Origin of the sequence: Streptomyces sp. NPDC048565 (genome assembly GCF_040650935.1) — a bacterium.
Lineage (GTDB): Bacteria > Actinomycetota > Actinomycetes > Streptomycetales > Streptomycetaceae > Streptomyces.
The window spans coordinates 71,399-128,271 of record NZ_JBEZIH010000026.1; the positions used below are offsets into that span (position 1 = coordinate 71,399).

The window sequence follows — 56,873 nt, forward strand, 5'->3', positions numbered from 1 at the left end:
CATTGTCACCCCCCCCCACTTTTTTTGTTCTGTTTGGGGGGGGGGGCTCCCGGGGGCCCCCCTGGCCCGGGGGGGGGGCCCCCGGGGGGGGGGCCCCCCGCCGCTGTCCGGCCGGTCGGGGAGCGGATCCCGAGTCGGGCCGGGCGGATCACCGGGGGATCAGCGCTGTGCGGCCCTGGCCGCCAGGCGGGCCTTGCGGGCGGCCAGCTTCTCGTCGAACTTCGACGCCTCGGTGTCCAGGCCGTTCATGTACAGCCCGAGCTCCTCCTGCGCCTTGAGGCCCTCGGGGCCCAGGCCGTCGATGTCGAGGACCTTCAGGTACCGCAGGACGGGCTGGATCACGTCGTCGTGGTGGATGCGCATGTTGTAGATCTCGCCGATCGCCATCTGCGCGGCGGCCCGCTCGAAGCCGGGCATGCCGTGTCCCGGCATCCGGAAGTTGACGACGACATCGCGCACCGACTGCATCGTGAGGTCCGGGGCGAGGTCGAAGGCGGCGCCCAGCAGATTGCGGTAGAAGACCATGTGCAGGTTCTCGTCGGTCGCGATCCTGGCCAGCATCCGGTCGCAGACGGGGTCGCCCGACTGGTGTCCGGTGTTGCGGTGCGAGACGCGGGTGGCCAGCTCCTGGAAGGCGACGTACGCCACGGAGTGCAGCATCGAGTGGCGGTTGTCGGACTCGAAGCCCTCCGACATGTGCGCCATACGGAACTGCTCCAGCTTGTCCGGGTCCACAGCGCGCGAGGTCAGCAGGTAGTCGCGCATCACGATGCCGTGCCGGCCCTCCTCCGCGGTCCAGCGGTGCACCCAGGTGCCCCAGGCGCCGTCGCGCCCGAAGAGGGAGGCGATCTCGTGGTGGTAGCTGGGGAGGTTGTCCTCGGTCAGCAGGTTCACGACGAGGGCGGTACGGCCGATGTCGGTGACCTTGGACTGGCCGGTCTCCCACTCCTGCCCGTCCTCGAAGAAGCCGGGGAAGTTACGGCCGTCGGTGAACGGCACGTACTCGTGGGGCATCCAGTCCTTGGCGACCTTGAGATGGCGGTCGAGCTCCTTCTCCACCACCTCTTCCAGCGCGTAGAGCAGTTGGGCGTCGGTCCATGCCGTCGAACTGCCGGTGTGGGGAGAGGTGAGCGTCACGGGGGCTCCTGGGGACGGGAGAATTACCTACGGCTTCGTAGGTTACGTGTCCGTAGGTTAAGGCGGCAGTAAGGCCGTAGCCAAGCCGGGTCCTCGCGGTACCCGCTCACATTCTGTTACCCATGCAGGTCATGGGTGCCTTCGGGGGAGCAGGTCAGGTGGCGTCACCCGGGGCGTCCGACAGCTCTCCGGGGGCGATGTCCCGGAGCCCGTCCGTGTCCAGCAGCACCCACCGGGTGATCCCCAGGGACTTCAGGAACGGCGTGTCATGGCTCGCCACGATCAGCGCACCCCGGTACGCCGTCAGTGCCGACGTCAGGCGATGCACCCCCGACAGGTCGAGGCTGTTCGTCGGCTCGTCCAGCATCAGCAGCCGGGGCGCAGGGTCCGCCAGCAGCAGCGCAGCCAGCGTGGCCCGGAGGCGTTCGCCACCCGAGAGCGTCCCGGCGGGGCGGTCGGCACGCGCACCCTTGAAGAGGAAGTGGGCCAGCCGTGCCCGGACGCCGTTGTCCGTGGTGCCGGGCGCGGCGCGTGCCACGTTGTCCACCAGGGACAGCGCGTCGTCGAGGACGTCCGGACGCTGCGGCAGGAACCCCACCGGCACCTGCGCGGTGGCCTCGCCCGACACCGGATCCAGCTCGCCGGCGATCGTGCGCAGCAGTGTCGTCTTCCCCGCACCGTTGCGTCCGATCAGCGCGATCCGCTCAGGCCCGCGCAGATCCCACTCACCCCGCACCTGTACCCCGTGGGCGAGTTCGAGGTCGCGCAGCAGCAGCACGGCACTGCCGGGATGCACCTGGGTGTGCGGGAGTTCGATCCGGATCGCCTCGTCGTCCCGTACCGCCTCGACCGCCTCGTCGAGACGGTCCTCCGCGTCCGCCAGACGTTCGGCGTGCATGATGCGGTGCTTGCCGGCCGACTCCTGGGCGGTCCGCCTGCGCTGTGCCATCACGGCCTTCGGCTCACGTTTGGTGTCCCACATCTTCTGCCCGTACCGCTTGCGCCGGGACAGCTTGACGTGGGCGTCGGAGAGCTCCCGCTTCTGCCGCCGTACGTCGGCCTCCGCGACCCGCACCATCCGCTCGGCCGCCTCCTGCTCCACGGCCAGCGTCTCCTCGTACGCCGACAGCGTGCCGCCGTACCAGGTGACCGTGCCGTCGCGGAGATCCGCGATCCGGTCCACCCGCTCCAGCAGCTCCCGGTCATGGCTGACCACGACGAGCACACCCGTCCACGCGTCGACCGCGGCGTACAACTGCCGACGGGCATGCAGGTCGAGGTTGTTGGTCGGCTCGTCCAGCAGCAGCACGGTGGGGCGTTCCAGCAGCAGGGCGGCCAGGCGCAGCAGAACGCACTCGCCGCCGGACAGCTCGCCGACGGTCCGGTCGAGCCCGACGGCGGACAGGCCGAGCTGGTCGAGCGCGGCCCTGGCCCGCTCCTCGACGTCCCAGTCGTCCCCGACGGCGGCGAAGTGCTCCTCGCTGGCGTCGCCCGCCTCGATGGCGTGGAGTGCCGCCCGGGTCGCGGCGACACCCAGGACCTCGTCCACCCGCAGGGAGACATCCAGGACGAGGTCCTGGGCGAGGTGGCCGATGGAGCCCGCCGTCCTGATGTGCCCGGCCGTCGGCGTGAGTTCACCGGCGATCAGCCGCAGCAGAGTGGACTTCCCGCAGCCGTTGAGACCGATCAGACCGGTCCGGCCGGGGCCCACGGCCAGGTGGAAGTCGTCGAAGACCTCGCTCCCGTCGGGCCAGGCGAACGAGAGTGAGGTGCAGTGAACATGCGTGGTGCGAGCAGGCACAAGGGTCTCCCGGCTGCGTCGAGGAATCACGGAGAACGGCTCGGACATCGGGGTCACGCAGAGGCGCGCGTGCGGCACGGCACGCGGCGCGGTGTGCGGACACCTCAGATGTGGAGCAACGTCCTTCTCCGATCCGACGACAACAGGGACACCCGAAACGCTACGAGCCCGTCCTGTGGTCGCGCAACCGAATTCGTCCCCGGTGCGAGGAGCCCGGGGCCGCCGGCCTCAGGGGCCGCCCAGGAGATCACTCAGATCGCCGTCCAGGTCCATGAAGCGGCGCTCGTCGCCCACCGGGACCAGCTCCTGCGCCCGCTTCAGGAAACGCCGCAGTTCGGATGTGCGGACATGGACCATCGCGATGCCCTCGACGGCGTGGAACTCCAGCACCGTACGGTCGTAGCCGAACGGCCGGACCCGCACGTCGCCGAGGCCGGCCGGCGCGTCCATGCCAGTGGCGAGCAGCTCACGTGAGAACTCCCAGGACACCTCGGCGCCTTCGAGGGTCGCGGGTGCCGGGAACGCCATGCGGACGGCGAAAGGGTCCTTGAGGTCGTAGTGCAGTGTGGCGGGCAGAGTCTCCATACGCGGCGCGGACGCGACCATACGGGCCTGCACGGACTGCTCGATAACGCTGGACAAGGCCTGCTCCCTCTCGCCTCGGACGAACGGTTCCCGGCATTGGAGTAGACGACGGAACGTCTCGATCCGTGCACCGGTGTGCCGAGTGAGCTGCGTCACCGCGTCATCCTCCCCGGGTCACCTGCCCCGTTCGGCCCGGCGCACCCTGGGTGCGCACGACCGGCGGAGGCCGAGGCCTTCCGCGGCGACGTTCAAAGGCGCGCCGCCGTGCGGACGAGGCCGGCGACGGCCACGGAGCGGCTCTGCGGCGGCCAGGCGATGACGGTCGTGACCGACGGCGCGTCCAGCACCGGCACAGCCGCAAGGTCGCTCCCGAGCTGGGCCCGGCACGAATCCGGGGCGATCATGACGGCACGGCCCAGCGCGACGAGTTGGAGCAGCTGGGTGTGGTCATGCACCTCAGGGCCCGTACCGTCCGGATACGTCCCGTCCGCACGCGGCCACCGGGGCATCGGCAGTCCGGGCAGGGCGGAGACCTCCGCCAGATGTACGCCCGAGCGCCCGGCCAGGTCGTGCCAGGCCGGCAGGATCGCGATCTGCCCCTCCGTGGAGACCTCCTCGGTGTCGAACCCGGCCGTCGCGTCGAACGGCCGGTGCAGCAGGGCCACATCGGCCCGGCCGTCCCGCAGCAGCTGTTCCTGCTCACCGATCCCGCACAGCAGCAGATCCACGGTCACCGCACCGGGCTCCGCCGCGTAGGCGTCCAGCAGCTTCGCCAGGAACTCGCTCGACGCACCTGCCTTCGTCGCGAGCACGACACCCGCCTGACCGGGCGCGGCGGGCGCGGCCCGACGGGTGCGGCGCTCCGCGGCCTCCATCGCGTCCAACGCGGCCCGCGCCTCCCGCAGCAGCACAGCCCCGGCCTCCGTCAGCGTGACCGCGCGGCTGCTCCGCTCCAGCAGCACCGCCCCCAGATGCCGCTCCAGCTTGCCGATCGCTCGCGACAGCGGTGGCTGCGCCATGCCCAGCCGCTCCGCCGCCCTGCCGAAATGCAGCTCCTCGGCGACAGCGACGAAATACCGCAACTCGCGCGTCTCCATACCCGCAGGGTACCCGCGTGCCGAGGCTCCCACCTCGTATCGATACCCGTACGGTATCGGCGCCCACCCGAACGGTCTTGGCGCCTTCGGCAGCGGCCGAACATGATTGAGGCATGAGTGGACAGAAGACCGCGCTGGTCACAGGCGCGAACAAGGGAATCGGTTACGAGATCGCGGCCGGGCTCGGCGCCCTCGGCTGGAAGGTCGGACTCGGCGCCAGGAACGACGAGCGGCGCGAGGAAGCGGTGGCGAAGCTCCGCGAGGCCGGCGTGGACGTCTTCGGCGTGCCGCTCGACGTGACCGACGACGCGAGTGTGGCCGCCGCCGCCCGTCTGATCGAGGAGGGCGGCGGCCTCGATGTGCTCGTCAACAACGCCGGGATCACCGGCGGCGGGCCGCAGGAGCCCAGTACGGTCGACCTCGCGAGGGTGCGGGCGGCCGTGGACACCAACGTCTTCGGTGTCATCCGCGTGACCAACGCGATGTTGCCGATGCTGCGCCGCTCGACGTCCCCGCGGATCGTGAACATGTCCAGCAGCGTCGGCTCGCTCACCCTGCAGAGCACGCCCGGTGCGGAGACGGGGCCGATCTCCGTCGCCTACGCGCCGTCGAAATCGTTCCTGAACGCCGTCATGATCCAGTACGCCAAGGAACTGAGCGACACGAACATCCTGATCAACGCCGCCTGCCCGGGTTTCGTGGCGACCGACCTCAACGCCTTCCACGGCGTCCGCACCCCGGAGCAGGGTGCGGCGACCGCGATCCGGCTCGCGACCCTGCCCGACGGCGGCCCGAGCGGCGCGTTCTTCGACGATGCGGGAGAGGTGCCCTGGTGACGGCCAGGAACCGCCGGAGGCGGGCCGCGAGGCGGTTCCTGGACTGACCCCTCATGACGACTTTCCGGATGCCCGCCGACGAGGCCGAAGCCCGCGCCGTCCAGGACGAGTTGCGTGCGCGGGTGATCCTGGACGAGCCGGGCCCGCCGCCGGGGACCGGCCGGGTCACCGGGGTCGATGAAGAACCCCTTCACCTTCCGTTTCGAACAACCAGGTCTCCGGCGCGGTGACTTCACCCCGCTCCTGGACGGGGACGAGGAAGTGGGTCGTGCCCTGCGCACGCAGGACACCACCAAGCCCGTCTTCGTCTCGGTCGGCCACCGCACCGGCCTGGACAACGCCTGCGCCCACACGCTCGCGCTGGCCCGCGACTTCCGCCAGCCGGAGACCACGCGCAGGGCCGACGCCCTGTGCCGGTCCGCGCTCCGGGAATCGGTCGGCTGAGCGATACCTGTTCCGGATCTGTTGCCGACTGAGTACAAATACGGATGTTGTTTGTCGAACATCAGGGGCAGGCTGGTACGCATGATCGACCACCACGCACCTCAGATGAGCACCGGAACCGTACGTCTCTCCCAGCGCGGCGTTGCCGTGGGCATGACTCTGGGCGTCCTCGCGGGAGCCGCCTGGACCGTCTCCATGGTCGTCACGCTGGTGTCCTGGGTGATCTGACCGGCAGGGTGCCACCGCCCTCCCGGACTCAGCGCACCGCTGCGACCCGGAAGCGCACCCCGGCCGCCCTCAGCCGCTCCAGCAGCGCATCGCCCATCGCCACGGCCGTCGTGACCTGACCCGACGTCGCCGGCAGGTCGTCGAGAGCGAGCGCCAGAGCCGCTTCGGCCAGCATCTTCGCCGTCTCGTCGTAGCCGGGGTCGCCGCCCGAGACCTCCGTGCGGACCTGCCGGCCGCCGCCCTCCCCGATGAAGCGGACCGTGAACCAGCTGCGGCTCCTGCGCCGCTCGTCGGGTCCCGTGCCCGGTTCGAGCCGGGCGGACAGCCAGCTCCGCGCGGCCGGGATCTGCGCGGCCCCCGCCAGCAGGCCCGCCGCCGCGGTGCCGCCGAGCGCCACCGGCAGGTGTTTGACCGAGGCGAAGTGCCGGTAGCGGAAGTCGGGACCGTACCGCTCGAGCCCCCGCGCGGACCTCTCCACGACCCGGGCGTCCAGGGTCGGCAGCGGCAGTGCCCAGGTGCCGGTCCCGGGACTGAAATGCGGTGCCCCCTGCGGCGCGCGGGCCCTGCGGCCGACCAGGCGCGGCTCGTGCAGACGTCGTTCCCGCGCGGCCCTCGCCATCTGAGGGCCCCGGCCCAGCACGGTGAGCGCCGAGGCGAACGTACCGCCGGAGAAGGCCGCGTTGGTGCGCACGAAGCCGTCGACGGTCAGTGGCACGTCCTCGGGGAGCTGCTGGACGGTGAAGTATGCGCCGAGGTCGTGCGGTACGGAGTCGAAACCGCAGGCGTGCACGAGGCGGGCTCCCGTCTCGCGGGCCCGGCCGTCGTGCTCCAGATACATCCGGTCGACGAACTCGGCCTCTCCCGTGAGGTCGGCGTAGTCGGTCCCGGCCTCCGCGCAGGCGGCGACCAGCTTCTCGCCGTACCTGACGTACGGTCCGACCGTGGACGCCACGACGTGCGAGGACTCGGCGAGTTCGCGCAGCGCGTCGGTGTCGTCCGCGTCGGCGGTCAGCAGCGGCAGCTCGGCGCAGCGCGGGTCGCGCGCGGCGAGGCGCTCGCGCAGCTGTTCAAGCCTGCCGCGGCTGCGGCCCGCCAGGGCCCAGCGGCAGCCGTCCGGCGCGTGTGCCGCGAGATATTCGGCCGTGAGCGCGCCCACGAAGCCGGTGGCCCCGAAAAGGACGACGTCGTAGGGGCGCTCCGCCCCGTTCTGCCTGTTCATGAGTCCTCCGTCTGCCGCCGCCGGTCATGGCAGCCAGAGGCTAGCGGAGGCGCCCGTGGCGTCGTGAAGCCGGGCGGGGTCAGGTGCGAGAGGATCCGGGAGGAGAGAACTAAGCGCTTGCTCGGCCAAAAGGGTTGTGCGGGGCGCGGTCCGTTCTTAGCATCATCGATGTTACATCAGTTGTGTCACACCGCTGGGGGCTTGATGGCAACGACAGGACAGGGGTCGCAGGGCCCACTGGCCGGGGTGCGCGTCGTCGAACTGGCGGGCATCGGCCCCGGGCCGTTCGCCGCGATGCTCCTCGCCGATCTCGGGGCCGACGTGGTGCGCGTCGACCGGCCGGGAGGTTCGGTGATCGGCATCGACCCCGCCTTCGACCTCACCAACCGCAACAAGCGTTCGGTCCTCGTCGATCTGAAGGCGGAAGGCGGAGCCGGGCAGGTCCTCGACCTCGTCGAGCGCGCCGACGTCCTGATCGAGGGCTACCGGCCCGGAGTCGCCGAGCGTCTGGGCGTCGGCCCCGACGTCTGTCTGGAACGCAACCCGCGGCTGGTCTACGGGCGCATGACCGGCTGGGGCCAGGACGGTCCGCTGGCCGGGCACGCCGGACACGACATCGGCTACATCGCCCTCACCGGCACCCTGTCGATGATCGGCAGATCAGATGAACCGCCCACGGTGCCGGCCAATCTGGTCGGTGACTACGCGGGCGGCTCGCTCTACCTCGTCGTCGGTGTGCTCGCCGCCCTCCAGCACGCCCGCACGCCCGGCGGGACCGGGCAGGTCGTCGACGCGGCCATCGTCGACGGCGCGGCCCACCTCGCCACGATGATCCACGGCATGCTGGCCGCCGGCAGCTGGCAGGATCTCCGCGGTGCCAACCTCCTGGACGGAGGCTGCCCCTTCTACGGCGCCTACGCGACCTCCGACGGCGAGTACATGGCGGTCGGCGCCCTGGAGCCTCGCTTCTACGAGGAGTTCACCGCGCTTCTCGGGCTCGGGGACGAGGCCCCCGACCGCGGCGACCCCGGCCGCTGGGAGGAGTTGCGCGCCCTGGTCGCCGACCGGTTCTCCACCCGTACGCGCGCCGAGTGGACCGAGGTCTTCGAGGGGACGGACGCCTGCGTGGCTCCCGTCCTCTCGCTCCGCGAGGCACCAGGTCACCCCCACATCGCCGCCCGTTCCACCTACGTGGAGCACGGCGGTCTCACCCAGCCCGCCCCCGCACCCCGCTTCTCGGCGACGCCCGCCTCCGTACGCACCGGACCCGCGGTGCCCGGAGCGGACACCGAGGCCGTCGCCGATGAGTGGGGTCTGCCGGGTCTGCTGACCACCGGGAAGGAAACGACCGGCTGATGTCCACCGTCGAGAACTGGCTCCTGGGGGCTTGAGAATGCAGCGGCAGATCTTCACCGAGGAGCACGACGCGTTCCGCGCGACCGTCCGCACCTTCCTGGCCAAGGAGGTACTCCCGCATTACGAGCAGTGGGAGCAGGACGGCATCGTCGCGCGCGAGGCCTGGCTCGCCGCGGGCCGGCAGGGGCTGCTCGGCCTCGCGGTCCCCGAGGAGTACGGGGGCGGCGGGAACACCGACTTCCGCTACAGCGCCGTACTGGCCGAGGAGTTCACCCGGGCCGGGGTGTCCGGTCTCGCCCTCGGACTGCACAACGACATCATCGGCCCGTACCTCACGGGCCTGGGCACCGAGGAGCAGAAGCGGCGCTGGCTGCCCGGCTTCTGCAGCGGCGAGACCATCACCGCCATCGCCATGACGGAACCCGGCGCGGGCTCGGACCTCCAGGGCATCCGTACGAGCGCGGACGACCGGGGCGACCACTGGCTGCTCAACGGCTCGAAGACCTTCATCTCCAACGGCATCCTCGCCGACCTGGTGATCGTCGTCGCGAAGACCTCACCGGACGGCGGAGCGAAGGGCCTGTCGCTGCTCGTCGTCGAGCGCGGCGCCGAGGGCTTCGAGCGGGGCCGCAACCTCGACAAGATCGGACAGAAGTCCCAGGACACCGCCGAGCTGTTCTTCGACGACGTACGCGTCCCCAAGGAGAACCTCGTCGGCGAGCTCGACGGCGCCTTCCTGCACCTCATGACCAATCTGGCGCAGGAACGGATGGGCATAGCGGTCGCCGGGATCGCCGCCGCCGAACACCTCCTGGAGATCACCACCCAGTACGTCAAGGAGCGCGAGGCGTTCGGCCGGCCGCTCTCCAAGCTCCAGCACATCCGTTTCGAGATCGCCGAGATGGCAACCGAGTGCGCCGTCACGCGTACCTTCATCGACCGGTGCATCGTCGACCACTCCGAGGGGACCCTCGACGCCGTCCACGCCTCGATGGCCAAGTGGTGGGCCACCGAACTGCAGAAGCGTGTCGCCGACCGTTGCCTCCAACTCCACGGCGGCTACGGCTACATGACGGATTACCGCGTGGCCAGGGCCTTCACCGACGGCCGTATCCAGACCATCTACGGCGGCACGACCGAGATCATGAAGGAAATCATCGGCCGCTCTCTGCTCTCCTGACCCGCACCGAACCCGAAAGGCAGCAGCCTTGAGTACCGAAGCATTCGTCTACGACGCGATCCGCACCCCGCGCGGCCGGGGCAAGGCCAACGGCGCCCTGCACGGCACCAAGCCGATCGACCTCGTCGTCGGCCTCATCCACGAGATCCGCGACCGCTTCCCGGGCCTCGACCCGGCCGCCATCGACGACATCGTCCTCGGCGTCGTCAGCCCGCTCGGTGACCAGGGCTCCGACATCGCCCGTATCGCCGCCATCGCCGCGGGGCTCCCTGACTCCGTCGCCGGCGTACAGGAGAACCGCTTCTGTGCGTCCGGCCTCGAAGCCGTCAACCTGGCCGCCGCCAAGGTCCGCTCGGGCTGGGAGGACCTCGTCCTGGCCGGCGGCGTCGAGTCCATGTCGCGGGTGCCCATGGGCTCCGACGGCGGCGCCTGGGCCATGGACCCGATGACCAGCTTCGAGACCGGTTTCGCCCCGCAGGGCATCGGTGCCGACCTCATCGCCACCGTCGAGGGCTTCTCACGCCGTGATGTCGACGAGTACGCCGCCCTGTCCCAGGAACGCGCCGCCGTGGCCTGGAAGGAGGAGCGCTTCGCCCGGTCCGTCGTCCCCGTCAGGGACCGCAACGGCCTGCTCGTCCTCGACCACGACGAGCACATGCGCCCCGGCACCACCGCCGACTCGCTGGCCTCCCTCAAGCCCTCGTTCGCCACGATCGGCGAGATGGGCGGCTTCGACGCCGTCGCGCTCCAGAAGTACCACTGGGTCGAGAAGATCGACCACGTCCACCACGCGGGCAACTCCTCGGGAATCGTCGACGGCGCCGCACTCGTCGCGATCGGCTCGAAGGAGACCGGCGAGCGCTACGGCCTCGCCCCGCGCGCCCGGATCGTCTCCGCCGCCGTCTCAGGCTCCGAGCCGACCATCATGCTGACCGGGCCGGCACCCGCCACCCGCAAGGCGCTGGCCAAGGCCGGGCTCACCATCGACGACATCGACCTCGTCGAGATCAACGAGGCCTTCGCCGGAGTCGTCCTGCGCTTCGCCCGGGACATGGGCCTCTCCCTCGACAAGGTCAACGTCAACGGCGGCGCCATCGCGCTCGGCCACCCGCTCGGTGCGACCGGCGCGATGATCCTCGGCACGCTCATCGACGAACTCGAACGGCAGGACAAGCGCTACGGCCTCGCCACCCTCTGCGTCGGCGGCGGCATGGGCATCGCCACCGTCGTCGAGCGTCTCTGACCGTCCCCCTGCTTACGGAGAACAGCACCCATGACCGAGAGCACGACCATCCGCTGGGAACAGGACGAGACCGGCGTCGTCACCCTCGTACTCGACGACCCCGCCCAGTCCGCCAACACGATGAACCAGGGCTTCAAGGACTCCATCGCCGCCGTCGCCGAGCGCGCCGAGGCCGAGAAGGACTCCATCCGGGGCATCATCTACACCTCCGCCAAGAAGACCTTCTTCGCGGGCGGTGACCTCAAGGACATGATCAAGATCGGTCCCGAGAACGCCCAGGCCGCGTTCGACGCCGGAACCGCCATCAAGAACGCGCTGCGCCGCATCGAGACCCTCGGCAAGCCGGTCGTCGCCGCCGTCAACGGCGCCGCGCTCGGCGGCGGTTACGAGATCGCGCTCGCCGCGCACCACCGCATCGCCCTGGACGCCCCCGGCTCCCGGATCGGCCTGCCCGAGGTCACGCTCGGCCTGCTGCCCGCGGGCGGCGGGGTCACCCGGACCGTACGGCTGATGGGCATCACGGACGCACTGCTGAAGGTCCTGCTCCAGGGCACCCAGTACACCCCGCGGCGGGCCCTGGAGAACGGCCTGATCCACGAGGTCGCCGCCACCCGCGAGGAGATGCTCGACAAGGCCCGCGCCTTCATCGACGCCCACCCCGAGTCCCAGCAGCCGTGGGACGTCAAGGGCTACCGGATCCCCGGCGGCACCCCGTCCAACCCGAAGCTCGCGGCCAACCTGCCGGCCTTCCCGGCCAACCTGAAGAAGCAGCTCGCCGGCGCGCCCATGCCCGCGCCCCGCAACATCATGGCCGCCGCGGTCGAGGGCTCGCAGGTCGACTTCGAGACCGCGCAGACCATCGAGGCGCGCTACTTCACCGAGCTCGTCACCGGCCAGGTCGCCAAGAACATGATCCAGGCGTTCTTCTTCGACCTCCAGGCCGTCAACTCCGGCGCGAGCCGCCCCGAGGGCGTCGAGGAACGCCAGGTCCGCAAGGTGGCCGTACTCGGCGCCGGGATGATGGGCGCGGGCATCGCCTACTCCTGCGCGCGCGCCGGCCTCGACGTCGTCCTCAAGGACGTCTCCACCGAGGCGGCGGCCAAGGGCAAGGCCTACAGCGAGAAGCTCCTCGCCAAGGCGCTCTCCCGTGGCCGGACGACCGAGGCGAAGCGCGACGAGCTGCTCGCCCGCATCACCCCGACCGGAGACCCCGCCGACCTCGCCGGCTGCGACGCCGTCATCGAGGCGGTCTTCGAGGACACCGCGCTCAAGCACAAGGTGTTCCAGGAGATCCAGGACATCGTCGAGCCCGACGCCCTGCTCTGCTCCAACACCTCGACGCTGCCCATCACCGCCCTCGCCGACGGCGTCGGCAGGCCGGTGGACTTCATCGGGCTGCACTTCTTCTCGCCCGTCGACAAGATGCCGCTCGTCGAGATCATCAAGGGGGAGAAGACCGGGGACGAGGCTCTGGCCCGCGCTTTCGACCTGGTGCGCCGGATCAAGAAGACCCCGATCGTCGTCAACGACTCCCGCGGCTTCTTCACCTCACGCGTCATCGGCCACTTCATCAACGAGGGCGTCGCGATGGTCGGCGAGGGCGTCGAGCCCGCGTCGGTCGAGCAGGCGGCGGCGCAGGCCGGCTACCCCGCCAAGGTGCTCTCCCTCATGGACGAGCTGACGCTCACCCTGCCCCGCAAGATCCGCGACGAGACCCGGCGCGCCGTCGAGGAGGCCGGCGGCACCTGGGCCGTGCACCCCGCCGACGCGGTCATCGACCGGATGGTCGACGAGTTCGGACGCCCCGGACGCAGCGGGGGAGCGGGCTTCTACGAGTACGGCGAGGACGGTGGGCGGGGAGCGCTGTGGCCGGGCCTGCGTGAGCACTTCACGAAGCCGGACACGGACATCCCCTTCGCGGACATGCAGGAGCGGATGCTCTTCTCCGAGGCCCTGGACAGCGTCCGCTGCCTGGAGGAGAACGTCCTCATGACCGTCGCCGACGCCAACATCGGCTCCATCATGGGCATCGGATTCCCCGCCTGGACCGGCGGTGTGCTCCAGTACATCAACGGCTACGAAGGCGGCCTGCCCGGCTTCGTAGCGCGTGCCAGGCAGCTCGCCGAGCGCTACGGGGACCGCTTCCTGCCCTCCGCGCTCCTGCTGGAGAAGGCGGAGAGGGGCGAGACCTTCCACGACTGACGGTGGCGCCCGCCGCGGGCCGCGTTCACCCCTCCTCACCGGCGGTGAACGCGGCCCGCAGCTCCTCCTTCAGCGACCGTTGGAAGGCCGTCACCAGCGCCTGGAGCACCATCGGTTGCATATGGGCCGACAGGGACTTCATTGCCTTCACATGCTCGGGGTCCGACTCCCGCTCCCGGTACGGGTTCCACACCTCGTCCCGGAACAGCCGCGTCAGTTCGTGTGCGGCCGAGCGGGTGTGCTCGAGCAGGACCGTGCGCGCCGCGAGGATCGTCTCGTGGGCGATGGGCACGTCCAGGAGCTCCACCCCGAGCCGCAGCAGGCCGGGGTCCACCAGGAAGGGCCCGTCGGGCTTCCCGGGACGCTCCAGGACCCCCATCGCCGCCAGCCGGTCCACGTCCTGCTCGCCGAGGGGCCGGCCCGCCCGGCGCTCCAGCTCGGCGCGCTCCATGTCCTCGGCCGAGTCCGGCGCCCACGACGCCACCAGGGCGCGGTGGATCGCCAGGTCCTGCGCACTCAGATCGGGCGGCAACTGCTGGAGATAGCGCTCGATCGCGGCCAGCGTCATGCCCTGGTGCTGGAGTTCCTCGATGAGGGCCAGCCGCGAGAGATGCTCGTGCCCGTAGTGCCCGACGCGCCGGGGCCCGATCACCGGAGGGGGCAGCAGACCCCGGGTGCTGTAGAAGCGCACGGTGCGCACGGTGACTCCGGCACGCGCCGCCAGTTCGTCGACGGTCAGCGCCGGCTCGTCGGTCCCGGTCGTCATGTCCACTCCTCATTGCCGGGGCACTGCCGCGCCTGTGTACCGATGTACCGATCAGGTTCAGCAGTATTGCTGTCTCACCACTGTTGTGAAAGTGCTCCACCCGATGTCGGTGCGGGCCCGTACGGTGAGGACATGTCGGAGGTCACCAAGGCCGCCGAGTTGGGGGGCATCGAGGTGACGGTGTACGACTTCGGCTGAGCGCCTGGTCAGCCCTATGGTTGGGTGGTGGACAACGGACGGGAGGGCTCGTGGCGGCTTCGGGTACCGACGGGACACCGCTGGCCAGGGCACTCGCCGAGAGGCCACCGTCCGACGCGCTGAACGAGCAGATCCTGGACGCGGCGCGCGAGCAGTTCATGACCTTCGGACTGCGCCGCTCGACCGTCGACGACGTGGCCAAGCGCGCCAAGGTCTCGCGGGTCACCGTGTACCGACGGATCGGCAACAAGGACAGCCTGGTCTCCGCCTGCCTGCTGCGCGAGTACCGCAGATTCGTCGTGGACGTGGACGATGCGGTGGCCGCGCTGCCCACCGTGGAGGACCGGCTCGTCGCCGGCTTCGTCGCCGTCCTCAAGCACATCCGTGAACATCCGCTGGTGGGCGGGCTGCTGCGGCTGGAGCCCGAGATCATGCTCCCCTTCCTCACGCTGGAGAGCGGCCCTGCCTTCCTGGCGGTACGCGGATATCTGGCCGACCGGCTCCGCCACGCCCGGCGCGCGGAAGGGCGGCCGGAGACGGACCCGACACCGGTCGCCGAACTGATGGTGCGGATCACCGTCTCCTTCCTCCTCAACCCGGTCAGCTGCTTCGAACTGGACGACGACGAGCAGGTCGGCGCCTTCGCCCGCCGCTATCTGGTGCCGCTGCTCAGCGCGGTGTGACCGCGGGCCCCTCCTTCCTCATGGCTGCTCCGGCCGCTCCATGGGGAGGGGCTCCAGCGGACGGCTCTGCGCCCAGTGCGGACCGAGGTCGTCGAGCTCGTATCCGAACGGGTAGCTGCGCGGCCGGGGGCGGGAGGGCAGCCACCCGGGCCGGGCGGGCAGCAGCCGCACGCCGTGCGACCGGCCGCGCACCAGCGCCACGGCCGCCGCCCGCAGCCACCGGGGCTGCGCCGGGAAGCCCAGGGCCCGCAGCAGTGGCTCGTCCAGCAGGGCGAGCGAGATCCGGGCCACCAGGGGGCGCACCGGGGCGGGATACCAGGCGGCCATGACCCGGAAGGTGGCGGTGGCGACCCGGCGGTTGGCCGGGTCGTAGGCGAACATCCGCTCCTCGTAGGAGTCGAGCAGCTTCTCGAAACCCTGGTAGGTGCCGGGGGCGCCCTCGATGCCCATCATGTCGGCCGTCCGTCGGCCCGCCTCAGCCAGCGCCCCGGCCTCCTGCGCGCACAGGGGCCGCCAGCCGAAGCGGTCGATCCAGCGTTTGGGGCCGACGACCGTGGTGGCCAGCACGTAGAGGTAGTCCTCGTTCGGGATGCGGTACTTGCCGTGGATCCGGTTGAGATGGCGCGCCGCCGTCCGTGCCCGCTCCGAATCGAAGCCCTCGGCCGCCATCTCGTAGCCGAACAGGACGGTGTCGTCGTAGCGCTTCTGGCCGTTGCGCTCGAACTCCTGGGTACGGTCGAGCAGTACGGAGATCCTCGGCACGCCGTAGTCGCGCAGGAAGGCGACACCGATGCCCTGCCGGTAGTCCCACGGGAACTCGTACCGGGTCATCAGCCGGAGTATCTCGGCGCAGTCGCGTAAGGGGTCCATCCGGCGGATCTCGCGCAGTCGGCTGTAGCGGCCCATGCGTGCTCACCCCTCTCGTCCTTGAGAGTCAAAGTTACAAATACTATTGATGTGTTTCACCGGGATCGTCAACACCGCCGACGCGTCGCATACTGGAACATGCGTGGGCCCGGCACGGGCCCGAGCACCCGACATCCTGGGAGCACCCGCATGACCAGCGCGGGAGAGCCCGCACCACCCCCGCCCGGCGGCGTTCTGTGGAGCCTCGCCGGCGACGTCAGGGGCGTGCTGATGCTGCCCGCGGCGCTCACCCTCCAGGTCGCCCACCCGGCCGTCGGCGCCGGAGTCGACGACCACTCCGTCTTCCGCACGGACCCCTGGGGGCGCGGTGAACGATCCCTGAGATCGCTCCAGCTCTGGGTCTACGGAGGCGAGGCCGCAGCGGAGGAGGGCCGTCGGCTGAGGAAGCTGCACCGCACGATCCAGGGAACCGACGCCCGGGGCCGCCGCTACCACGCGCTCACCCCCGCGCACTACGCGTGGGTGCACGCCACCGGCTTCCCCGTCTACCGGCACGCCTCGCGCTATCTGGTCCGCCCCTTCACCGAGGCCCAGGAGCGCGCCCTGTACCGCGAGTGGCTCCAGGTCGGCCGGATCCTGGGCATCCGCGACCGGGACATGCCGCAGACGATCGAGGAGTTCTGGCCGTACTACCGCAGGATGCTGGCCGACGAGGTGGAGGCCACCGTCGTCGTACGGGAACTGGTGGCCACGGACGCCCCCGTGCCCCCGCCCGACCGGGGGCCGCTCGCCCTGCGGCTGGTCCTGAAGGTGCTGTGGCCGGTACTTCGCCCGCCGCTGGCCCGATTCCGCCGCTTCCTCACGATCGGGCTGATGCCGCCGGACGCCCGTGAGGCCATCGGGCTCGACTGGACCCCGGAGCAGGAGCGCCGGCTGCGGCGCTTCGGCGCCGTGGTGAGGCGGATCGTGCCCCTGCTCCCCGAGCGGCTGCGCTATCTGCCGTTCGCCGGATCGGCCCGCGCCGAGTGGCGGGCCGCCGGTGGACGGCCGGGCGGCCCGAGGTTCAGGCGGAGACCCGGCGGACCAGCTCGGTCGGGGTGACCACGGACTCGGGCCAGGTCCCGGTGTCGCTGTTCAGCCGCTCCATCAGCACCCGCACCATCAACCGCCCCATGTCCTCGACGTCCTGGCGGACCGTCGTCAAGGGTGGTACGGCGGCCTCGGCCACCGACGTCATGTCGTCGAAGCCGACGACCGCCACGTCCTGCGGCACCCGGATGCCCCGCTCGCGCAGCACCCGCAGCGCGCCCGACGCCATCAGGTCGTTGGACACGAAGACGGCGTCGAGGTCCGGGCAGGTGTCCAGCAGGGTCCCCATGGCCCGGACTCCGCCCTCCGCGGTGAAGTCGCCCTCCACGACGAGTTCGGGCCCGGCGTCCGGGAGCACGTCCCGGTATCCGTCGATCCGGTCGAGCGCCGACGTCTGGTCGCGGGGCCCGGCGATGTGGGCGATACGCCGCCGGCCGAGCGAGACCAGATGGCGCACGGCCTCCCGGGCGCCGCCCCGGTTGTCGCAGTCGACGTACGGCACCTGAGGGGTGCCCGCGCCCGCCACCTGGCGCTCCGGCCGGCCCCCGTAGACCGTGGGGACCCTGAACCGCCGGATGATGGCGGGCAGTTCGTCGTCGGTGTGCAGCGAGAAGGCCAGAACGCCGTCCACATGGCCACCGGCCAGATAGCGGGTGACCCGGTCGAAGTCGCCGCTGCCCTCCACCAGGAGCAGGACCAGCTGGGCGTCGTGGGCGTTGAGCTCGCGGCTGATCCCGCGGATCTGGCGGGAGAAGAACGGGTCGGAGAAGATCCGGAACTCGGGCTCGTCGATGATCACGGCGACCGCGCCGTTGCGCCGGGTGACCAGCGTCCGCGCCGCGTGGTTCGGGATGTAACCGAGCTCGTCGACGGCCCTGCGCACCTGGTCCACCAGGGGCTGGCGCACACCCGCACCGCCGTTGACGACGCGGGACGCCGTCGCCCGTGACACACCGGCGCGGGCCGCCACGGCCTCCAGGGTGGGCCGGACGTCCGGGTGCGGATCGGTCGTCGGGTCGGGCAAGGGTGCCTCCTCGTACACGCGCCCCGTCAGGGAACGGCTGGAACCGGCGGGTTCGGCGCGAACGGACCGAGGGCCCGGCGCGAACGCGGTCAGCCTAACCGCCTGTCCGGCCGCCCGGACAGATCATCGGCCCTCAATCGAGGGCATACCAGCGCATATACGGTTGAGAGGCAACAGCTTGTTGGTCCCGGGAGATGCACGCCGTGTGTGGTACTGCCTACGGAGAGCGAAATTTCGCACTGCGTGAAAGGTGCCATCTGTGACACACGACGAGCAGGGAAAGGCCGGGCGGGAGGACTATCTCCCCGTCACGGCCGATCTACCCGCCGAGCCGCATCATGGCCGGCGCCCCACGACCGACCGGGTGGTCTTCGGGGTCACGGCGGTGCTCACCGTCGCCTTCGTGGTCTGGGGTTCCACGGCGACCGACTCGCTGGAAAGCGTCTCGAACACACTGCTCAACGGTCTCATCCACAACGGTGGCTGGGCCTTCATGCTGGCGGCCTCCGGGTTCGTCGTCTTCGCCCTGTGGCTCGCGGTCAGCCGTTACGGGAAGATCTCACTCGGGCAGGAGGGCGAGGAACCCGAATTCCGTACCGTCTCCTGGGTCGCGATGATGTTCAGCGCCGGCATGGGGATCGGCCTGATGTTCTACGGCGTCAGCGAGCCGCTCTCCCACTTCAAGGAGCCGCCGCCCGGCACCCGTCCCGATGACGCCGCCGAGGCCATGCAGACGGCGATGGCCACCACCCTCTTCCACTGGACCCTGCACCCCTGGGCGATCTACGCGGTCGTCGGGCTCGCCATCGCCTACAGCGCGTACCGCAGGCGCAGGAGGCAGACGATCAGCTCCGTCTTCGTGCCGCTCATCGGTGAGAAGCGTGCCCATGGACCGATCGGCCGGGTCATCGACATCCTCGCCATCTTCGCCACCCTCTTCGGCTCCGCCGCCTCGCTCGGGCTCGGCGCGCTCCAGATCGGCAGCGGCTTCCACGAGCTCGGCTGGATGGAGAAGACCGGCACCGGCCTCCTGGTCGCGATCATCGCCGTGCTGACCGTCGCCTTCGTGGCCTCCGCCGTGTCCGGAGTCGAAAAGGGCATCCAGTGGCTGTCCAACATCAACATGGTGCTCGCGCTGCTCCTGGTGGTCTTCGTCTTCGTCGTGGGCCCCACCATCATCGTGCTCGACCTGCTGCCCACCTCCATCGCCGCGTACTTCGGCAACCTCGCCCAGCTCGCCGGGCGCACCGAGGCCACCGGCGAGGGGGACGTGGCCGACTGGCTCGCCAGCTGGACGGTCTTCTACTGGGCGTGGTGGATCTCGTGGACGCCCTTCGTCGGCATGTTCATCGCCCGGATCAGCCGGGGCCGGACGATCCGTCAGTTCGTCGGCGGCGTGATCCTCGTGCCCAGCACGGTCAGCCTGATCTGGTTCTGCGTCTTCGGCGGGTCGGCGATCCGGCTGGAGGAGGCGGGGGACCTCAAGGGCGTCGGCGACACCCAGGAGGCACAGCTGTTCGGCGTCCTGCAGCAGTTCCCGATCGCGACCGTCACCAGCATCCTGGTGATGATCCTCGTCGGCATCTTCTTCGTCTCGGGAGCCGACGCCGCGTCGATCGTGATGGGCACCCTCTCCCAGAAGGGCGTCCTCGAACCCGCCAAGTGGGTCGTGATCTTCTGGGGTGTCGTCACCGGAGCCGTCGCGGCCGTCATGCTGCTCATCGGCAACGGTCAGGGCGACGCGCTGGCCGGTCTGCAGAATCTGACCATTCTCGTGGCCGCGCCGTTCACGATCGTCATGGTCGGCATGTGCGTGTCCCTGATGAGGGACCTGCGCCACGACCCGATGATCGTCCGCCAGGAGTTCGGCGTGGAGGCCGTCGAATCCGCGGTCATCGAGGGGCACGCCAGATATGACGGTGACTTCGAGATCCGGATCGGCCCCGGCACCGCGGAGATCACCACCGACGAGCGCCACCAGCAGGACCCGCCGGCCTGACGGCGGCGCGGTCCGGTCCACCCGCTACGGGGGGCTGCGGCTCAGCCCACCAGCTGGGCCGCGGCCCGCGCGCACCCCCGGGCCACCGTCACCCCGGCGCCGCCGTGGCCGTAGTTGTGCACCAGCAGTCCGCCGCCCGGCAGCTCCTCGGTCTCGATGCGCACCCCGGCGTCCCGGGCAGGCCGCAGCCCCACCCGGTGACCGATGACCCGCGCCCCCGCGATCTCCGGCCGTATCCGCGCGCACCGCGCCACGATCTCCTGGGCCGTACGCGTATCGGGCTCGGTGCGGGCGTCGTCGGTCTCCGCCGTGCCGCCCAGCACGAGGCCGCCCGGCTGCGGGAAGAAGTACGTCGTCGCGCTCGACGCCGGATCCGCGTCGACGTACCACTCCTGGACACCCGGGTTCTCCACCACCACCAACTGACCCCTGACCGGCCGCATCCCGGGGTCGGGCACCAGCTCCCGGGCGCCGAGCCCGCTGCAGTTGACCACCACCCGTGCCTCGGCCGCCGCCTCCCCGAAGGCGTGCACCGTACGCCGCTCGACCACGCCCCCGGCGGCCGACAGCTGGTCCTCCAGCCAGCGCAGATGGGCCGGCATGTCGATCAGCGGAAGCGTCACCCGCAGGCCCTGAGCCACATCGGAGACGTCCCGCAGGCCCCGGGCCCACGGACCGAGCGTGGCCAGTCGCTCGCCCCCGTGCACCCCGGTGACCATGCGGACACCGGTCTCGGCGGGCGCGGAGGCCAGCTCCTCGTACACCCGGAGGGTTTCGAGCGACCAGTCACCCACCAGCGCCTCGGGCCGGATCCGGTAGGGCCACCACAGCGCACCCGCCACGGCCGAGGTCGTGGCCCGGGCCGGGTCCCTGGACCAGACGCGCACCCGCAGGCCGCGCTCCGCCAGCAGCAGTGCCGTGGTCAGCCCGCTGACCCCGCCGCCCACCACGATCACATCGGCCACGGTGCCCACTCCTGTCCTCGTGTCGCCCCCTGTGCCGGGAGCCGGACAGGCCATCGTCGCACCCCGGCCTGGAGGGCGGGACGGCCCCCGGGGTTCGTTAGGATCATCACCCTGATGACTGCCACTCTCGTCGCCAAGGAACTCGCCGCAGGACACGGTGACCGCACCCTCTTCGCAGGACTCGACCTCGTGGTCGCGCCCGGCGACGTGATCGGTCTCGTCGGAGCCAACGGCGCCGGAAAGTCCTCGCTGCTCCGTCTGCTCGCAGGGCTCGACCGCCCCGAGGAGGGCGAGCTGCGGCTCTCCCCGCCCACCGCGACCGTCGGACACCTCCCTCAGGAACCCGAGCGCCGCCCCGGCGAGTCCGTACGGGAATTCCTGGCCCGCCGCACCGGGGTCACCGACGCCCAGACCGCCATGGACGCCGCGACCCAGGCCCTGGTCGACGGAGCGCCCGGCGCGGACGACGCGTACTCCGAGACGCTGGAGCGCTGGCTCTCCCTCGGCGGCGCGGACCTGGACGAACGTGCCGATGACGTCGCCGCCGACCTCGGCCTGACCGTCGGCCTCGACCTCCCGATGACGGCACTCTCCGGCGGCCAGGCCGCCCGCGCCGGACTCGCCTCCCTGTTGCTGTCGCGCTACGACGTCTTCCTCCTCGACGAGCCCACCAACGACCTGGACCTCGAAGGTCTGGAGCGCCTGGAGCGTTTCGTGTCGGGGCTGCGCGCCGGCACCGTCGTCGTCAGCCACGACCGCGAGTTCCTGATGCGTACGGTCACCAAGGTGCTGGAACTCGATCTCGCCCAGCAGCAGATCAACCTCTACGGCGGCGGCTACGCCGCCTACCTGGAGGAGCGCGAACGCGCCCGTACGCACGCCCGCGAGGAGTTCGAGGAGTACGCCGACAAGCGCTCGGCCCTCGAAGGCCGCGCCCAGATGCAGCGCGGCTGGATGGACAAGGGCGTCAAGAACGCCCGCCGCAAGGCCACCGACAACGACAAGATCGGCCGCAAGTTCCGCAGCGAGGCCAGCGAGAAGCAGGCCGCCAAGGCCAAGCAGACGCAGCGCATGATCGAGCGCCTCGACGTCGTCGATGAACCCCGCAAGGAGTGGGACCTGCGGATGGAGATCGCCTCCGCACCGCGCTCCGGTTCCGTCGTGGCCACCCTGCGAGAAGCCGCCGTCGTCCGCGGCGGCTTCTCCTTCGGCCCTGCCACCCTGCAGATCGACTGGGCCGACCGGGTCGCCATCACCGGCGCCAACGGCGCGGGCAAGTCCACACTGCTCGCCGCCCTGCTCGGCAGGCTGCCGCTCGACACGGGCCACGCCACGCTCGGCTCCGGCGTCGTGGTGGGAGAGGTCGACCAGGCCCGCAAGCTGTTCCACGGCACGGAGAGCCTGCTGGACGCCTTCTGCGCCGCCGTCCCCGACACCGAGCCCGCCGAGGTGCGCACCCTGCTGGCCAAATTCGGCCTGCGCGCCGCCCATGTGCTGCGCCCCGCCACCACGCTCTCGCCCGGCGAACGCACCCGGGCCGGCCTCGCGCTCCTCCAGGGCAGGGGCGTCAACCTGCTGGTCCTGGACGAGCCGACGAACCACCTGGACCTGCCGGCGATCGAACAGCTGGAGTCCGCACTCGACGCGTACACGGGAACCCTGCTGCTGGTCACGCACGACCGGCGGATGCTGGAGGCGGTGCGTACGACCCGCCGGGTCGAGGTGTCGGACGGCAAGGTCACCGAGGCCGGCTGACACACGGCCCTGCCCGCCCCGGAAGCCGGGACGGGCAGGTGAGGTGTCCGGCGGACCGGGTCCGGCGGCTCCCGGTCAGCGCCCCGAACCGCCCCGGCCGGAGCCGCCCGTCAGACCCGCGCGCCGCAGCGCGTCAGCCATCGCGCTGTTGGCGGGCGCCGCGGCAGGGCGTGGCGAGCCACCGCCGCTGCCACCGCCCCCGCGCCTGTCGCGGCGCTGGCCGGCGCCCCCCTGGCGGCTGTCCTGCCCCTGGCCTTGCCCCTGCCCCTGGCCTTGACGCTGCCGGGGCGGTCGCTCGCGCTTCTGGCCGCCCTGGCCACCACCGCCCTGACCCGCGGCGGCCTCGTCGTCGAGCCGCAGGGTCAGGGAGACCCGCTTGCGCGGGATGTCGACCTCCATGACCTTCACCTTCACGATGTCACCCGGCTTCACGACATCCCTCGGGTCCTTGACGAACGTCCGCGACATCGCCGACACATGGACAAGACCGTCCTGATGGACGCCGATGTCCACGAACGCGCCGAACGCCGCCACGTTCGTGACGACACCCTCCAGCACCATCCCGGGGTCCAGGTCGCCGAGCTTCTCCACGCCCTCCTTGAAGGTGGCCGTCCGGAAGGCGGGACGCGGGTCGCGGCCCGGCTTCTCCAGCTCCTTCAGGATGTCCGTGACCGTCGGCAGACCGAACTTCTCGTCCACGAAGTCGTCCGGCCGCAGCGACCGCAGGGTGTCGGTGCTGCCGATCAGCGAAGCGACGTCGCCGCCGGTCCGCTTCACCATCGTCCGCACCACCGGATACGCCTCGGGGTGCACGCTCGACGCGTCCAGCGGGTCCTCACCGCCCCGGATCCGGAGGAAGCCCGCGCACTGCTCGTACGCTTTCGGGCCCAGCCTGGCCACATCCTTGAGCGCCCGGCGTGAACGGAACGGGCCGTTCGTGTCGCGATGCGTCACGATGTTCTCGGCCAGCCCGGAGCCGATGCCCGACACCCGGGAGAGCAGCCGCGCCGACGCCGTGTTGACGTCGACCCCGACGCCGTTCACACAGTCCTCGACCACGGCGTCAAGGGAACGCGACAGCTTCACCTCGGACAGGTCGTGCTGGTACTGGCCGACGCCGATCGACTTCGGGTCGATCTTCACCAGTTCGGCCAGGGGGTCCTGGAGCCGGCGCGCGATGGAGACCGCCCCGCGCAACGACACGTCCATGTCCGGGAGTTCCTGCGAGGCGAACGCCGACGCCGAGTAGACGGAGGCGCCCGCCTCCGAGACCATCACCTTGGTGAGCTTCAGCTCCGGGTGCTTGTCGCAGAGTTCGCCCGCGAGCTTGTCGGTCTCGCGGGACGCGGTGCCGTTACCGATGGCGATCAGATCGACCTGGTGCTCCCGGGCGAGGCGCTCCAGCGTGGCGAGGGCCTGGTCCCACTTGTTCGCCGGAACATGCGGATGGATGACATCCGTCGCGACGACCTTGCCGGTCCCGTCCACGACGGCGACCTTCACACCCGTACGGAAACCGGGGTCGAGCCCCAGCGTCGCCCGGGTGCCCGCCGGGGCTGCGAGCAGCAGATCGCGCAGGTTCGACGCGAAGACACGGACGGCCTCGTCCTCCGCCGCCGTACGCAGCCGGAGCCGCAGATCGATCCCGAGGTGCACGAGGATCCGGGTCCGCCAGGCCCAGCGGACCGTGTCACCCAGCCACTTGTCCCCGGGCCTGCCGCGGTCGGCGACGTCGAACCTGCGGGCGATCATGTTCTCGTACGAGGAGGGGCCCGGCTGCTCCGACGGCTCCTCAGGCTCCAGGACCAGGTCGAGCACGTCCTCCTTCTCACCCCGGAGCATCGCGAGGACGCGGTGCGAGGGGAGCGCGGTGAACGGCTCGGCGAAGTCGAAGTAGTCGGCGAACTTCGCGCCGGCCTCCTCCTTGCCGTCCCGTACCTTCGCGACGACCCTGCCGCGCGACCACATGCGCTCGCGCAGCTCGCCGGTCAGGTCGGCGTCCTCAGAGAAGCGCTCGGCCAGGATCGACCGGGCGCCTTCCAGCGCCGCCGCGGGGTCCGCCACCCCCTTCTCGGCGTCGACGAACGCCCCTGCGGCGGCGAGCGGGTCCACCGAAGGGTCGCCGAGCAGGCCGTCGGCAAGAGGCTCCAGGCCCGCCTCGCGCGCGATCTGCGCCTTCGTCCGGCGCTTCGGCTTGAACGGGAGGTAGATGTCCTCCAGCCGCGCCTTGGTGTCGGCCGCCCGGATCTGCGCCTCCAGAGCGCCGTCGAGCTTGCCCTGCTCACGTACGGAATCGAGGACCGCGGTGCGGCGGTCCTCGAGCTCCCGCAGATACCGCAGCCTCTCCTCGAGCGTGCGCAGCTGCGCATCGTCGAGCATCTCGGTCGCTTCCTTGCGGTAGCGCGCGATGAACGGCACGGTCGACCCGCCGTCGAGCAAGTCGACGGCCGCCTTCACCTGACGCTCACGTACGCCGAGCTCCTCGGCGATCCTGCCTTCGATGGACGTCGTCACGGTTTTACCGACTCGCCTTCTCGTGCTGGCTGTGCTGGCTGTGCCACTGGGGCGGTCCACATCCTGATGGGCCCCTCAGGGCCTGTGTGGAGTTGCCCCGTGGCGTCGCGGGGTTGGGCACGCGCGCTCGCGGCGTTGCCGAAACACCCGAGTAGCTCCGCTACTAGGGCGCTCCGGCGCCTTGCGATCACACGCACCCAACCCCGCTCCTTCTTCCACGGGACAACTCCACACAGGCCCAAGCCTGCATTGTGCCGGGTGGCCGGGTGCCGTGTCGCGTGACCTGCTCGAAGACGTCGCTCAGCCCTTGCCGACCAGATCGTCGGGGAACGCCCCGGCGGAGGCCGCCGCGAACAGGAACCCACGGGCCAGTTCGGTGAGACGGGCCACGCCGTCGGCGCCCAGGTGCTCGTACGGCGCGGCGTCCATCCGGTCCGTCGCCTCCTCCAGCTGGGCCCTGAGCTCGGTGCCCGCATCCGTCAGCTCGCCCTCGGCGTCCAGCACGCCACGGGCCCGCAGCCGCTCCACCGCAGCGTCCCAGTCGGCGCGCCGCCAGCCGCGGGTGGCGATGATCCAGCGGGGCGCCATGCCCTTGCCGGTGGCGGTATGGCTGACCAGGGCCTCCAAGGGATCGAGACCGGCCGTGAGCAGCCCGGCCAGGTGCCCGTCGCCGCGGTGCTCGCGCAGCAGCGTCGCCGCGTGCCAGTACGCCAGGTGCGGCTCGTCCGGCACGTCCAGATCAGCGTGCGCGGAGTACAGCGGGCGGGCGTGGCGGGTGCACGCCTCGGCGGCCCGCAGGGCGAGCCCGGCCGCCTCGGCCATCTCGGGCGAGGCGAGGGTCTCCTCGCCGAGCACCCGGCGCAGCGTCGAGTCGGCGGCCCGCAGACGGGCGTCGAGCGCCGCCCGGGGGGTGATGTCCGACCAGACCGCGGGCAGATGGCGTGCCACCAGCTCGTGGTTGAAGTTGTAGAAGGTCGCGGTGACCGTGCCGGCCCCGACCGCGCCCAGGGCAGCGCCGCGTGCGGCGAAGTAGACCCGGCTGTCGTCGTCGATGCCGAGCTCCCCGAACTCCTTCCCGAGGTCGGGGGAGAAGTAGACACAGGAGTGCAGCGGGTTGAGCGCGTTGTGGCAGCGGCGTCCGGCACGCGGAGGGAGAGTACTCATGCCCGCACGTTACCGACTGGTTAGTACGCGTGGTAGCCCCGGGGCGCCCGCCGGCGGCTTCCGGGCCGGGATGGCAGGAATGGTGGGGAACTCGTCATTGCGGCCACCGGGCAGCCCGCCCAGGATGGCGGACATGAAGCAGCGATCCGTACTCGTCGTCCTCTTCGAGGGCGTGCAGAGCCTCGATGTGAGCGGCCCCGTGGAGGTCTTCGCCGGCGCGTCGCGCTTCCCCGGGATCACCTACGAGCTGCGTACCGCCTCGCTGGACGGCGCGCCGGTCCGCTGCTCCAGCGGCCTCACCCTCGTCCCCGACGGCACGCTCGCGGACGCTCCGACGCCCGACCTGCTGCTGGTGCCGGGAGGCGCCGGCACGAGGTCGCCCGCCCCCGATCTGGTCGACTGGCTGCGCACGCACGGCCCGACGGCCCGGCAGCTGGTGTCGGTGTGCAGCGGAGCCCTTCTCCTCGCCGAGGCGGGCCTGCTCGACGGCCACCGGGTGACCACCCACTGGGCCGTCTGCGAGACGCTCGCCCGGAGGTATCCGGCGGTGCGCGTGGACCCGGACCCCGTCTTCGTGCGCGACGGCCGGCTTGCCACGTCGGCCGGCGTCACCGCGGGGATCGATCTCGCGCTCGCCCTGGTCGAGGAGGAGCACGGGCGGGACGTGGCGCTCACCGTCGCCCGCCATCTCGTCGTGTTCCTGCGACGCCCGGGCAACCAGGCCCAGTTCAGCGCGCAGCTCACCGCCCAGACCGCCGTCCGTGAACCCCTGCGCGCGGTGCAGCACTGGATCACCGAGCATCCGGACGCCGACCTCTCGGTGGACGCGCTCGCGGCCCGCGCCAGGCTCTCGCCCCGCCACTTCGCCCGCGCCTTCCGGACCGAGACCGGCCTCGCCCCCGGCCGGTACGTCGAGCGCGTACGCCTCGAACACGCCCGCCGGCTGCTGGAGGACACGGCCGACGGCGTCACCGGCGTCTCCCGTGCCAGCGGCTACGGCACACCCGAGGCGATGCGCCGGGCCTTCGTCAAAACCCTGGGCACGGCACCCGCCGAATACCGGCGCCGCTTCCGCGCCCAGCCGTAACGACCCACCGACGTGAGGATCCCCATGCAGATCGCCATCGTGCTCTTCGACCGCTTCACCGCGCTCGACGCCGTCGGCCCCTACGAGATGCTCAGCCGGACTCCCGGCGCCGAGACCGTCCTCGTCGCCGAGCGGCCGGGCGCCGTGCGCAACGACAGCGGCAGTCTCTCGCTCGTCGCCGACCGCGCGCTCGCCGACGTACCCGCCCCCGACGTGGTGATCGTGCCGGGCGGCCCCGGACAGAGCGACCAGATGGAGAACGGGACGCTGCTCGGCTGGCTGCGGGCGGCGGACGCCACCAGCACCTGGACGACCTCGGTGTGCACCGGCTCCCTGTTGCTCGCCGCCGCCGGACTGCTGACCGGCAGACGGGCCACCACGCACTGGCTCGCCCTCGACGTACTGAAGACCTTCGGGGCCGAGCCGACGGGCGAGCGGGTGGTCGTCGACGGCAAGTACGTCACCGCCGCCGGAGTCTCGTCCGGCATCGACATGGGGCTCACCCTGCTCGGCAGGATCGCGGGCGACGACCACGCACGGAGCGTCCAGCTGCTGACGGAGTACGACCCCCAGCCGCCCTACGACTGCGGAGCACCGGAGAAGGCCCCGGCGGCCATGGTCGAGAAGTGGCGGGCCAGGAGCCGGTTCATCCTGCGGTAGGCGATCCGGGGCTGCCCGTCGTCCAGGTGAATCGGGGGGTACGGCGCTCCAGGAAGGCGGCGACCCCCTCGGCGGTGTCGCCGCTGCCGTCCGCCTCCCGCGCCCAGTGGGCGTCGCGGTCCTCCCGGCCGTCGGCGAACTCCTTCGCCGCGGCCTGGGTCAGCTGCGAACGCGACGCCAGGACATGGGCGAACGCGGACACCCGCCCGGCCAGCCCGCCCTCCGGCAGGACCTCGTCCACCAGGCCCGTGCGCAGGGCCCGTTCCGTGCCGATCAGTTCACCCGAGAACAGCAGGAACTTCGCGGTGGCCGGGCCGACGAGCGTGACCAGCCGACGTGTCGAGGACGAGGGATAGACGATCCCGAGCCTGGCCGGCGTTACACCGAAGGAAGCGCCCTCCTCGGCGAACCGCAGATCGCAGGCGGCGGCCAGCTGGCTGCCGCCGCCCACGCAGTATCCGCGCACGGCGGCCAGCGTGGGCCGGGGGAAGGCCGCGAGCGCCTCCTCGGCCTGGACGGCGAGCGCCTGCGGCCGCCCGCCCGGGGCCTGGAGAGAGGCGATGTCCGCACCGGCGCAGAAGGTGTCACCGGCGCCGGTGAGGACGAGGACGCGTACGCCGGGGTCGGCGGCCAGCCTCTCCAGCACCACCGGCAACTCCCGCCACATGTCCGAGGTCATGGCGTTGCGCTTGGCGGGGTTACTGATGACGAGGGTGGCGACGCCGTCCACGACGGCGTGCTCCAGCCGCGCCGGTGTGCGCGCCGTCTGCTCCCTGAGGTCCATGCGTCGGATGCTATCCGGACGGCCGGGACCAGATGGCGCCGGAAGAGGGTGAGAAAGTGTCCAATCACCTGACGCTGTCATACCCAAACGTTCAAATCGCTTCAAGAAGAGACCACTTGCGGTCAGAGTGGTGGTCCGGACCACGCGCTTCCCGACACTCATTACTCGATAGTCAGTGACGTGCGAGAGTCAGTGACGCGCGAGCCGAGAGCGGGTGGCGGTCCATGGAGAGCCGTGGGAGTGTTCCGGCCCATCCCGTGTCGTACGAGGGGGTATGGCGCTTCAGCGCCCCCGCCGTCGACGCCTCGGTGCCGCAGGCCAGGCACGCGGTCCGCGATCTGATCGGCCGGCAGGGCGTACCCGTCGACGACGACATCCTCCAGGGCCTGCTGCTGATCGTGTCGGAGCTGGTCACCAACGCGGTCAAGCATGCCGCGCTGCTCTCGCCCGAGCTGGCCGTCGAGGTGGCCATCGGGGCGGAATGGGTCAGGGTCTCGGTCGAGGACAACCACCCCTACCGCCCGACGGCGCTGGTCACCGACTACGCCCAGACCGGCGGACGCGGGCTGCTCCTGGTCCGCGAGATCACCGCCGAGGCGGGTGGTACCTGCGACGTGGAGCACACCGCGGGCGGCGGCAAGATCATCTGGGCGGCGCTGCCCCTGAAGCCGCAGCTCTGACCGCCCCCGCCGCGCGGCGTACGGCTTCACCAGCCGGCGGACGGACCCGTCAGCTCCCTGACGGCGGGCCGCGCGGCATCCAGCACGGTCATGAACCACGCCGAGAACGGTGCGGCGGCATGCTGCTCCGCGAGCTCACCGGCGGTCACGAAGGCCGTCTCACCGACCTCCTCCTCGTCCGGCCGCAGCCGCTCCTGCACCATCCCGACGAACAGATGGTTGAACTCCTGCTCCACCAGGCCCGACACCGGGTCGGGGTGGTTGTAGCGGACCGTGCCCGCCTGGGCGAGCAGCGAGGGCGAGACCCCCAGCTCCTCGTACGTACGCCGGGCGGCCGCCGCGAACGGCGCCTCGCCCGGGTAGGGGTGGCCGCAGCAGGTGTTCGACCACACACCGGGGGAGTGGTACTTGCCGAGCGCGCGGCGCTGGAGCAGCAGCCGCCCCTGTTCGTCGAAGAGGAAGACGGAGAAGGCGCGGTGCAGCTGGCCGGGGGCCTGGTGCGCGGCCAGCTTCTCCGCGGTACCGATGGTGGTGCCGTTCTCATCGACCAGTTCGAGCATGATCGCGTCTGCTGTGCCGTTCGACGAGCTGTTCGCCGCGGTGGCTGGTGTGGTCGGCATACCCATCCTTCGCTTTGGTTCCCGGCCTCTGGGGCCGGAGCCCTCGAGTCCGGTCAAGTCTGCCGTACAAAAGCCGCTTGTCCGCACTGCGGGTGCTGGCATGTCCGTCGTCCGGCCCCGAGGGCATCCGAAGAGTGGATCATGCCCTTCCGGATCGCCACGGAATCGTCCGGATCCCGGCGACGTACGACGGGCCGGGCAGCCGGGTGGCAGGCGTCAGTGACAGAGCCGCGCCTCGTGCTCCGCGTGCCCGCTGGGCTCCAGCTGAAAGGTGCAGTGCTCGACGTCGAAGTGGCTGCCGAGGCAGCCCTGCAGCTCGTGCAGGAGCTTCTCGTGACCGATCGAGTCCAGCATCTCCTGGTGCACGACCACATGGGCGGACAGGACGGGCATGCCGGAAGTGATCGTCCAGGCGTGCAGGTCATGGACGTCCAGCACCCCGGGCAGTGCCGTGATGTGGGCGCGTACCTCGGCCATGTCGACCCCCTTGGGCGCCGACTCCAGCAGCACGTCCAGCGTCTCCCGCAGGAGCTTGACCGTACGGGGGACGATCATGAGTCCGATCAGCAGCGAGGCGATGGGGTCCGCGGCCTGCCAGCCGGTCGCCATGATGACGCCCGCCGACACGAGCACCGTCACCGAGCCGAGCGTGTCCGCGACGACCTCGAGATAGGCCCCGCGCACATTGAGGCTGTCCCGCTGCCCGCGCATCAGCAGCGAGAGCGAGACCACGTTGGCGACCAGGCCGACGGCGGCGAACGCGATGGCCAGGCCGCCCCTGGTCTGGGCCGGGGTGATGAAGCGCTCGACGGCCTCGAAGACCAGATAGCCGCCCACGCCGAGGAGCAGCAGACAGTTGGCCAGCGCGGCGAGGATCTCGGCGCGGGCGTAACCGAAGGTGCGGTTGGGGCCCGCGGGCCGGTTGGCGAAGTGGATGGCAAGCAGCGCCATGCCGAGCCCCAGGGCGTCGGTGGCCATATGGGCCGCGTCCGCGATCAGGGCGAGGGAGTCGGCGAGCAGCCCGCCGACGATCTCCATGACCATGACGCCGAGCGTGATGCCCAGGGCGACCCGTAGCCGGCCCTGGTACGCGGCGGCGGCCGTCCCCGTCGGGGGCGGGCCGTGGTGCGTGTGCCCGTGATCGTGGCCAGCCCCCATGTGAACGCCTCCGCAATCCGTCGTATCCCTGTCCACCGGACAGTCCGGGCGCAGCGCACCTCGCCCGCCGCGGCCAGTGAACTACGTGAGCGGGGCAGCGGGCAACACGGCACTGAACACCGTTGTCATGTGTTCTGACCTGCGGAAACGGCCTAGGGAAGCGATCCCAGGTCAGAGCATCGCCGACGCGTGGGTGCTCACTGCGCGGCGCGAGCCTCCGGGTGGCGCAGGCACCAACCTTCCCAGGCGGATTCCACCATCTCGCGCATGTCACGGCGTGCCGTCCAGCCCAGTTTCCCGGTCATCCGGGAGGCCGAGGCGACGGCCCTGGCCGCGTCACCCGCCCTGCGCGCCTCGATCACGGGTTCCGTGCGCAGGCCTGTGACCTCACCCACCAGGTCGGCGAGCTCGCGCACCGACACGCCCTCGCCCCGGCCGATGTTCACGGTGAGATCCCCGCCGTCGGAGCCCTCGTCCAGGTGTGAGGCGACGGCGAGGTGCGCGTCCGCCAGGTCGGCGACATGGATGTAGTCGCGTACACAGGTGCCGTCCGGCGTCGGGTAGTCGTCACCGAAGATCCGCGGCGCCTCACCCCGGGTCAGCCGCTCGAAGAACATCGGTACGACATTGAAGACGCCCAGGTCGGCAAGGGCGGGCGCCGCGGAACCCGCGACGTTGAAATACCGCAGGCAGGCGGTCGAGATGCCGTGGGCCCGTCCCGTCGCACGCACCAGCCACTCCCCGGCGAGCTTGGTCTCGCCGTACGGATTGATCGGCGCGCACGGCGTCTCCTCCGTGATGAGGTCCACGTCCGGCACTCCGTAGACCGCCGCGGACGAGGAGAAGAGGAAACGCCGCACCCCGGCAGCGACCACGGCCTCCAGCAGCACGCCGAGCCCGCTCACGTTCTCCCGGTAGTAGAGCAGCGGCTTCTCGACGGACTCACCGACCTGCTTCTTCGCCGCGAGATGCACCACACCGGTGACGGCGTGCTCCGCCATGACCCGGTCGAGCACCTCACGGTCGGAAGTCGAGCCCCGCACCAGCGTGACGTCCGACGACAGTCGCTCCTCGATGCCCGACGAGATGTCGTCGAGGACGACGACCCGCTCCCCGGCCCCCGTCATGGCCTTCGCCACATGTGCCCCGATGTAACCGGCCCCGCCTGTGATCAACCACGTCATGGCCCCCAGCCTAGACCGACCGGCAAACGGAGGTGGATGAAGGAGCGGGGTTGGGTGCGTGCGGCTGCAAGGCGGAGGATCGAGGCCGTTGGGGTCTCCCCTGCTCGAACGAAGTTGAGAGCTTGGGGAGGACATGGTGATTGTCGACAACGCCGCAGATGCGCGTGCCCGACCCCGCGACGCCGCCTTCCGTCTGCCGGCCGGTCTTATGCGCTGTCCGGGCGCGGTTTGTGGCGCGAGGCGTTGATCGACGATGATGATCGCGAACGGCGCCGCATGATGGCCGATTCGCCCGAACGGAGCATAAACGGGCGGTGAACTCGGTCTTCCGTTCATCCGATAGCCTCAGAGCCTGTCGGGCACCCTCCGATCGGGCGGCCACGCCCTGGCACGCACGCTTCCCGCGTTGCCGAAATGTCCAAGTAGCTCCGCTACGAGGACATTCCAGCGCCTTGGAATCGCACGCACCAGAACGCGTCCGCTCTCCGAACGAGGCCACCCGACAGGCTTCTCAGCCGACGTGCCGCCGGTCCATCTCCGGGCCTCCTGTCGCGCGCCGTTCCCGTCAGCACCAAGGAGTGAGTTCGTCTGTCGACCGCCATCCTCACCGGTGCACCGGTACCCGGATCGTCGCTCGAGGACGATCTGCGGTCACTCGGTTTCGACGTGACTGCCGCCGCCGACGCCTCCGAGGCCGCCGAGCTGCTCGCCGCAGTCCCCGCGAGCAGGCGTGTCGCGCTCGTGGACCCCCGTTTCGTCGGCCACGTCCACGCGCTCAGGCTCGGACTCACCGACCCCCGCTTCCCCGCCGCGTCGATCCCCGGAGCGCTCACCGCGCAGCCCGAGGCCCGCCCCGCGCTGCTGCGTGCCCTGCGACGGGCCGTGGCCGCCGTCGGTGCGGGAAGCCCCGTCGCGCCCCTCGGTGCCGAACCCGTCAGCGAGGAGCGCACCGTGCCCGGCCGGCTGGCCGTGGCACTGGACGCGGAGGGCACCGCCGTGCAGCGCCCCGAGCTCGGCTCGCTCACGGCCGCGGTGCCCGGCACATCCGATGAGCGCGGCGCCGCCGAGGCCGCCGTGGCCGCCGTCGACGACGAGGCCGTACGGCTGCGCAGTGCGGTCAAGGCCCACGACGGCTTCTTCACCACGTTCTTCATCAGCCCGTACTCCCGCTATATCGCCCGCTGGTGCGCACGCCGGGGCCTCACCCCGAACCAGGTCACCACCGCCTCGCTGATCACCGCGCTGATCGCGGCCGGCAGCGCGGCGACGGGCACCCGCGGCGGTTACATCGCGGCCGGGGCGCTCCTGCTCTTCTCCTTCGTCCTGGACTGCACCGACGGGCAGCTCGCCCGCTACTCGCTCCAGTACTCGACGATGGGGGCCTGGCTGGACGCCACCTTCGACCGGGCCAAGGAGTACGCGTACTACGCGGGCCTCGCCCTCGGCGCCGCCCAGGGCGGCGACGGTGACGATGTATGGGTCCTCGCGCTCGGCGCGATGGTGCTCCAGGCCTGCCGCCATGTCGTGGACTTCTCGTTCAACGAGGCCAACCATGACGCGGTGTCCAACACGAGCCCCACCGCCGCGCTCTCCGACAAGCTCGACAGCGTCGGCTGGACGGTCTGGCTGCGCCGGATGATAGTCCTGCCCATCGGCGAACGCTGGGCCATGATCGCCGTGCTCACCGCGGTGACCACGCCCCGGATCGTCTTCTACGCCCTGCTGATCGGCTGCGCCCTGGCCGCCTGCTACACCACCGCGGGCCGGCTGCTGCGCTCGCTGACCCGTAAGGCGCGGCGCACCGACCGTGCGGCCGTTGCCCTGGCCGACCTGGCCGACTCCGGTCCGCTCGCGCAGGGCGTCGCCGGCCTGCTCAGGCGTCCCGGCGGCGGCTTCACCGCCCCGCTCCTGGCGTTCGCCGGGGCGCTGGTCATGGTCGCCGCCGCACTGTTCGCCCCGTACGGCGGATGGCTGACCGTCGGCGCCGCCGTGGTGTACGCGGTCGTCTCCGGGCTCGCCGTCTCGCGGCCGCTCAAGGGCGCGCTCGACTGGCTCGTCCCTCCGGTCTTCCGGGCCGCCGAGTACTGCACGGTCCTGGTGCTGGCCGCGCGCAGCGATGTCCCGCACGCCGTTCCCGCGGCATTCGGCCTGGTTTCGGCCGTCGCCTACCATCACTACGACACGGTGTACCGCATCAGGGGCGGCACCGGAGCACCGCCGCAGTGGCTGGTGCGCACCATCGGCGGGCACGAAGGCCGGACCCTGGTCGTGGCCGTCCTCGCCGCCGTGCTGACCCACGGTTCAGGTTTCACCACGGCTCTGACCGCCCTCGCGGCCGCCGTGGCTCTGGTGGTGCTCGTGGAGTCCATCCGCTTCTGGGTGTCCTCCTCGGCCCCCGCTGTACACGACGAAGGAGAACTCGCATGATCGGCCTCGTACTGGCTGCCGGTGCAGGACGCCGTCTGCGTCCGTACACGGACACCCTGCCCAAGGCCCTGGTGCCGGTGGACGGCGAGAAGACGGTCCTGGACATCGCGCTGTCCAACTTCGCGGAGGTCGGACTCACCGAGGTCGCGGTCGTCGTCGGCTACCGCAAGGAGGCTGTCTACGCCCGCAAGGCCGAGTTCGAGGCGACGTACGGCGTGACGCTGACGCTCATCGACAACGACAAGGCCGAGGAGTGGAACAACGCCTACTCCCTCTGGTGCGCGCGTGAGGTCCTGAAGAAGGGCGTCATCCTCGCCAACGGCGACACCGTGCACCCGGTGTCCGTCGAGAAGACGCTCCTGGACGCGCGCGGCAAGGGCCGGAAGATCATTCTCGCCCTCGACACGGTGAAGAGCCTCGCCGACGAGGAGATGAAGGTCATCACCGAGGACGGCAAGGGCGTCCGGCGGATCACCAAGCTGATGGACCCGGCCACCGCGACCGGCGAGTACATCGGCGTCACCCTGATCGAGTCCGAGGCCGCCGAGGAGCTCGCCGACGCCCTGCGGACCACCTTCGAGCGCGACCCCGACCTCTACTACGAGGACGGCTACCAGGAGCTGGTCGACCGCGGCTTCACGGTCGACGTCGCACCCATCGGCGAGGTGACCTGGGTCGAGATCGACAACCACGACGACCTCGCCCGGGGCAGGGAGATCGCGTGCCTGTACTGACCCGCCTCATCCCGTCCCCCGTCGTCGTCGACATCCGGCGCGGCGCGATGGACGATCTGGCCGGTCTCCTTGCCGACCAGCGGATCTCCGCCTCGGGCAAGCTCGCCATCGCGATCAGCGGCGGCTCCGGGCGTGCCCTGCGCGAGAGGCTCGCCCCGGTGCTGCCGGGAGCCGACTGGTACCCGGTCGCCGACGGCACGATCGACTCCGCTGTGCGCCTCGCCGACGGCATCAAGGGCAACCGCTACGACGCCGTCGTCGGCCTCGGCGGCGGCAAGATCATCGACGTGGCGAAGTACGCGGCGGCGCGCGTGGGCATGCCCATGGTCGCCGTCGCGACGAACCTCTCCCACGACGGGCTCTGCTCGCCGGTCGCGACCCTGGACAACGACAACGGACGGGGCTCCTACGGGGTCCCCACCCCGATCGCCGTCGTCATCGACCTCGACGTCGTCCGTGAGGCGCCCGCACGCTACGTGCGCTCGGGCGTCGGCGACGCGGTCTCCAACATCTCGTGCGTCGCCGACTGGGAGCTCGCCCACGAGATCCAGGGCGAGGACATCGACGGGCTCGCCGCCGCCATGGCCAGGCAGGCCGGCGAGGCCGTGCTGCGCCACCCCGGCGGGATCGGTGACGACGCCTTCCTCAAGGTGCTCGCCGAGGGCCTCGTCCTGACCGGCATCTCGATGTCGATCGCCGGGGACTCCCGCCCGGCATCGGGCGCCTGCCACGAGATCAACCACGCCTTCGACCTGCTGTACCCGAAGCGCGCGGCCAGCCACGGCGAGCAGGTCGGCCTCGGCGCCTGCTTCGCGATGCACCTGCGGGGCGCGCACGAGGAGGCGCTGCACATGGCGTCCGTACTGCGCCGTCACGGGCTGCCGGTGCTGCCCGACGAAATCGGCTTCACCGCCGACGAGTTCGTACGGGCCGCCGACTACGCCCCGCAGACGCGCCCGGGACGCTTCACGATCCTGGAACACCTCAACCTGTCCACCGACCAGATCAGGGACGCGTACGCCGACTATGCAAAAGCCATCCATAGCTGAACTCCGTCCGGTCGTGCACCCCCCGGGCGTGAAGGACCGGCGCAGTGGCGAGCACTGGGCGGGGCGTCTCTACATGCGCGAGGTCTCGCTGCGCATCACGCGGCGCCTGGTGACCACGAAGATCACGCCGAACCAGCTGACCTACGTGATGACCGTGGCCGGCGTGCTCGCGGCGCCCGCCCTGCTGGTCCCCGGTATCCCCGGGGCCCTGCTCGGCGTGCTCGCGGTCCAGCTCTACCTGCTGTTCGACTGCGTCGACGGCGAGGTGGCCCGCTGGAAGAAGCAGTACTCGCTGGCCGGGGTCTACCTGGACCGGGTCGCCGCCTATCTGTGCGACGCGGCGGTGCTGGTCGGCTTCGGCCTGCGCGCCGCCGACCTGTGGGGCCCCGGACGCATCGACTGGCTGTGGGCCTTCCTGGGCACGCTCGCCGCGCTGGGCGCCATCATGATCAAGGCGGAGACCGACCTCGTCGGCGTCGCACGTCACCAGGGCGGGCTGCCGCCCGTCAAGGAGGCCGCGTCCGAGCCCCGCTCCTCCGGCATGGCGCTCGCCCGCCGCGCGGCCGGCGCGCTCAAGTTCCACCGGCTGATCCTCGGCATCGAGGCTTCGCTGATCATCGTGGTGGTCGCCGTACTCGACACGGTCAGGGACGACCTCTTCTTCAGCCGCCTCGCGGTCGCCGTCATGGCCGGCATCGCCCTTCTCCAGACCGTCCTGCACCTGGTGTCGATCCTGGCGTCCAGCAGGCTGAAGTGAGCTCCCCCATGAAACTCGGCGCGGTCATCATCACCATGGGCAACCGCCCCGACGAACTGCGTGCCCTTCTCGACTCGGTCGCCAAGCAGGACGGCGACCGGATCGAGGTGGTCGTCGTCGGCAACGGTGCCCCGGTCCCCGACGTCCCCCCGGGCGTACGGACCGTCGAGCTGCCCGAGAACCTGGGAATCCCGGGCGGCCGTAACGTCGGCATCGAGGCGTTCGGCCCCTCAGGAGCCGATGTGGACGCCCTGCTCTTCCTCGACGACGACGGGTGCCTGCCGAACACCGACACCGCCGAGCTCTGCCGGCAGGCGTTCGAGGCGGACCCGAAGCTCGGCATCGTCACCTTCCGCATCGCGGACCCGGACACCGGGGTCACCCAGCGGCGGCACGTGCCGCGCCTGCGTGCCTCCGACCCGATGCGCTCCTCCCGCGTCACGACGTTCCTGGGCGGCGCGAACGCCGTGCGCAGCCAGGTGATCGCCGAGGCGGGCCCGCTCCCCGGCGAGTTCTTCTACGCCCACGAGGAGACCGACCTCGCCTGGCGGGCCCTGGACGCCGGCTGGCTGATCGAGTACCGGTCGGACATGGTGCTCAACCACCCCACCACCGCCCCGTCGCGGCACGCGGTCTACCACCGCATGGTGGCCCGCAACCGCGTCTGGCTCGCCCGCCGGAATCTGCCCGCACCGCTGGTTCCCCTCTATCTGGGCGTCTGGCTGCTCCTCACCCTGGTCCGCAGGCCCTCCATGCCGGCTCTCAAGGCATGGTTCGGAGGGTTCAGGGAAGGCTGGACCAAGCCCTGCGGACCCCGGCGCCCCATGAGGTGGCGTACGGTATGGCGGCTGACCAGACTGGGCCGGCCGCCGGTGATCTGAGAGGCTCTCCTCTGAGACGATGGCCGTATTCATTATTCATTCCGTACGGGGAACCTGTCCGCCTTGGCCGCGCCCCGCGACCGGCTGCGCATTGTGAAGACGAGAGTTCTTAACTGTGAGTGACACGACCCACGACGGCGGGATTGCGCTGAGCAGCCCGCCGTCCGCCGACGAGGGACTGAGCGCGTCCCGGTTGGCCGAGAAGTACGGCTTGACGGTGAGCGGCGCCCGCCCCGGGCTGTTCGCGTACATCGGGCAGCTCTGGGGCCGTCGGCATTTCATCCTGGCGTTCTCCAGGGCGAAGCTGACCGCGCAGTACAGCCAGGCCAAGCTGGGCCAGCTGTGGCAGGTGGCCACGCCCCTGCTGAACGCGGCGGTCTACTTCCTGATCTTCGGCCTGATCCTGGGCACCCGGAGGGGGATGACCCAGGAGGTCTTCATCCCGTTCCTGGTGACGGGTGTCTTCGTCTTCACCTTCACCCAGAGCTCGGTCATGGCGGGGGTGCGCTCCATCTCCGGCAACCTCGGGCTGGTCAGAGCGCTGCACTTCCCCCGGGCCTCCCTGCCGGTCTCGTTCTCGCTCCAGCAGCTCCAGCAGCTGCTGTACTCGATGGTCGTGCTGCTGGCGGTCGCGGTGGGCTTCGGGAGCCTTCCGTCGCTCTCCTGGCTACTGATCCTCCCGGCGCTGGCCATGCAGTTCCTGTTCAACACCGGCCTGGCCCTCGTCATGGCCCGGCTCGGCAGCAAGACCCCCGACCTCGCCCAGCTGATGCCGTTCGTCATGCGTACCTGGATGTACGCCTCGGGCGTGATGTTCTCCATCCCCGTGATGCTGGCGGACAAGCCGGGGTGGATCGCGGATGTGCTGCAGTACAACCCGGCAGCCATCTACATGGACCTGATCCGCTTCGGTCTGATCGACGGCTACGGCTCCGAGAACCTGCCCCAGCACGTCTGGGCCGTCGGGCTCGTCTGGGCGCTCGTGGTCGGGGTCGTGGGCTTCGTGTACTTCTGGAAGGCAGAGGAACGGTACGGCCGTGGCTGAGGAAACGTCCCAAGGACACATCCCCACCGTGATCGCGGACGACGTGCACATCGTGTACCGCGTCAACGGCACGGGCGGCGGCAAGGGCAGCGCCACCGCGGCGCTGAGCCGGATCATGCGACGGGGCAAGGGCGAACCACGCGGTGTGCGCAAGGTGCACGCGGTGCGGGGCGTCTCCTTCACCGCCTACCGGGGCCAGGCCATCGGCCTCATCGGCACCAACGGCTCGGGCAAGTCCACCCTGCTGCGGGCCATCGCCGGCCTGCTGCCGACTGAGCACGGCAAGGTGTACACCGACGGCCAGCCGTCGCTGCTCGGGGTCAACGCGGCCCTGATGAGCGACCTGACCGGGGAGCGCAACGTCGTGCTCGGCGGCCTCGCGATGGGCATGAGCCGTGAGGAGATCCGTGAGCGCTACCAGAGCATCGTGGACTTCTCCGGCATCAACGAGAAGGGCGACTTCATCACGCTGCCCATGCGGACGTACTCGTCCGGCATGGCGGCCAGGCTGCGCTTCTCGATCGCGGCCGCCAAGAACCACGACGTCCTCATGATCGACGAGGCGCTGGCCACCGGTGACCGCAAGTTCCGGGTGCGCTCCGAGGAGCGGATCCGGGAGCTGCGCAAGGAGGCGGGCACCGTCTTCCTGGTCAGCCACAACAACAAGACCATCAGGGACACCTGCGACCGGGTGCTGTGGCTGGAGAAGGGCGAACTCCTGATGGACGGTCCCACCGAAGAGGTGCTGAAGGCCTACGAGCGGGAGACAGGCAAGTAGTCCCCGCCGGATGTGGCCCCCGCCGGAGCGCAGCGGCGGGGGCTCCGTGGTGTCCGGGGTCACGGGAGGGCCCGCAGGGGCTGTAGGCGGCCTCTGTGGATCTCCTCCCGGCGGATGACGTCAATTGCCACGGATCCGGGGAAGGTTGACGGCGGTCGGTGTGTTGCACAAGGGCATGGCGCACCCCGGCGCAGGTGTGTGAGCTGTACAACGTAAGCTGTGGCGGTGCTGATTCGCGGCCATGTGGGGTGATACGCCCCCGGTGCATCACCCGTTGTGTGCATGCTGCACTCGGCCGGACGAGCGGCGTGTCCGAAAAGGGATGTTTTGGGTCGGCAGTGTAGAACGGGAGATATGACGGCAATGATGGGAAATCTCCAGCTCCGACGTGGTTTCGCCGTCCCCGCGTCGGGCGGTACGTGGTGACCCGTACCCAGCAGGCGCCCGTCGACGCCACCGCCACCGCCACGCTCGACAAGGCCGCGCACGAGAACTTCCCCGTGGCTCCCTTCTTCCTGCCCCGAGCCTGGCGCGACGACCTCATGGCCGTCTACGGATTCGCCCGTCTCGTCGACGACATCGGTGACGGCGATCTGGCCCCCGGTGGCGCCGACGCCCGCCGACTCGGACTCGAACCCGGAGAGGCCGACGACCGGCTCGCCCTGCTGGACGCACTCGAAGCCGATCTGCACCGTGTCTTCCTGACTACCGGTGAAGACCCGCGACACCCCCTGATGCGCGCACTGCGCCCCACCGTGCGGCGCTGCGCGCTCACCCCCGAACCCTTCCTCGGGCTCGTCGAGGCCAACCGGCAGGACCAGAAGGTCCGCCGCTACGGGACCTACGCGGACCTGCTCGCGTACTGCGAGCTCTCGGCCAACCCCGTCGGCCGGCTCGTCCTGCAGATCACCGGCACCGCGAGCCCCGAACGGATCCGGCGCTCCGACGCGGTCTGCACCGCGCTGCAGATCGCCGAGCACCTCCAGGACGTCGCCGAGGACCTCGGTCGTGACCGCGTCTATCTGCCCGCCGACGACATGGCCCGTTTCCATGTCGGCGAAGCGGACCTGGCGGTACCGTCCGCAGGTGCGGCGGTCCGATCCCTGATCGCGTTCGAGGCCGAGCGCGCCCGTGACCTGCTGGACGAGGGCACCCCCCTGGTGGGCAGCGTCCACGGCCGGCTCAAGCTGCTGCTCGCCGGATTCGTCGGCGGAGGGCGCGCCGCGCTGGGCGCGGTCTCGGCCGCCGGTTTCGACGTACTGCCCGGACCGCCCAGACCCACCGCGCCCAGACTGCTGCGCGAAGTGGGAGATGTCCTGCGAAGAGCGCACAGAGAGGGATGAGACGGACCGTGGAGGGACAGACGACGTACATGTCGGCACCGGTACAGGCCGCATACAGCTACTGCGAGGCCGTGACCGGACAGCAGGCCCGCAACTTCGCGTACGGCATCCGACTGCTGCCGTACGAGAAGCGGCAGGCCATGTCGGCGCTGTACGCCTTCTCCCGTCGGGTCGACGACATCGGCGACGGCGAGCTGGATCCGGAGACGAAGCGCACCCGGCTGGAGGACACGCGGGAGCTGCTCGGCCGGATCCGGGAGGACGCGGTCGACGAGGACGACACCGACCCGGTCGCCGTCGCGCTGGCCGACGCCGCGCACCGGTTCCCGCTGCCGCTCGGCGGCCTCGACGAGCTCATCGACGGCGTCCTGATGGATGTGCGCGGTGCGACGTACGAGACCTGGGACGACCTCAAGACGTACTGCCGGTGTGTCGCGGGCGCCATCGGACGCCTGAGCCTGGGCGTTTTCGGGACGGAAGCGGGCGCACCCGGCGCCGAACGGGCCTCGGAGTACGCCGACACCCTCGGCCTCGCGCTCCAGCTCACCAACATCCTGCGGGACGTCCGCGAGGACGCCGGCAACGGGCGTACCTACCTGCCGGCCGACGACCTCGCCAAGTTCGGCTGTTCCGCCGGGTTCCACCGGGCCACCCCGCCCCCGGGGTCCGACTTCGCAGGCCTGGTGCACTTCGAGGTCCGGCGCGCCCGTGCGCTGTTCGCCGAGGGCTACCGGCTGCTGCCGATGCTGGACCGGCGCAGCGGCGCCTGCGTGGCCGCGATGGCCGGTATCTACCGCCGGCTCCTCGACCGGATCGAGCGCGACCCCGAGGCGGTCCTGCGTGGCAGGGTCTCGCTGCCCGGCCACGAGAAGGCGTACGTTGCGGTGCGCGGCCTGTCGGGACTTGACGCGCGTCATGTGTCACGCAGGACGGCCAGGGGGAGGGTCTGATGGCGGGTCCGATCCGACGTCAGGAGCGGGCAACCCGCGGGCACAGGGGTGCGTCCCTGTGTGCGACGACACGGCGAAGGGAGCAGGGATGACCGGCCAGAACCCTCGGTCCTCCCGGGCGGTGGTCGTCGGCGGCGGCCTCGCGGGCGTCACCGCTGCACTGCGTCTCGCCGACGCGGGCCTTGCCGTGACCCTGCTCGAAAGCCGCCCCCGGCTCGGCGGGCTCGCCTTCTCCTTCCGGCGCGGCGATCTGTCCGTCGACAACGGACAGCATGTGTACCTGCGTTGCTGCACGGGCTACCGCTGGTTCCTGGACCGCATCGAAGGGGCCCACCTCGCCCCGTTGCAGGACCGCCTCGACGTGCCCGTGCTCGACGTGGACCGGCCGGGCAGGCCGAGGCTCGGACGGCTGCGCCGCACCGGGCTGCCCGTACCGCTGCACCTGGCCGGCGGACTCGCGGCCTACCCCCATCTCTCGCTCACGGACAAGGCACAGGTGGCCCGCGCCGCACTGGCGCTCGGCCGTCTCGACCCCGCCGACCCCGCGCTCGACGGCATCGACTTCGCCACCTGGCTCCGCCGCCAGGGGCAGTCGAGCCGCGCCATCGAAGCCCTGTGGGACCTCGTGGGCGTCGCCACGCTCAACGCCACCGCGCCGAACGCCTCCATGGCACTCGCCGCGATGGTCTTCAAGACCGGACTGCTCTCCGAGCCGGGCGCCGCCGACATCGGCTGGGCGGCCGTACCGCTCGGGGAACTCCACGACACCCTCGCCCGCAAGGCGCTCGAATCGGCGGGCGTGGAGGTCCGTACGCGCGCCCGTGCCGCCTCCCTCACCCGCACCGAGGGCGGCCGCTGGGCCGTCGGGGCCGAGGGCGACAGTTTCGAGGCGGACACCGTCGTCGTCGCCGTGCCGCAGGGCGAGACCCACCGGCTGCTCCCCGACGGCGCCCTCGACGATCCCGGCCGGCTGCTCGACCTGACCGACGCGCCGATCCTCAACGTTCACGTCGTCTACGACCGCAAGGTGCTGCGCAGACCGTTCTTCGCCGCGCTCGGCTCACCCGTGCAGTGGGTCTTCGACCGCACGGCGTCCTCCGGTCTCCAGGGCCCCGGGCAGTACCTCGCGGTGTCCCAGTCCGCGGCGCAGGACGAGATCGACCTGCCCGTCGCCGAACTGCGCAAGCGCTACCTGCCCGAGCTGGAGCGGCTCCTCCCCGCGACGCGAGGGGCCGGCATCCGCGACTTCTTCGTCACCCGGGAGCGCACCGCGACCTTCGCACCCGCGCCGGGCGTGGGCCGTCTGCGGCCTGGCGCACACACCAACGCCCCCGGGCTGCACCTGGCGGGAGCATGGACCGCCACCGGCTGGCCCGCCACGATGGAGGGCGCCGTCCGCAGTGGCTTCAGTGCCGCGGACGCCGCGCTCCAGGCTCTCGGCCGGCCCCACGAACATCCGCTGCAGGAGGCGGCATGAGGAGTATCACCGGAACAAGAGGAGAGTCTGTGACCCCGGCGAATCCGGCTTACGACACCGTGGCGGACACCACGGACGTCACCGCGCTTCTGGAGCGCGGAAGGGCCCTGTCAGCGCCGGTACTGCGAGCTGCCGTGGACCGGCTGGCGCCGCCCATGGACACCGTCGCGGCCTATCACTTCGGCTGGATCGACGCCCAGGGCCGGCCGGCCGACGGCGACGGAGGCAAGGCCGTGCGTCCCGCGCTCGCCCTGCTGTCCGCGGAAGCGGCCGGCGCCCCGGCGGAGGACGGGATCCCCGGAGCCGTGGCCGTCGAACTCGTGCACAACTTCTCGCTGTTGCACGACGACCTGATGGACGGCGACGAACAGCGTCGTCACCGTGACACCGTATGGAAGGTGCACGGCCCCGCCCAGGCGATCCTCGTGGGCGACGCGCTCTTCGCGCTGGCCAACGAGGTCCTGCTGGAGCTCGGCACCGTCGAGGCCGGAAGGGCCGCCCGCCGGCTGACCACGGCCAGCCGCAAGCTGATCGACGGTCAGGCCCAGGACATCTCCTACGAGCACCGCGAGCGGGTCACCGTCGAAGAGTGCCTGGAGATGGAGGGCAACAAGACGGGCGCCCTGCTCGCCTGCGCGGTCTCCATCGGCGCCGTGCTCGGCGGAGCCGACGACCGCACCGCCGACATCCTGGAGTCCTACGGCCACCACCTCGGCCTCGCGTTCCAGGCGGTCGACGACCTGCTCGGGATCTGGGGCGACCCGGAGGCCACGGGCAAGCAGACCTGGAGCGATCTGCGCCAGCGCAAGAAGTCCCTGCCCGTCGTGGCCGCGCTCGCCGCGGGCGGACCGGCCTCGGAGCGCCTGGGCGAGCTGCTCGCCGCCGACGCCAAGAGCAGCGACTTCGACAGCTTCTCCGAAGAGGAGTTCGCCGCCCGTGCGGCACTCATCGAGGAGGCGGGCGGCCGTGAGTGGACCGCCCAGGAAGCCCGCCGTCAGCACGCGGTAGCCATCGAGGCGCTGCACGGCGTCGACATGCCGGAACGAGTGCGGGCGCAGCTCACCGAGCTCGCCGACTTCGTGGTCGTACGAAAGAGATGATCACCATTCAGATATGACTCGCAGTCGCCGACGGGCGCCCCCTCACGGGGGTGCCCGCCGACGGAGACCCCAGCACAGCAGAGGACCGAACTGCACGAAGGGGAAGCCATGACAGCGACGACCGACGGAACCACCGGGGCCGCGAACCTCCGCGCAGTCCCGGGCGGCGATCCGACCGAATCAACCATTGCCGCGGACGACATCTCGGCCGTCGCGCGGCAGGCAGCGGAACGCTCGGTGGAGCATCTGCTCGGCAGGCAGGACGAGCAGGGCTGGTGGAAGGGCGACCTCGCCACCAACGTCACGATGGACGCGGAGGACCTGCTGCTCCGTCAGTTCCTGGGAATCCAGGACCCGGACACCGTCAAGGCGGCGGCCCGCTTCATCCGGGGCGAGCAGCTCGGCGACGGCACCTGGAACACCTTCTACGAGGGACCGCCCGACCTCTCCGCCACCATCGAGGCGTATGTCGCCCTGCGGCTGGCCGGAGACCGTCCGGACGACCCGCACATGATCCGCGCGGCCCGCTGGGTCAGGGAACAGGGCGGCATCGCGGAGTCCCGGGTCTTCACCCGTATCTGGCTCGCGCTCTTCGGCTGGTGGAAGTGGGACGACCTGCCGGAGCTTCCGCCCGAGCTGATGTTCTTCCCGAAGTGGGTCCCGCTCAACATCTACGACTTCGGCTGCTGGGCCCGGCAGACCATCGTGCCGCTCACCATCGTGTCCGCGAAGCGGCCCGTACGGCCCGCGCCTTTCGCCCTGGACGAGCTGCACACCGACCCGGCGCACCCCAATCCGACCAAGTCCGCCGCTCCCGCCCTCAGTTGGGACGGCGTCTTCCAGCGGCTCGACAAGGGGCTGCACCTCTACCACAAGGTGGCACCGCGCAAGCTGCGGCGGACCGCCATGAACGCCGCCGCCCGCTGGATCATCGAACGCCAGGAGAACGACGGCTGCTGGGGCGGCATCCAGCCCCCCGCGGTGTACTCCGTCATCGCCCTGCACCTGCTCGGTTACGACCTCGACCACCCGGTCATGCGGGCGGGGCTCGCCTCGCTCGACCGGTTCGCCGTCCGGCGTGAGGACGGCGCCCGCATGATCGAGGCGTGCCAGTCCCCGGTCTGGGACACCTGCCTCGCCACCATCGCCCTCGCCGACGCGGGGGTGAGGCCCGACCACCCGGCGCTCGTGAAAGCGGCCGACTGGATGCTCGACGAGGAGATCGCACGGCCCGGCGACTGGTCCGTACGCAGGCCCGAACTTCCCCCGGGTGGCTGGGCGTTCGAATTCCACAACGACAACTACCCCGACATCGACGACACCGCCGAGGTCGTCCTGGCGCTGCGCCGCGTGAAGCACCCCGACCGCGCCAGACTCGACGCCGCCATCGAGCGCGGAGTGGCCTGGAACCTCGGGATGCAGTCCCGCAACGGCGCCTGGGGAGCCTTCGACGCGGACAACACGAGCCCGTTCCCCAACCGGCTGCCGTTCTGTGACTTCGGTGAGGTCATCGACCCGCCGTCGGCCGATGTCACCGGACATGTGGTGGAGATGCTCGCCGTCGAGGGACGGGCGCAGGACCCCGGCACCCGCCGGGGCATCCAGTGGCTGCTCGCCGAACAGGAGGCGAGCGGCGCCTGGTTCGGCCGCTGGGGTGTCAACTACATCTACGGTACCGGCTCCGTGGTGCCCGCGCTGATCGCGGCCGGGCTGCCGGCCACACATCCCTCGGTGCGGCGGGCCGTCGAATGGCTGCGGTCCGTCCAGAACGACGACGGGGGCTGGGGGGAGGACCTGCGCTCCTACCGCGAGGAGAAGTGGATCGGCCACGGCAGCTCGACCGCCTCCCAGACCGCGTGGGCGCTCCTCGCCCTCCTCGCGGCGGGGGAGCGGGAGAGCAGGTCCGTGGAGCGGGGCGTCGCCTGGCTGGCCCGGACCCAGCAGGCGGACGGCTCCTGGGACGAGCCGCACTTCACCGGGACCGGATTCCCCTGGGACTTCTCCATCAACTACCACCTGTACCGGCAGGTCTTCCCTCTCACCGCACTCGGCCGGTACGTGCACGGGGACCCCTTCGCCACCACCGCCGGGGCGGGCGCGGACACCGGGAAGGAGGTCTGAGTCGATGGGCGCTGCGGAGCCACCTGGTCCCGTCACCCCACTGCTGATCGCCTGTGCGCTCGGCATCGAGCACTTCGCCCTGCGCACGGGCAGAAGGGGCGGTGAGCAGGGCCCCGGCCCCGTCCGCATCATCAGGTCCGGGATGGGACCCCGGGCCGCTTCGAGTGCTGTCCGGCTCGCGCTCGGACAGAACGGCGCCGGAGGCACCGCCGTCATCGCCTCCGGCTTCTGTGCCGGGCTCGAACCCGGCATGCACCCGGGTGACCTCGTGGTGGCCGAGGAGACCCGGGACGCCGGTGGCACCACGGCCTGCACGGGCACGGGCGTGCTGGTCGACGCTCTGGTCAGGGCGGTGCCGGGACGCACGGTCCACACCGGCCCGCTGAACGGCTCCGGACACGTCGTCCGGGGCCCGGAGCGCGCCGGGCTGCGGGCCACCGGCGCCATCGCGGTGGACATGGAGTCCGCCGCCACCCTCCGCACCGCCCTTCGGACCGGGCCACGCCCGGTTGCCGCCGTACGGGTGATCGTGGATGCTCCAGAGCATGAGCTCGTCCGTATCGGCACGGTCCGCGGTGGAATATCGGCATTCCGCGTACTTCGTGCCGTCCTTCCAGCTTTCCATGAATGGCACCGATCTTTGCTGCTCCCCAGGAGGTGAGCCCAGATGGCCATGCCGCTTCGTCAGTCCATCAAGGTTGCGACGTATCTCGCCGAACAGAAGCTCCGCAAGCGGGACAAGTTCCCACTGATCGTCGAACTGGAGCCCCTGTTCGCCTGCAATCTCGCGTGCGAGGGCTGTGGGAAGATCCAGCACCCGGCCGGAGTGCTCAAGCAGCGCATGCCGGTCGCCCAGGCGGTCGGGGCGGTGCTGGAATCAGGCGCCCCGATGGTCTCCATCGCCGGCGGCGAGCCGCTGATGCACCCGCAGATCGACGAGATCGTGCGCCAGTTGGTGGCGAAGAAGAAGTACGTCTTCCTCTGCACCAATGCCATGCTCATGCGTAAGAAGCTCGACAAATTCACCCCGTCGCCCTACTTCGCCTTCGCCGTGCACATCGACGGCCTGCGCGAGCGGCACGACGAGTCGGTCGCCAAGGAAGGCGTCTTCGACGAGGCCGTGGAGGCGATGAAGGAGGCCAAGCGCCGCGGCTTCCGGGTCACGACCAACTCCACCTTCTTCAACACCGACACCGCGCAGAACGTCATCGAGGTACTGAACTTCCTCAATGACGAGATGAAGGTGGACGAGATGATGATCTCGCCCGCCTACGCCTACGAGAAAGCCCCCGACCAGGAGCACTTCCTTGGCGTCGAGCAGACCCGAGAGCTGTTCAAGAAGGCTTTCTCGGGCGGCAACCGGCGACGCTGGAGGCTCAACCACTCTCCGCTCTTCCTGGACTTCCTGGAGGGCAAGGCCGATTTCCCCTGCACGGCCTGGGCGATCCCCAACTACTCGCTCTTCGGCTGGCAGCGGCCCTGCTATCTGATGAGCGACGGATACGTCACCACCTACCGGAAGCTCATCGAGGAAACCGACTGGGACAAGTACGGCCGTGGCAAGGACCCACGCTGCGCCAACTGCATGGCGCACTGTGGCTACGAGCCCACCGCGGTGCTCGCCACCATGGGATCGCTGAAGGAATCCCTGCGAGCGGCACGGGAGACGATCGGCGGGAACCGGTGACGTCATGAGCGCGGGAGAACCAGTCGCACTGGGTCTCCCCGAGCTGCCGGCCCGGCCTCTCGCGGTGCGCCGCCCCTCGCGGCGCATCCAGGTCGGGTCGGTGGCGGTCGGCGGAGGCGCCCCTGTGTCGGTGCAGTCGATGACGACGACGCGTACGTCGGACATCGGTGCGACGTTGCAGCAGATCGCGGAGTTGACGGCGTCGGGCTGCCAGATCGTGCGGGTGGCGTGTCCTACGCAGGATGACGCGGACGCGTTGGCGACGATCGCGAAGAAGTCGCAGATCCCGGTGATCGCGGACATTCATTTCCAGCCGAAGTACGTGTTCGCGGCGATCGACGCGGGGTGTGCGGCGGTCCGGGTGAATCCGGGGAACATCAAGCAGTTCGACGACAAGGTCAGGGAGATCGCGAAGGCCGCGGGTGATTCGGGTACGCCGATCCGTATCGGGGTGAACGCGGGTTCGCTGGACGCGCGGCTGCTGAAGAAGTACGGGAAGGCGACGCCGGAGGCTCTGGTGGAGTCGGCGCTGTGGGAGGCGTCGCTGTTCGAGGAGCACGGCTTCCGGGACATCAAGATCTCGGTCAAGCACAACGACCCGGTCGTGATGGTGAACGCCTACCGGCAGCTGGCTGCGCAGTCGGACTACCCGTTGCATCTGGGTGTGACGGAGGCGGGTCCGGCGTTCCAGGGGACGATCAAGTCGGCCGTGGCGTTCGGGGCGCTGCTCTCGGAGGGCATCGGGGACACCATCCGGGTCTCGCTGTCGGCTCCGCCGGCGGAGGAGGTCAAGGTCGGTCTTCAGATCCTGGAGTCGCTGAATCTGAAGCAGCGCCGTCTGGAGATCGTGTCGTGTCCGTCGTGCGGGCGTGCGCAGGTGGATGTGTACAAGCTCGCGGACCAGGTCAGTGCGGGTCTGGAGGGCATGGAGGTCCCGCTGCGTGTCGCGGTGATGGGCTGTGTCGTCAACGGTCCCGGTGAGGCCCGTGAGGCCGATCTGGGTGTGGCCTCGGGCAACGGCAAGGGGCAGATCTTCGTGAAGGGTGAGGTCATCAAGACCGTCCCCGAGTCGAAGATCGTGGAGACCCTCATCGAGGAAGCAACGAAGATCGCGGAGGGTATGGAGGAGGCGGGGACACCCACCGGGGTTCCCGCCGTGACCGTGAGCCGATAACAGGAGCAGAGAGAGGGGCCCGGGCGTGACGATGCTGGAATCCATCAAGGGGCCGCAGGATCTCAAGGCACTGAGCCGACCGGAACTCGGCGAACTCGCCGAGGAGATCAGGGCGTTTCTCATCCGGGCGGTGGCGAGGACGGGCGGTCATCTCGGCCCCAACCTCGGCGTGGTGGAACTCTCCATCGCCCTGCACCGGGTCTTCGACTCACCCGTGGACCGCATCCTGTGGGACACCGGGCACCAGAGTTATGTGCACAAGCTGCTGACCGGGCGCCAGGACTTCTCCAAGCTGCGCAGCAAGGGCGGCCTCTCCGGCTACCCCTCCCGCGAGGAGTCCGAGCACGACGTCATCGAGAACTCCCACGCCTCCACCGTGCTGGGCTGGGCCGACGGCCTCGCCAAGTCCGACGAGGTGCTGGAGCGCCGGCGTCATGTCGTGGCGGTCATCGGCGACGGTGCCCTCACCGGCGGAATGGCCTGGGAGGCGCTCAACAACATCGCCGCGGCCCGGGACCGTCCACTGATCATCGTGGTCAACGACAACGAGCGCTCGTACGCCCCGACCATCGGGGGGCTCGCCACCCACCTCGCCACCCTCCGCACGACCGACGGCTACGAACGCTTCCTGTCCTGGGCCAAGGGAGTGCTCCAGCAGACACCGGTCATCGGGCAGCCGCTGTACGGGTCGCTCCACGGTGCGAAGAAGGGCTTCAAGGACACCTTCGCCCCGCAGGGCATGTTCGAGGACCTGGGCCTCAAGTACGTCGGCCCGGTCGACGGGCACGACACCGCGGCGGTCGAGGCGGCACTGCAACGGGCCAAGCGTTTCCACGGCCCGGTGCTGGTGCACTGCATCACCGAGAAGGGCCGTGGCTTCGCGCCGGCCCTGGCCGACGACGCCGACCGCTTCCACACCGTCGGCAAGATGGACCCGCTGACCTGTGAACCGCTGGTCGTGCCCGCCGCGCCGTCCTGGACCTCGGTGTTCGGCGACGAGATCGCGGACATCGGAGCCGAGCGCCCGGACGTCGTCGCGATCACAGCGGCGATGCTGCACCCGGTCGGGCTGACGCGGTTCGCGGAGAAGTTCCCCGACCGGATCTGGGACGTCGGGATCGCCGAGCAGCACGCGACGGTCTCCGCAGCCGGGCTCGCCACCGGCGGACTGCACCCGGTCGTCGCCGTATACGCCACCTTCCTCAACCGGGCGTTCGACCAGCTGCTGATGGACGTCGCCCTGCACCGCTGCGGGGTGACGTTCGTGCTGGACCGGGCCGGTGTCACCGGGCCCGACGGCCCCTCGCACAACGGCATGTGGGACATGTCCGTGCTCCAGGTCGTCCCGGGGCTGCGGATCGCGGCCCCGCGCGACGCCGACCGGCTGCGCGAGGAGCTGCGCGAGGCCGTCGACGTCGACGACGCACCGACGGTGATCCGGTTCCCCAAGGAGTCGGTGGGGGAGCCGGTCGCCGCCGTCGGGAGGATCGGTGGGATGGACGTCCTGTACCGGGCCCAGGACCCCGAGGTACTGCTCGTGGCCGTCGGGGTGCTGGCCCCGGTCTGTCTGCAGGCCGCCGACCTGCTCGCCGGGTCCGGGATCCGCTGCACGGTCGTCGACCCGCGCTGGGTCAAACCGGTCGACAAGGAGTTGCCCGCGCTCGCCGCCCAGCACGAGCTGGTGGCGGTCGTCGAGGACAACAGCAGGTCGGGCGGCGTCGGCTGGGCCGTAGGGCAGGCGCTGCGGGACGCGGATGTCGACGTACCGCTGCGCACGTTCGGCATCCCCGAGCAGTTCCTCGCACACGCCGGGCGCGGTGAGGTGCTCGCCGAGATCGGGCTCACACCGGTGGAGATCGCCGGACACGTCGGTGCGGCGCTGGAGCGACGCCGCACGGGCGTGGGAGAGCGGAACATGTCGAAGGAGAACGGGGTATGAAGGACGAACAGCCGGGTTTCGATCTGGCGCGGCTCCTCGCGGAGCGAGGCTCCGAACGCTACGAGCTGCACACCCGGCACCTCAATCACCAGCTGCCGCGGATGCTTCACACCCTCGGATTCGACAAGGTCTACGAGCGGGCCGAGGGCGCGCACTTCTGGGACGCCGATGGCAACGACTACCTCGACATGCTCGCCGGCTTCGGCGTGATGGGTCTCGGCAGGCACCACCCCGTCGTACGCAAGGCGCTGCACGACGTGCTGGACGCCTCGCTCGCCGACCTCACCCGCTTCGACTGCCAGCCGCTGCCCGGGCTGCTGGCCGAGAGGCTGCTGGCGCACAGCCCCCACCTGGACCGGGTGTTCTTCGGCAACAGCGGAACGGAGGCGGTCGAGACCGCGCTGAAGTTCGCCCGGTACGCCACCGGCAAGCCGCGGATCCTCTACTGCGAGCACGCCTTCCACGGACTGACGACCGGCTCGCTCTCCGTCAACGGAGAGAAGGGCTTCCGCGACGGGTTCGCGCCCCTGCTGCCCGACACCGCCATCCCGCTCGGCGACCTCGACGCGCTGCGCCGCGAGCTGAAGCGCGGCGACGTGGCCGGGCTGGTCGTCGAGCCGATCCAGGGCAAGGGCGTCCACGCCGCTCCGCCCGGCTTCCTCCGGGAGGCCCAGGAGCTGCTCCACCGGCACAAGGCACTGCTGATCGCGGACGAGGTGCAGACCGGGCTCGGCAGGACAGGTGACTTCTACGCATACCAGCACGAGGATGGCGTCGAACCCGATCTGCTCTGTGTCGCCAAGGCACTCTCCGGCGGGTATGTCCCCGTCGGCGCCACGCTCGGCAAGGACTGGATCTTCAAGCGCGTTTACTCCTCGATGGACCGGGTCCTGGTCCACTCCGCGAGCTTCGGCTCCAATGCCCAGGCCATGGCGGCCGGGCTCGCGGTCCTGGCGGTGATGGAGGAGGAGGAGACCGTCGCCAACGCCCGTCGCACCGGTGATCTGCTGCGCGAGCGGCTCGCCGCGCTCGTCGACCGCTACGAGCTGCTGCACGAGGTGCGGGGCCGGGGGCTGATGATCGGCATCGAGTTCGGCCGGCCGTCCTCCCTCAAGCTCCGCAGCCGATGGACGATGCTGCAGGCGGCCCGCAAGGGCCTCTTCGCCCAGATGGTGGTGGTGCCGCTGCTCCAGAAGCACCGGATCCTCACCCAGGTCTCCGGTGATCACCTGGAGGTGATCAAGCTGATTCCGCCGCTGGTCATCGGCGAGCCCGAGGTCGACCGCTTCATCACGGCCTTCACCGCCGTCATGGACGACGCGCACGGCGGAGGCGGGCTGATGTGGGACTTCGGCAGGACCCTGGTGAAACAGGCCGTCGCCAACCGCTGAGGATCCGCCTGCGGCCCGCACCCGGTTTGCCCCTGAGGCAAGTTATTTGCCTCAGGGGAAAGATCCTGGCCCAATGGAAGGCATGAATCCTCCTGACGGAGGGGTGGCCGACGACCTTCCGGGGATCGCGCCACGCCTGCGCGACCTGCGTCGTAACCGCGGTCTCACCCTGGAGGGCGCGGCCGGCCGAGCGGGGCTCTCGCCGGCCCACCTCTCCCGGCTCGAAACGGGCCGGAGGCAGCCTTCGCTGCCGATGCTGCTCGGTCTCGCCCGTGTCTACGGTACGACCGTCTCCGAGCTCCTGGGCGAGATCCCGCCCGAACGTGACGCGGTCGTCCGCGGCGGCCCGCCCGAAGGAAGCAGGCGCGGAACCGAGGCGGGCGGCTGGCAGTACCGGCAGGCGGGCGCGCCCGGCCGTGCCATGCAGGCCCTGCACGTCCGCGTCCCGTACGGCACCGAGGGCGACCTCGTGCGCGTCCACCCCGGCGAGGAGTGGCTGTACGTCCTGGACGGCAGGCTGCGGGTGGTGCTCGGGGAGACCGTGCACGACCTGGATCCGGGCGACAGCGCCCACTTCGACTCGCTCACCCCGCACCGGATCGCGGCACTCGACGTCGGCGGCGTACGCCTGCTCTTCGTCCACACGCTGCTGCAGAGCCCGGCGGCCGAGCTGTGTCTGGGCAGCGGCATCCACCGGCTCTGATCCGTACGCCCCGACCGAACGCCATCACCGCCCGCCATGACCGCACGCCCCGTCCGTGCGCACCCTTTGTCATCCCCGGCCCGAACAGCCGGCAGAGAGGACTCGCCATGTCCGATTCGGAGTACTACGACCCGCTCAGCCCGCGCCGGCCGAAGAGCTCGGACACCCAGGAGCGGCGGATGCCCCGCGGTGTCGTGATCCGGCTCATCGCCTACCTGGTCGCCGGACACGTCATCGCGGGCTTCCTCTATCTCCTGTTCAACGTGGCCGGCACAGGCTGACTCCGGCAGTCGCCCGGCGTCAGGCGCCCTCGACGAGCCGCTCGCGCAGCTTCGCGCGGGTGTCGGGGCTGATCCTCAGACCCTCGGTGAGATAGCGGTCGGTGCCGCCCCAGGTCTCCTCGATGGTGTCGAACGCAGCGGCCAGGTAGTCGGCGTGGGCGCCGAAGAGGGGGCTGAGCAGTTCCATCACCTCGTCTGACATGCCTACCGGGGAGGTGTCGCTGCGGCGGACCTTGTAGCGGCGGTGCGCGTCGTTCGACTTGAGGTAGTCGGCCTCGACGGCTTCCTTCTCGACGCCGACCGCGAGCAGTGTGACCGCGATGGAGAGGCCCGCCCGATCCTTGCCCGCCGCGCAGTGCATCAGCGCCGGCACACCGTCCTCGGCCAGCGCGTGGAGTACGCGGCTGTGTTCGGCCGTGCGGTCCTTGATGATCGAGCGGTAGGAGTTGATCATCCTCTCCGCTCCCTTGCCGTCCGCCAGGATCGAGCGCAGTTGCTGGAGGTCGCCGTCGCGCACCAGTCGCCAGAACTCCGCGCCATCCGCGGGGTCGGACAGCGGAATGCTGACATTCCGGACGCCCGGCAGCTCCACGTCGAGACCGTCGAGCTTGTGGTCGGCGGCGTTGCGGAAGTCGAAGACGGTGTGCAGTCCGAGCCCGGCGAGGAAGGCGGTGTCGGCCTCGGTGGCGTGGGCGAGGTGACCGCTGCGGTAGAGGCGCCCGTACCGCACGGTGCTGCCGTCGACGGTCGGCAGTCCGCCGACGTCGCGGAAGTTACGGACACCGGTCAGGTCGACGTCCGTCGGCTCGGGACCGGTCGGCGGGACCTCTGGCAGCTGCGTCACAAGGGCTCCTGGGGTGTCGGGCGTCGGCGCCGCTCGCCGACGGGGGCACGCCCGCGACGATACGACATGGGTGCATCGGGCAACCGTCTCGGTCGTGCTGACCCCGGCCTCCCGGAGAGGCGATGATCGCGCGATGTCCGTATTGGTGCATTTAGTGGAACATGCCCCGCTTGTGCGGGAGATGGGGGGAGGCGGGTGAGCGGGATCATATCCGTGACGGTGCGTGGTGGAGATGCCGAAGCGTATTCCGGACGCCGTGCGGAAAGCCAAGATCCGTAATCCACGGAGTGTGACGGGAATTCCGCGACAGGAATGAAGCGTGGATTCCGGTTCGCAATCCGACGGTTGTTCACGGCAACCCGGCTCGCTTACGGTCACGGTCAATCCGGACGGAACGCCTAATCCTGCCGCCGCCCGGAATCCGCACCGACTCACGTGTGGCAGGAGCGGGGGAACCAGGTAAGTCGCCTGCCGGAGAGATCCGGTACGGCTCGGGGTCAAGTCGCGCACCATGCGGCCGGGCATCTCCAGTCCGAACCCGACAGCTCACCTCGCAGGCGCCGGAGAGGAAAACCCCCATGCCCGCAAAAGGCAAGCACCGTCGTACGAAGACCGGCCCGATCTCCCGAGGCGTCCTTGCCGCGGGAACCGGTGGCGCAGTTCTCGCCCTTCCGCTGATCGGCGCCACCGGCGCCCACGCGGCCGAGCAGTCCGCGCCGGCCGCCAAGTCCGCCGCGCAGAGCGCTCCCGCCCCGGCGGCGAAGAGCGCGTCGAAGACCTACTCCGTGGTCTCCGGCGACTACCTGGCGAAGATCGCGGCCGAGAAGAAGGTCAAGGGCGGCTGGCAGAAGCTGTACCAGGACAACCGTGACGTCGTCGGCGAGAACCCGAGCCTGATCCTGCCGGGCATGAAGCTGACCCTCGGCGCCAAGACCTCCGGCTCCGCGCAGACCGCGCCCTCCACGTCCGCCCCGTCGGCGGCGAAGAAGGCCGCACCGGCCGAGAAGACGGCTGCTCCGGCCGAGGACACGGCCGCGAAGACCGAGGACACTGCCGCGGAGGCCGAGGACACCGCAGCGAAGACAGCCGACTCCGGTGCGTCCCAGGGCGACAGCTCGGGCTGGAGCACCCCGGTCGAGAACCCCAACGTCACCACCCAGTACCGCGCCTCGGGTGCCAGCTGGTCCAGCGGCTACCACACCGGTTCCGACTTCCAGGCGGCTTCCGGCACCAGCGTCCGGGCCATAGGCCAGGGCACCGTGGTCTCCGCGGGGTGGAGCGGTTCGTACGGCAACGAGATCGTCATCCAGCACGAGGACGGCATGTACTCCCAGTACGCGCACCTGTCCTCGCTCGAGGTCTCGGCCGGCCAGGCCGTCACCGGCGGCCAGCAGATCGGCCTCTCCGGCACCACCGGCAACTCCACAGGACCGCACCTCCACTTCGAGGTCAGGACCGGCCCAAGCTACGGCTCCGACGTCGACCCGATCGCCTACCTGCGTTCGCACGGCGTCTCCATCTGAGACACCCCTGAGGGCGAAGGAGTGGGGGGGGGGGGGGGGGGGCCCCCCCCCACACCAAATTAAAAGGTTAACAAAAACAAAACAAGGGGTGGTTATAAACAACCCAAAACACCCCAAATATGAGGGGTAGGGGACAATATAATG

At 70.5% G+C, this 56,873-nt stretch carries 49 protein-coding genes, 1 pseudogene and 1 riboswitch; of the genes and pseudogenes, 34 read left to right on the forward strand and 16 right to left on the reverse strand.

Translation table 11 applies throughout. The features are described 5' to 3' along the window. Window positions 1-159: 159 nt before the first annotated feature. The 4 genes from AB0C75_RS27890 to AB0C75_RS27905 form a co-directional block, all read right to left on the reverse strand. Entirely contained in the window at window positions 160-1,137 is a 978-nt protein-coding gene (locus AB0C75_RS27890; protein WP_362894477.1) for an acyl-ACP desaturase, read from the reverse strand. Window positions 1,138-1,291: 154 nt separating this feature from the next. After that, window positions 1,292-2,938 carry an ATP-binding cassette domain-containing protein gene (locus AB0C75_RS27895; protein ID WP_362894478.1) on the reverse strand — a complete coding sequence of 549 codons (1,647 nt, stop codon included), beginning with the start codon at window positions 2,936-2,938 and terminating at the stop codon, window positions 1,292-1,294. A 228-nt stretch (window positions 2,939-3,166) separates the two neighbouring features. Further along, a complete protein-coding gene (locus tag AB0C75_RS27900; protein ID WP_362894479.1) occupies window positions 3,167-3,580 on the reverse strand; it encodes an SsgA family sporulation/cell division regulator in 414 nt (137 codons plus the stop codon). 191 nt (window positions 3,581-3,771) lie between these two features. Continuing rightward, complete coding sequence (locus AB0C75_RS27905) at window positions 3,772-4,620, reverse strand: LysR family transcriptional regulator (protein ID WP_362894480.1); 849 nt, start codon at window positions 4,618-4,620, stop codon at window positions 3,772-3,774. Between the two features lie 113 nt (window positions 4,621-4,733). On the opposite strand from AB0C75_RS27905, the gene AB0C75_RS27910 reads away from it, so the two are divergent. The 3 genes and pseudogenes from AB0C75_RS27910 (at window position 4,734) to AB0C75_RS27920 (ending at window position 6,128) form a co-directional block, all read left to right on the forward strand. After that, window positions 4,734-5,456 (forward strand): SDR family oxidoreductase, encoded by a 723-nt coding sequence (locus AB0C75_RS27910; RefSeq protein WP_362894481.1) that lies wholly within the window; start codon window positions 4,734-4,736, stop codon window positions 5,454-5,456. 53 nt (window positions 5,457-5,509) lie between these two features. Then, a pseudogene (locus AB0C75_RS27915) lies at window positions 5,510-5,900 on the forward strand (endonuclease V). 105 nt (window positions 5,901-6,005) lie between these two features. Then, on the forward strand, window positions 6,006-6,128 hold the full coding sequence (locus AB0C75_RS27920) for a hypothetical protein (protein ID WP_362894482.1): 123 nt from the start codon (window positions 6,006-6,008) through the stop codon (window positions 6,126-6,128). A gap of 28 nt (window positions 6,129-6,156) precedes the next feature. Here AB0C75_RS27920 and AB0C75_RS27925 read toward each other — a convergent pair whose 3' ends face one another. Continuing rightward, complete coding sequence (locus AB0C75_RS27925; protein WP_362894483.1) at window positions 6,157-7,347, reverse strand: saccharopine dehydrogenase NADP-binding domain-containing protein; 1,191 nt, start codon at window positions 7,345-7,347, stop codon at window positions 6,157-6,159. Between the two features lie 204 nt (window positions 7,348-7,551). Here AB0C75_RS27925 and AB0C75_RS27930 point away from each other — a divergent pair, with 204 nt between their 5' ends. The 4 genes from AB0C75_RS27930 to AB0C75_RS27945 are packed head-to-tail and all read left to right on the forward strand — an operon-like array spanning window position 7,552 to window position 13,328. Then, window positions 7,552-8,703, forward strand: a complete 1,152-nt coding sequence (locus AB0C75_RS27930; protein ID WP_362894484.1) for a CaiB/BaiF CoA-transferase family protein — start codon at window positions 7,552-7,554, stop codon at window positions 8,701-8,703. 37 nt (window positions 8,704-8,740) lie between these two features. Next, window positions 8,741-9,883 (forward strand): acyl-CoA dehydrogenase family protein, encoded by a 1,143-nt coding sequence (locus AB0C75_RS27935; RefSeq protein WP_362894485.1) that lies wholly within the window; start codon window positions 8,741-8,743, stop codon window positions 9,881-9,883. A gap of 28 nt (window positions 9,884-9,911) precedes the next feature. Then, window positions 9,912-11,126: an acetyl-CoA C-acetyltransferase gene (locus AB0C75_RS27940; RefSeq protein ID WP_362894486.1), complete on the forward strand. Its 1,215-nt coding sequence runs from the start codon at window positions 9,912-9,914 to the stop codon at window positions 11,124-11,126. A gap of 30 nt (window positions 11,127-11,156) precedes the next feature. Next, window positions 11,157-13,328, forward strand: coding sequence for a 3-hydroxyacyl-CoA dehydrogenase NAD-binding domain-containing protein (locus tag AB0C75_RS27945; protein ID WP_362894487.1), 2,172 nt, complete (start codon window positions 11,157-11,159; stop codon window positions 13,326-13,328). 25 nt (window positions 13,329-13,353) lie between these two features. Here the strand turns inward: AB0C75_RS27945 and AB0C75_RS27950 are convergent, their stop codons facing one another. Next, a complete protein-coding gene (locus AB0C75_RS27950; RefSeq protein ID WP_362894488.1) occupies window positions 13,354-14,094 on the reverse strand; it encodes a MerR family transcriptional regulator in 741 nt (246 codons plus the stop codon). Window positions 14,095-14,342: 248 nt separating this feature from the next. On the opposite strand from AB0C75_RS27950, the gene AB0C75_RS27955 reads away from it, so the two are divergent. Further along, a complete protein-coding gene (locus tag AB0C75_RS27955; protein WP_362894489.1) occupies window positions 14,343-14,975 on the forward strand; it encodes a TetR/AcrR family transcriptional regulator in 633 nt (210 codons plus the stop codon). 18 nt (window positions 14,976-14,993) lie between these two features. Here the strand turns inward: AB0C75_RS27955 and AB0C75_RS27960 are convergent, their stop codons facing one another. Then, window positions 14,994-15,881 (reverse strand): oxygenase MpaB family protein, encoded by an 888-nt coding sequence (locus tag AB0C75_RS27960; protein ID WP_362894490.1) that lies wholly within the window; start codon window positions 15,879-15,881, stop codon window positions 14,994-14,996. Window positions 15,882-16,031: 150 nt separating this feature from the next. Here AB0C75_RS27960 and AB0C75_RS27965 point away from each other — a divergent pair, with 150 nt between their 5' ends. Continuing rightward, entirely contained in the window at window positions 16,032-16,943 is a 912-nt protein-coding gene (locus AB0C75_RS27965; protein WP_362894491.1) for an oxygenase MpaB family protein, read from the forward strand. Here AB0C75_RS27965 and AB0C75_RS27970 read toward each other — a convergent pair. Then, entirely contained in the window at window positions 16,906-17,955 is a 1,050-nt protein-coding gene (locus AB0C75_RS27970) for a LacI family DNA-binding transcriptional regulator (protein ID WP_362894492.1), read from the reverse strand. The genes AB0C75_RS27965 and AB0C75_RS27970 overlap by 38 nt on opposite strands. 259 nt (window positions 17,956-18,214) lie before the next feature. Here AB0C75_RS27970 and AB0C75_RS27975 point away from each other — a divergent pair, with 259 nt between their 5' ends. Continuing rightward, window positions 18,215-19,954, forward strand: a complete 1,740-nt coding sequence (locus AB0C75_RS27975; RefSeq protein WP_362894493.1) for a BCCT family transporter — start codon at window positions 18,215-18,217, stop codon at window positions 19,952-19,954. Between the two features lie 41 nt (window positions 19,955-19,995). On the opposite strand, the gene AB0C75_RS27980 is transcribed toward AB0C75_RS27975, so the two are convergent. After that, entirely contained in the window at window positions 19,996-20,928 is a 933-nt protein-coding gene (locus AB0C75_RS27980) for an FAD-dependent oxidoreductase (RefSeq protein ID WP_362894494.1), read from the reverse strand. Window positions 20,929-21,033: 105 nt separating this feature from the next. On the opposite strand from AB0C75_RS27980, the gene AB0C75_RS27985 reads away from it, so the two are divergent. Further along, complete coding sequence (locus AB0C75_RS27985; protein ID WP_362894495.1) at window positions 21,034-22,674, forward strand: ABC-F family ATP-binding cassette domain-containing protein; 1,641 nt, start codon at window positions 21,034-21,036, stop codon at window positions 22,672-22,674. Between the two features lie 75 nt (window positions 22,675-22,749). On the opposite strand, the gene AB0C75_RS27990 is transcribed toward AB0C75_RS27985, so the two are convergent. Beyond that, window positions 22,750-25,188, reverse strand: coding sequence for a Tex family protein (locus tag AB0C75_RS27990; protein ID WP_362894496.1), 2,439 nt, complete (start codon window positions 25,186-25,188; stop codon window positions 22,750-22,752). 300 nt (window positions 25,189-25,488) lie between these two features. Then, entirely contained in the window at window positions 25,489-26,352 is an 864-nt protein-coding gene (locus AB0C75_RS27995; RefSeq protein WP_362894497.1) for a hypothetical protein, read from the reverse strand. Window positions 26,353-26,485: 133 nt separating this feature from the next. Here AB0C75_RS27995 and AB0C75_RS28000 point away from each other — a divergent pair, with 133 nt between their 5' ends. Continuing rightward, window positions 26,486-27,439 carry a GlxA family transcriptional regulator gene (locus AB0C75_RS28000; RefSeq protein ID WP_362894498.1) on the forward strand — a complete coding sequence of 318 codons (954 nt, stop codon included), beginning with the start codon at window positions 26,486-26,488 and terminating at the stop codon, window positions 27,437-27,439. A gap of 24 nt (window positions 27,440-27,463) precedes the next feature. After that, window positions 27,464-28,099 carry a DJ-1/PfpI family protein gene (locus AB0C75_RS28005; protein WP_362894499.1) on the forward strand — a complete coding sequence of 212 codons (636 nt, stop codon included), beginning with the start codon at window positions 27,464-27,466 and terminating at the stop codon, window positions 28,097-28,099. On the opposite strand, the gene AB0C75_RS28010 is transcribed toward AB0C75_RS28005, so the two are convergent. Next, window positions 28,086-28,883 carry an enoyl-CoA hydratase-related protein gene (locus AB0C75_RS28010; protein ID WP_362894500.1) on the reverse strand — a complete coding sequence of 266 codons (798 nt, stop codon included), beginning with the start codon at window positions 28,881-28,883 and terminating at the stop codon, window positions 28,086-28,088. The genes AB0C75_RS28005 and AB0C75_RS28010 overlap by 14 nt on opposite strands. A 224-nt stretch (window positions 28,884-29,107) precedes the next feature. Between AB0C75_RS28010 and AB0C75_RS28015 the strand changes: the two genes are divergently transcribed. Then, window positions 29,108-29,563 carry an ATP-binding protein gene (locus tag AB0C75_RS28015; RefSeq protein WP_362894501.1) on the forward strand — a complete coding sequence of 152 codons (456 nt, stop codon included), beginning with the start codon at window positions 29,108-29,110 and terminating at the stop codon, window positions 29,561-29,563. Between the two features lie 26 nt (window positions 29,564-29,589). On the opposite strand, the gene idi is transcribed toward AB0C75_RS28015, so the two are convergent. The 3 genes from idi to galE form a co-directional block, all read right to left on the reverse strand. Further along, a complete protein-coding gene (gene idi, locus AB0C75_RS28020) occupies window positions 29,590-30,183 on the reverse strand; it encodes an isopentenyl-diphosphate Delta-isomerase (RefSeq protein WP_362894502.1) in 594 nt (197 codons plus the stop codon). A 216-nt stretch (window positions 30,184-30,399) separates the two neighbouring features. Continuing rightward, entirely contained in the window at window positions 30,400-31,341 is a 942-nt protein-coding gene (locus AB0C75_RS28025) for a cation diffusion facilitator family transporter (RefSeq protein WP_362894503.1), read from the reverse strand. A 197-nt stretch (window positions 31,342-31,538) separates the two neighbouring features. Continuing rightward, window positions 31,539-32,525, reverse strand: coding sequence for a UDP-glucose 4-epimerase GalE (gene galE, locus AB0C75_RS28030; RefSeq protein WP_362894504.1), 987 nt, complete (start codon window positions 32,523-32,525; stop codon window positions 31,539-31,541). Window positions 32,526-33,191: 666 nt separating this feature from the next. On the opposite strand from galE, the gene AB0C75_RS28035 reads away from it, so the two are divergent. The 19 genes from AB0C75_RS28035 (at window position 33,192) to AB0C75_RS28125 (ending at window position 54,362) form a co-directional block, all read left to right on the forward strand. Continuing rightward, window positions 33,192-34,952: a DUF5941 domain-containing protein gene (locus AB0C75_RS28035; RefSeq protein WP_362894505.1), complete on the forward strand. Its 1,761-nt coding sequence runs from the start codon at window positions 33,192-33,194 to the stop codon at window positions 34,950-34,952. Continuing rightward, a complete protein-coding gene (locus AB0C75_RS28040; protein ID WP_362894506.1) occupies window positions 34,949-35,686 on the forward strand; it encodes a phosphocholine cytidylyltransferase family protein in 738 nt (245 codons plus the stop codon). The genes AB0C75_RS28035 and AB0C75_RS28040 overlap by 4 nt, the downstream gene beginning before the upstream one ends. Continuing rightward, window positions 35,674-36,735 carry an iron-containing alcohol dehydrogenase family protein gene (locus tag AB0C75_RS28045; protein ID WP_362894507.1) on the forward strand — a complete coding sequence of 354 codons (1,062 nt, stop codon included), beginning with the start codon at window positions 35,674-35,676 and terminating at the stop codon, window positions 36,733-36,735. The genes AB0C75_RS28040 and AB0C75_RS28045 overlap by 13 nt, the downstream gene beginning before the upstream one ends. Beyond that, on the forward strand, window positions 36,713-37,492 hold the full coding sequence (locus AB0C75_RS28050) for a CDP-alcohol phosphatidyltransferase family protein (protein ID WP_362894508.1): 780 nt from the start codon (window positions 36,713-36,715) through the stop codon (window positions 37,490-37,492). Before AB0C75_RS28045 ends, AB0C75_RS28050 begins: the two co-directional genes overlap by 23 nt. A gap of 8 nt (window positions 37,493-37,500) precedes the next feature. Beyond that, window positions 37,501-38,373 carry a glycosyltransferase family 2 protein gene (locus AB0C75_RS28055; RefSeq protein WP_362894509.1) on the forward strand — a complete coding sequence of 291 codons (873 nt, stop codon included), beginning with the start codon at window positions 37,501-37,503 and terminating at the stop codon, window positions 38,371-38,373. A 115-nt stretch (window positions 38,374-38,488) separates the two neighbouring features. After that, window positions 38,489-39,418 (forward strand): ABC transporter permease, encoded by a 930-nt coding sequence (locus AB0C75_RS28060; RefSeq protein ID WP_362894510.1) that lies wholly within the window; start codon window positions 38,489-38,491, stop codon window positions 39,416-39,418. Further along, entirely contained in the window at window positions 39,411-40,196 is a 786-nt protein-coding gene (locus AB0C75_RS28065) for an ABC transporter ATP-binding protein (RefSeq protein WP_362894511.1), read from the forward strand. The genes AB0C75_RS28060 and AB0C75_RS28065 overlap by 8 nt, the downstream gene beginning before the upstream one ends. A 422-nt stretch (window positions 40,197-40,618) precedes the next feature. Beyond that, a complete protein-coding gene (hpnC, locus tag AB0C75_RS28070; RefSeq protein WP_362894512.1) occupies window positions 40,619-41,539 on the forward strand; it encodes a squalene synthase HpnC in 921 nt (306 codons plus the stop codon). Continuing rightward, window positions 41,536-42,489, forward strand: a complete 954-nt coding sequence (gene hpnD, locus AB0C75_RS28075) for a presqualene diphosphate synthase HpnD (RefSeq protein WP_362894513.1) — start codon at window positions 41,536-41,538, stop codon at window positions 42,487-42,489. Before hpnC ends, hpnD begins: the two co-directional genes overlap by 4 nt. A gap of 88 nt (window positions 42,490-42,577) precedes the next feature. Continuing rightward, entirely contained in the window at window positions 42,578-43,966 is a 1,389-nt protein-coding gene (gene hpnE / locus AB0C75_RS28080; RefSeq protein WP_362894514.1) for a hydroxysqualene dehydroxylase HpnE, read from the forward strand. After that, the gene (locus tag AB0C75_RS28085) at window positions 43,963-45,066 is read left to right on the forward strand and encodes a polyprenyl synthetase family protein (protein WP_362894515.1); all 1,104 of its coding nucleotides are present in this window, start codon (window positions 43,963-43,965) and stop codon (window positions 45,064-45,066) included. Before hpnE ends, AB0C75_RS28085 begins: the two co-directional genes overlap by 4 nt. 108 nt (window positions 45,067-45,174) lie before the next feature. Continuing rightward, window positions 45,175-47,187, forward strand: coding sequence for a squalene--hopene cyclase (gene shc / locus AB0C75_RS28090; protein ID WP_362894516.1), 2,013 nt, complete (start codon window positions 45,175-45,177; stop codon window positions 47,185-47,187). A gap of 4 nt (window positions 47,188-47,191) precedes the next feature. Then, window positions 47,192-47,848 (forward strand): 1-hydroxy-2-methyl-2-butenyl 4-diphosphate reductase, encoded by a 657-nt coding sequence (locus tag AB0C75_RS28095; protein ID WP_362894517.1) that lies wholly within the window; start codon window positions 47,192-47,194, stop codon window positions 47,846-47,848. 6 nt (window positions 47,849-47,854) lie between these two features. Then, window positions 47,855-48,874: an adenosyl-hopene transferase HpnH gene (gene hpnH, locus AB0C75_RS28100; RefSeq protein WP_362894518.1), complete on the forward strand. Its 1,020-nt coding sequence runs from the start codon at window positions 47,855-47,857 to the stop codon at window positions 48,872-48,874. A gap of 4 nt (window positions 48,875-48,878) precedes the next feature. After that, entirely contained in the window at window positions 48,879-50,048 is a 1,170-nt protein-coding gene (gene ispG / locus AB0C75_RS28105) for a flavodoxin-dependent (E)-4-hydroxy-3-methylbut-2-enyl-diphosphate synthase (protein ID WP_362894519.1), read from the forward strand. 25 nt (window positions 50,049-50,073) lie between these two features. Continuing rightward, the gene (gene dxs / locus AB0C75_RS28110) at window positions 50,074-51,987 is read left to right on the forward strand and encodes a 1-deoxy-D-xylulose-5-phosphate synthase (RefSeq protein ID WP_362894520.1); all 1,914 of its coding nucleotides are present in this window, start codon (window positions 50,074-50,076) and stop codon (window positions 51,985-51,987) included. Further along, entirely contained in the window at window positions 51,984-53,378 is a 1,395-nt protein-coding gene (locus AB0C75_RS28115; protein ID WP_362894521.1) for an aspartate aminotransferase family protein, read from the forward strand. The genes dxs and AB0C75_RS28115 overlap by 4 nt, the downstream gene beginning before the upstream one ends. A gap of 82 nt (window positions 53,379-53,460) precedes the next feature. Further along, window positions 53,461-54,081 (forward strand): XRE family transcriptional regulator, encoded by a 621-nt coding sequence (locus AB0C75_RS28120; RefSeq protein WP_362894522.1) that lies wholly within the window; start codon window positions 53,461-53,463, stop codon window positions 54,079-54,081. 107 nt (window positions 54,082-54,188) lie between these two features. Then, window positions 54,189-54,362 (forward strand): DUF6126 family protein, encoded by a 174-nt coding sequence (locus AB0C75_RS28125; protein ID WP_362894523.1) that lies wholly within the window; start codon window positions 54,189-54,191, stop codon window positions 54,360-54,362. A 19-nt stretch (window positions 54,363-54,381) separates the two neighbouring features. Here the strand turns inward: AB0C75_RS28125 and AB0C75_RS28130 are convergent, their stop codons facing one another. Beyond that, a complete protein-coding gene (locus AB0C75_RS28130; protein ID WP_362894524.1) occupies window positions 54,382-55,206 on the reverse strand; it encodes a tyrosine-protein phosphatase in 825 nt (274 codons plus the stop codon). Window positions 55,207-55,620: 414 nt separating this feature from the next. Beyond that, window positions 55,621-55,779, forward strand: a riboswitch (cyclic di-AMP (ydaO/yuaA leader). A gap of 5 nt (window positions 55,780-55,784) precedes the next feature. Here AB0C75_RS28130 and AB0C75_RS28135 point away from each other — a divergent pair. Further along, window positions 55,785-56,729, forward strand: a complete 945-nt coding sequence (locus AB0C75_RS28135; protein WP_362894525.1) for a LysM peptidoglycan-binding domain-containing M23 family metallopeptidase — start codon at window positions 55,785-55,787, stop codon at window positions 56,727-56,729. The last annotated feature ends 144 nt before the right edge of the window (window positions 56,730-56,873 follow it).

Excerpts from the sequence above, each read along its gene's own strand:
- AB0C75_RS28095 (WP_362894517.1), top strand. The coding sequence starts at position 47,192 with ATGGGCGCTGCGGAGCCACCTGGTCCCGTCACCCCACTGCTGATCGCC.
- AB0C75_RS28010 (WP_362894500.1), bottom strand. The coding sequence starts at position 28,883 with ATGGACCTCAGGGAGCAGACGGCGCGCACACCGGCGCGGCTGGAGCAC.
- AB0C75_RS28000 (WP_362894498.1), top strand. The coding sequence starts at position 26,486 with ATGAAGCAGCGATCCGTACTCGTCGTCCTCTTCGAGGGCGTGCAGAGC.
- AB0C75_RS28135 (WP_362894525.1), top strand. The coding sequence starts at position 55,785 with ATGCCCGCAAAAGGCAAGCACCGTCGTACGAAGACCGGCCCGATCTCC.
- AB0C75_RS27925 (WP_362894483.1), bottom strand. The coding sequence starts at position 7,347 with ATGAACAGGCAGAACGGGGCGGAGCGCCCCTACGACGTCGTCCTTTTC.
- hpnH (WP_362894518.1), top strand. The coding sequence starts at position 47,855 with ATGGCCATGCCGCTTCGTCAGTCCATCAAGGTTGCGACGTATCTCGCC.
- AB0C75_RS28055 (WP_362894509.1), top strand. The coding sequence starts at position 37,501 with ATGAAACTCGGCGCGGTCATCATCACCATGGGCAACCGCCCCGACGAA.
- AB0C75_RS28025 (WP_362894503.1), bottom strand. The coding sequence starts at position 31,341 with ATGGGGGCTGGCCACGATCACGGGCACACGCACCACGGCCCGCCCCCG.
- hpnD (WP_362894513.1), top strand. The coding sequence starts at position 41,536 with ATGAGACGGACCGTGGAGGGACAGACGACGTACATGTCGGCACCGGTA.
- AB0C75_RS27930 (WP_362894484.1), top strand. The coding sequence starts at position 7,552 with ATGGCAACGACAGGACAGGGGTCGCAGGGCCCACTGGCCGGGGTGCGC.
- AB0C75_RS28115 (WP_362894521.1), top strand. The coding sequence starts at position 51,984 with ATGAAGGACGAACAGCCGGGTTTCGATCTGGCGCGGCTCCTCGCGGAG.
- AB0C75_RS28050 (WP_362894508.1), top strand. The coding sequence starts at position 36,713 with ATGCAAAAGCCATCCATAGCTGAACTCCGTCCGGTCGTGCACCCCCCG.
- shc (WP_362894516.1), top strand. The coding sequence starts at position 45,175 with ATGACAGCGACGACCGACGGAACCACCGGGGCCGCGAACCTCCGCGCA.
- hpnE (WP_362894514.1), top strand. The coding sequence starts at position 42,578 with ATGACCGGCCAGAACCCTCGGTCCTCCCGGGCGGTGGTCGTCGGCGGC.
- AB0C75_RS27965 (WP_362894491.1), top strand. The coding sequence starts at position 16,032 with ATGACCAGCGCGGGAGAGCCCGCACCACCCCCGCCCGGCGGCGTTCTG.
- AB0C75_RS28125 (WP_362894523.1), top strand. The coding sequence starts at position 54,189 with ATGTCCGATTCGGAGTACTACGACCCGCTCAGCCCGCGCCGGCCGAAG.
- AB0C75_RS27920 (WP_362894482.1), top strand. The coding sequence starts at position 6,006 with ATGAGCACCGGAACCGTACGTCTCTCCCAGCGCGGCGTTGCCGTGGGC.
- AB0C75_RS28015 (WP_362894501.1), top strand. The coding sequence starts at position 29,108 with ATGGAGAGCCGTGGGAGTGTTCCGGCCCATCCCGTGTCGTACGAGGGG.
- AB0C75_RS28085 (WP_362894515.1), top strand. The coding sequence starts at position 43,963 with ATGAGGAGTATCACCGGAACAAGAGGAGAGTCTGTGACCCCGGCGAAT.
- AB0C75_RS27905 (WP_362894480.1), bottom strand. The coding sequence starts at position 4,620 with ATGGAGACGCGCGAGTTGCGGTATTTCGTCGCTGTCGCCGAGGAGCTG.
- AB0C75_RS27945 (WP_362894487.1), top strand. The coding sequence starts at position 11,157 with ATGACCGAGAGCACGACCATCCGCTGGGAACAGGACGAGACCGGCGTC.
- AB0C75_RS28005 (WP_362894499.1), top strand. The coding sequence starts at position 27,464 with ATGCAGATCGCCATCGTGCTCTTCGACCGCTTCACCGCGCTCGACGCC.
- AB0C75_RS27910 (WP_362894481.1), top strand. The coding sequence starts at position 4,734 with ATGAGTGGACAGAAGACCGCGCTGGTCACAGGCGCGAACAAGGGAATC.
- AB0C75_RS27960 (WP_362894490.1), bottom strand. The coding sequence starts at position 15,881 with ATGGGCCGCTACAGCCGACTGCGCGAGATCCGCCGGATGGACCCCTTA.
- AB0C75_RS28120 (WP_362894522.1), top strand. The coding sequence starts at position 53,461 with ATGAATCCTCCTGACGGAGGGGTGGCCGACGACCTTCCGGGGATCGCG.
- AB0C75_RS27950 (WP_362894488.1), bottom strand. The coding sequence starts at position 14,094 with ATGACGACCGGGACCGACGAGCCGGCGCTGACCGTCGACGAACTGGCG.
- AB0C75_RS27995 (WP_362894497.1), bottom strand. The coding sequence starts at position 26,352 with ATGAGTACTCTCCCTCCGCGTGCCGGACGCCGCTGCCACAACGCGCTC.
- galE (WP_362894504.1), bottom strand. The coding sequence starts at position 32,525 with ATGACGTGGTTGATCACAGGCGGGGCCGGTTACATCGGGGCACATGTG.
- AB0C75_RS27985 (WP_362894495.1), top strand. The coding sequence starts at position 21,034 with ATGACTGCCACTCTCGTCGCCAAGGAACTCGCCGCAGGACACGGTGAC.
- AB0C75_RS28040 (WP_362894506.1), top strand. The coding sequence starts at position 34,949 with ATGATCGGCCTCGTACTGGCTGCCGGTGCAGGACGCCGTCTGCGTCCG.
- AB0C75_RS27935 (WP_362894485.1), top strand. The coding sequence starts at position 8,741 with ATGCAGCGGCAGATCTTCACCGAGGAGCACGACGCGTTCCGCGCGACC.
- idi (WP_362894502.1), bottom strand. The coding sequence starts at position 30,183 with ATGCCGACCACACCAGCCACCGCGGCGAACAGCTCGTCGAACGGCACA.
- ispG (WP_362894519.1), top strand. The coding sequence starts at position 48,879 with ATGAGCGCGGGAGAACCAGTCGCACTGGGTCTCCCCGAGCTGCCGGCC.